Source organism: Clostridium mucosae (assembly GCF_024622765.1).
Taxonomy (GTDB): domain Bacteria; phylum Bacillota; class Clostridia; order Clostridiales; family Clostridiaceae; genus Clostridium.
Genome location: NZ_JANKAF010000006.1, coordinates 115343 through 173013, shown reverse-complemented (window position 1 = coordinate 173013; position 57671 = coordinate 115343). Strand labels below are relative to the sequence as shown.

At 27.6% G+C, this 57671-nt stretch carries 47 protein-coding genes, 2 pseudogenes and 1 other annotated feature (2 of these 50 running past the window's edge); of the genes and pseudogenes, 39 read left to right on the top strand and 10 right to left on the bottom strand.

The genetic code is table 11. The annotated features are described in order from the left end of the window. The 7 genes from NSA50_RS09305 to NSA50_RS09275 form a co-directional block, all read left to right on the top strand. Positions 1 to 917, top strand: partial view of a glycosyltransferase family 2 protein gene (locus NSA50_RS09305; RefSeq protein WP_257444611.1) — the 3' portion only. It extends 262 nt beyond the left edge of the window; only the last 917 of its 1179 coding nucleotides appear in the window; its start codon lies beyond the left edge, outside the window; it ends in the stop codon at positions 915 to 917. 32 nt (positions 918 to 949) lie between these two features. Continuing rightward, a complete protein-coding gene (locus NSA50_RS09300) occupies positions 950 to 1888 on the top strand; it encodes a hypothetical protein (RefSeq protein ID WP_257444609.1) in 939 nt (312 codons plus the stop codon). Between the two features lie 649 nt (positions 1889 to 2537). Next, the gene (locus NSA50_RS09295) at positions 2538 to 4124 is read left to right on the top strand and encodes a glycoside hydrolase family 43 protein (protein ID WP_257444607.1); all 1587 of its coding nucleotides are present in this window, start codon (positions 2538 to 2540) and stop codon (positions 4122 to 4124) included. Between the two features lie 773 nt (positions 4125 to 4897). After that, positions 4898 to 5746 carry a PRD domain-containing protein gene (locus tag NSA50_RS09290; protein ID WP_257444605.1) on the top strand — a complete coding sequence of 283 codons (849 nt, stop codon included), beginning with the start codon at positions 4898 to 4900 and terminating at the stop codon, positions 5744 to 5746. Further along, positions 5746 to 7623, top strand: a complete 1878-nt coding sequence (locus NSA50_RS09285) for a beta-glucoside-specific PTS transporter subunit IIABC (protein ID WP_257444603.1) — start codon at positions 5746 to 5748, stop codon at positions 7621 to 7623. The genes NSA50_RS09290 and NSA50_RS09285 overlap by 1 nt, the downstream gene beginning before the upstream one ends. A 21-nt stretch (positions 7624 to 7644) precedes the next feature. Beyond that, a complete protein-coding gene (locus tag NSA50_RS09280; RefSeq protein WP_257444601.1) occupies positions 7645 to 9072 on the top strand; it encodes a family 1 glycosylhydrolase in 1428 nt (475 codons plus the stop codon). Between the two features lie 127 nt (positions 9073 to 9199). Further along, positions 9200 to 10882: a GH3 auxin-responsive promoter family protein gene (locus NSA50_RS09275; RefSeq protein ID WP_257444599.1), complete on the top strand. Its 1683-nt coding sequence runs from the start codon at positions 9200 to 9202 to the stop codon at positions 10880 to 10882. A 155-nt stretch (positions 10883 to 11037) separates the two neighbouring features. Here NSA50_RS09275 and NSA50_RS09270 read toward each other — a convergent pair whose 3' ends face one another. Further along, positions 11038 to 11577, bottom strand: a complete 540-nt coding sequence (locus NSA50_RS09270; protein WP_195262879.1) for a hypothetical protein — start codon at positions 11575 to 11577, stop codon at positions 11038 to 11040. A 373-nt stretch (positions 11578 to 11950) separates the two neighbouring features. Between NSA50_RS09270 and fliB the strand changes: the two genes are divergently transcribed. The 28 genes and pseudogenes from fliB to NSA50_RS09130 all read left to right on the top strand — a co-directional run bounded on the left by fliB (position 11951) and on the right by NSA50_RS09130 (position 41151). After that, positions 11951 to 13099: a flagellin lysine-N-methylase gene (gene fliB, locus NSA50_RS09265; protein WP_195262880.1), complete on the top strand. Its 1149-nt coding sequence runs from the start codon at positions 11951 to 11953 to the stop codon at positions 13097 to 13099. A 92-nt stretch (positions 13100 to 13191) separates the two neighbouring features. Beyond that, positions 13192 to 13506, top strand: a complete 315-nt coding sequence (locus tag NSA50_RS09260) for a nucleotide pyrophosphohydrolase (protein ID WP_195262881.1) — start codon at positions 13192 to 13194, stop codon at positions 13504 to 13506. 129 nt (positions 13507 to 13635) lie between these two features. Continuing rightward, positions 13636 to 13804 (top strand): annotated as a pseudogene (locus NSA50_RS09255) (NUDIX domain-containing protein); the annotation flags it as partial. 268 nt (positions 13805 to 14072) lie between these two features. After that, positions 14073 to 15233 (top strand): 5-bromo-4-chloroindolyl phosphate hydrolysis family protein, encoded by a 1161-nt coding sequence (locus tag NSA50_RS09250; protein WP_195262882.1) that lies wholly within the window; start codon positions 14073 to 14075, stop codon positions 15231 to 15233. A gap of 27 nt (positions 15234 to 15260) precedes the next feature. After that, entirely contained in the window at positions 15261 to 16406 is a 1146-nt protein-coding gene (locus NSA50_RS09245) for a toxic anion resistance protein (RefSeq protein WP_195262883.1), read from the top strand. A 400-nt stretch (positions 16407 to 16806) separates the two neighbouring features. Further along, the gene (locus tag NSA50_RS09240) at positions 16807 to 17013 is read left to right on the top strand and encodes a hypothetical protein (RefSeq protein WP_195431215.1); all 207 of its coding nucleotides are present in this window, start codon (positions 16807 to 16809) and stop codon (positions 17011 to 17013) included. Positions 17014 to 17030: 17 nt separating this feature from the next. After that, a complete protein-coding gene (locus NSA50_RS09235) occupies positions 17031 to 17471 on the top strand; it encodes a DUF3237 domain-containing protein (RefSeq protein WP_195262885.1) in 441 nt (146 codons plus the stop codon). A gap of 49 nt (positions 17472 to 17520) precedes the next feature. Beyond that, a complete protein-coding gene (locus NSA50_RS09230) occupies positions 17521 to 18486 on the top strand; it encodes an alpha/beta hydrolase (RefSeq protein WP_257444597.1) in 966 nt (321 codons plus the stop codon). A 192-nt stretch (positions 18487 to 18678) separates the two neighbouring features. After that, a complete protein-coding gene (locus NSA50_RS09225; RefSeq protein ID WP_257444595.1) occupies positions 18679 to 20394 on the top strand; it encodes an ABC transporter substrate-binding protein in 1716 nt (571 codons plus the stop codon). A gap of 30 nt (positions 20395 to 20424) precedes the next feature. Continuing rightward, complete coding sequence (locus tag NSA50_RS09220; RefSeq protein ID WP_195262888.1) at positions 20425 to 21414, top strand: ABC transporter permease; 990 nt, start codon at positions 20425 to 20427, stop codon at positions 21412 to 21414. A 26-nt stretch (positions 21415 to 21440) separates the two neighbouring features. Then, a complete protein-coding gene (locus NSA50_RS09215) occupies positions 21441 to 22397 on the top strand; it encodes an ABC transporter permease (RefSeq protein ID WP_195431221.1) in 957 nt (318 codons plus the stop codon). Further along, positions 22397 to 23374 (top strand): ABC transporter ATP-binding protein, encoded by a 978-nt coding sequence (locus NSA50_RS09210; protein ID WP_195263009.1) that lies wholly within the window; start codon positions 22397 to 22399, stop codon positions 23372 to 23374. The genes NSA50_RS09215 and NSA50_RS09210 overlap by 1 nt, the downstream gene beginning before the upstream one ends. A 3-nt stretch (positions 23375 to 23377) precedes the next feature. Next, positions 23378 to 24373, top strand: a complete 996-nt coding sequence (locus tag NSA50_RS09205) for an ABC transporter ATP-binding protein (RefSeq protein WP_257444591.1) — start codon at positions 23378 to 23380, stop codon at positions 24371 to 24373. 333 nt (positions 24374 to 24706) lie between these two features. Continuing rightward, entirely contained in the window at positions 24707 to 26218 is a 1512-nt protein-coding gene (locus NSA50_RS09200) for a response regulator transcription factor (RefSeq protein ID WP_195431227.1), read from the top strand. Between the two features lie 283 nt (positions 26219 to 26501). Next, the gene (locus NSA50_RS09195; protein ID WP_257444589.1) at positions 26502 to 29273 is read left to right on the top strand and encodes a glycoside hydrolase family 3 protein; all 2772 of its coding nucleotides are present in this window, start codon (positions 26502 to 26504) and stop codon (positions 29271 to 29273) included. 240 nt (positions 29274 to 29513) lie between these two features. Continuing rightward, entirely contained in the window at positions 29514 to 30431 is a 918-nt protein-coding gene (locus NSA50_RS09190; RefSeq protein WP_257444587.1) for a ParA family protein, read from the top strand. A gap of 1 nt (position 30432) precedes the next feature. Then, positions 30433 to 30807, top strand: a complete 375-nt coding sequence (locus NSA50_RS09185) for a hypothetical protein (RefSeq protein WP_257444585.1) — start codon at positions 30433 to 30435, stop codon at positions 30805 to 30807. A gap of 462 nt (positions 30808 to 31269) precedes the next feature. Then, positions 31270 to 32688 (top strand): Sau3AI family type II restriction endonuclease, encoded by a 1419-nt coding sequence (locus NSA50_RS09180; RefSeq protein WP_257444582.1) that lies wholly within the window; start codon positions 31270 to 31272, stop codon positions 32686 to 32688. Positions 32689 to 32711: 23 nt separating this feature from the next. After that, positions 32712 to 33833: a PDDEXK family nuclease gene (locus tag NSA50_RS09175; protein ID WP_257444580.1), complete on the top strand. Its 1122-nt coding sequence runs from the start codon at positions 32712 to 32714 to the stop codon at positions 33831 to 33833. A gap of 168 nt (positions 33834 to 34001) precedes the next feature. Then, positions 34002 to 35237, top strand: coding sequence for a DNA (cytosine-5-)-methyltransferase (gene dcm / locus NSA50_RS09170; RefSeq protein ID WP_257444578.1), 1236 nt, complete (start codon positions 34002 to 34004; stop codon positions 35235 to 35237). A 264-nt stretch (positions 35238 to 35501) separates the two neighbouring features. Further along, positions 35502 to 35825, top strand: a pseudogene (locus NSA50_RS09165) (DUF3427 domain-containing protein); the annotation flags it as partial. Positions 35826 to 35893: 68 nt separating this feature from the next. Beyond that, positions 35894 to 36286, top strand: a complete 393-nt coding sequence (gene mutT, locus NSA50_RS09160) for an 8-oxo-dGTP diphosphatase MutT (protein ID WP_257444576.1) — start codon at positions 35894 to 35896, stop codon at positions 36284 to 36286. A gap of 151 nt (positions 36287 to 36437) precedes the next feature. Next, on the top strand, positions 36438 to 36605 hold the full coding sequence (locus tag NSA50_RS09155) for a hypothetical protein (RefSeq protein WP_257444575.1): 168 nt from the start codon (positions 36438 to 36440) through the stop codon (positions 36603 to 36605). A 213-nt stretch (positions 36606 to 36818) separates the two neighbouring features. Beyond that, positions 36819 to 37358, top strand: coding sequence for a DUF6994 family protein (locus NSA50_RS09150; protein WP_195262900.1), 540 nt, complete (start codon positions 36819 to 36821; stop codon positions 37356 to 37358). A 242-nt stretch (positions 37359 to 37600) separates the two neighbouring features. Continuing rightward, positions 37601 to 37873, top strand: a binding site (T-box leader). A gap of 145 nt (positions 37874 to 38018) precedes the next feature. Next, entirely contained in the window at positions 38019 to 38645 is a 627-nt protein-coding gene (locus tag NSA50_RS09145; RefSeq protein ID WP_195262901.1) for a class I SAM-dependent methyltransferase, read from the top strand. A gap of 17 nt (positions 38646 to 38662) precedes the next feature. After that, positions 38663 to 39814, top strand: coding sequence for a trans-sulfuration enzyme family protein (locus NSA50_RS09140; protein WP_195262902.1), 1152 nt, complete (start codon positions 38663 to 38665; stop codon positions 39812 to 39814). After that, the gene (locus NSA50_RS09135; protein WP_195262903.1) at positions 39807 to 40259 is read left to right on the top strand and encodes an S-ribosylhomocysteine lyase; all 453 of its coding nucleotides are present in this window, start codon (positions 39807 to 39809) and stop codon (positions 40257 to 40259) included. Before NSA50_RS09140 ends, NSA50_RS09135 begins: the two co-directional genes overlap by 8 nt. Further along, positions 40243 to 41151 (top strand): pyridoxal-phosphate dependent enzyme, encoded by a 909-nt coding sequence (locus NSA50_RS09130; protein ID WP_195262904.1) that lies wholly within the window; start codon positions 40243 to 40245, stop codon positions 41149 to 41151. The genes NSA50_RS09135 and NSA50_RS09130 overlap by 17 nt, the downstream gene beginning before the upstream one ends. Before the next feature lie 355 nt (positions 41152 to 41506). On the opposite strand, the gene NSA50_RS09125 is transcribed toward NSA50_RS09130, so the two are convergent. The 4 genes from NSA50_RS09125 to NSA50_RS19790 all read right to left on the bottom strand — a co-directional run bounded on the left by NSA50_RS09125 (position 41507) and on the right by NSA50_RS19790 (position 45265). Continuing rightward, the gene (locus tag NSA50_RS09125; protein ID WP_257444573.1) at positions 41507 to 42724 is read right to left on the bottom strand and encodes an L-lactate MFS transporter; all 1218 of its coding nucleotides are present in this window, start codon (positions 42722 to 42724) and stop codon (positions 41507 to 41509) included. A gap of 145 nt (positions 42725 to 42869) precedes the next feature. Further along, positions 42870 to 43592, bottom strand: a complete 723-nt coding sequence (locus NSA50_RS09120; protein ID WP_257444571.1) for a LytR/AlgR family response regulator transcription factor — start codon at positions 43590 to 43592, stop codon at positions 42870 to 42872. A gap of 13 nt (positions 43593 to 43605) precedes the next feature. After that, positions 43606 to 44235: a sensor histidine kinase gene (locus NSA50_RS19795; RefSeq protein ID WP_306813926.1), complete on the bottom strand. Its 630-nt coding sequence runs from the start codon at positions 44233 to 44235 to the stop codon at positions 43606 to 43608. Positions 44236 to 44557: 322 nt separating this feature from the next. Next, complete coding sequence (locus NSA50_RS19790) at positions 44558 to 45265, bottom strand: LytS/YhcK type 5TM receptor domain-containing protein (RefSeq protein WP_306813925.1); 708 nt, start codon at positions 45263 to 45265, stop codon at positions 44558 to 44560. Between the two features lie 441 nt (positions 45266 to 45706). On the opposite strand from NSA50_RS19790, the gene NSA50_RS09110 reads away from it, so the two are divergent. Continuing rightward, entirely contained in the window at positions 45707 to 48307 is a 2601-nt protein-coding gene (locus NSA50_RS09110) for a starch-binding protein (protein ID WP_257444567.1), read from the top strand. Here the strand turns inward: NSA50_RS09110 and NSA50_RS09105 are convergent. From NSA50_RS09105 to NSA50_RS09095, 3 genes are all read right to left on the bottom strand, one after another. Next, the gene (locus NSA50_RS09105; RefSeq protein WP_257444565.1) at positions 48284 to 49063 is read right to left on the bottom strand and encodes a sensor histidine kinase; all 780 of its coding nucleotides are present in this window, start codon (positions 49061 to 49063) and stop codon (positions 48284 to 48286) included. The two genes, NSA50_RS09110 and NSA50_RS09105, sit on opposite strands and share 24 nt — an antisense overlap. Before the next feature lie 29 nt (positions 49064 to 49092). Further along, a complete protein-coding gene (locus NSA50_RS09100; protein WP_257444564.1) occupies positions 49093 to 50214 on the bottom strand; it encodes a two-component regulator propeller domain-containing protein in 1122 nt (373 codons plus the stop codon). A 195-nt stretch (positions 50215 to 50409) separates the two neighbouring features. Continuing rightward, on the bottom strand, positions 50410 to 51534 hold the full coding sequence (locus NSA50_RS09095) for a ligand-binding sensor domain-containing protein (RefSeq protein ID WP_257444561.1): 1125 nt from the start codon (positions 51532 to 51534) through the stop codon (positions 50410 to 50412). 301 nt (positions 51535 to 51835) lie between these two features. Here NSA50_RS09095 and NSA50_RS09090 point away from each other — a divergent pair, with 301 nt between their 5' ends. The 3 genes from NSA50_RS09090 to NSA50_RS09080 all read left to right on the top strand — a co-directional run bounded on the left by NSA50_RS09090 (position 51836) and on the right by NSA50_RS09080 (position 56643). Then, positions 51836 to 53020 (top strand): M20 metallopeptidase family protein, encoded by a 1185-nt coding sequence (locus NSA50_RS09090; RefSeq protein WP_257444559.1) that lies wholly within the window; start codon positions 51836 to 51838, stop codon positions 53018 to 53020. A 27-nt stretch (positions 53021 to 53047) separates the two neighbouring features. Next, on the top strand, positions 53048 to 53212 hold the full coding sequence (locus NSA50_RS09085) for a hypothetical protein (protein ID WP_257444557.1): 165 nt from the start codon (positions 53048 to 53050) through the stop codon (positions 53210 to 53212). 203 nt (positions 53213 to 53415) lie between these two features. After that, complete coding sequence (locus NSA50_RS09080; protein WP_257444555.1) at positions 53416 to 56643, top strand: ligand-binding sensor domain-containing protein; 3228 nt, start codon at positions 53416 to 53418, stop codon at positions 56641 to 56643. Between the two features lie 126 nt (positions 56644 to 56769). Here NSA50_RS09080 and NSA50_RS09075 read toward each other — a convergent pair whose 3' ends face one another. After that, positions 56770 to 57429 carry an FBP domain-containing protein gene (locus NSA50_RS09075; RefSeq protein ID WP_257444553.1) on the bottom strand — a complete coding sequence of 220 codons (660 nt, stop codon included), beginning with the start codon at positions 57427 to 57429 and terminating at the stop codon, positions 56770 to 56772. Positions 57430 to 57519: 90 nt separating this feature from the next. Continuing rightward, positions 57520 to 57671: the 3' portion of a CD3324 family protein gene (locus NSA50_RS09070; RefSeq protein ID WP_257444551.1), read on the bottom strand. 124 nt of this gene lie beyond the right edge of the window; 152 of the gene's 276 nt are visible here — the last part of the coding sequence; its start codon lies beyond the right edge, outside the window; the stop codon is at positions 57520 to 57522.

Sequence of the window (57671 nt, the reverse complement as noted above, 5' to 3'; positions counted from 1 at the left end):
TTCATGATAGTGACATGATAGCTAGTAGAGATTTTATAACTAGGCATTTAAAAAATCATGAAGAAAAAGATATAGTTGTATGCGGAATACCGTGGAAGAGAATTTTTACTTTTTATTATAAAGAATTAGATTCAAATATTAAGAATTATTTAGCTGAAACTGTGCCTAAACAAGATGAAAAGCCTGATATTATAGATAAATCTCCATTAATAGATGTTGAATCAATAATTGATGGGAGTTATATAAATAAATCTTTTGATTTAGATGCAGAATTTATGAGAGGGCTAAAAAATATATTGAAAAATCACAATGAAGAATTGAAAGACTATCATCTACCATGGAGATTTTTTATAACTAATAATGCTTCGGCAGAAAGAAATAGAGTAATAGAAGTAGGAATGTTTGATGAAAATATAGTTGGATACGGATTTGAAGACTATGACTTAGGAATAAGGTTATATAAATCTGGGAGTAAATTTATATTTGATAAAAATATATTAAGTGTTCACCAAGAACATCCTACAAATATTAATATAGTTGAAGGTCGTGAAAATATAAATTATATATGTAAAAAATACAATAATAATTATTTTTTAGATGTAATATTAGTTTGTACGTCTGGTTTAACATCAATTAATGAATATGATTTTAATGAATTAACTATAGATATAAATAATATGTCAGCTATAAGCTATTTTAGGCCTTTGTTAGATATATTTTTAGAATTACTTCAGACATGTAGGCGACGCTACGTTATAGAAGGTGTTACAGATATAAATAAAGTTATGCCAACTATAGGTATTGATGTAAACAAGTTAATTATGGAAGTTAAAATTTTAAGAGATATATTTGGAATTAAATATTTTACAGAAGCTATGCTAGCATTAATAAGAGATGTTTATAATGTTTCTTATTAAATTCTAAAAATGTACTGAAGAGGAGGGAAAATATGAGTAAATATCATTTATCAATGATTCTATCGGAATCAAATTTATTTAAATTAATACCAATGTATGTTTCTTTAGAAAACTCTTGTAGTGATTTTAAGTTATTTATTCTATGTATGAATGATTCTGTTTACCATATATTAAATAAAATAGGTTTCAAAAACATTGTTTTAATACAACTAAAGGATGTAGAAGAAAATAATTATGATTTAGCAATAGCTAAGTCTAATAGAATATTCCATGAATATTGCTGGACTCTAAAGCCTATTTTTTTATATTATGTTATTAATAAATATGACAATGCGAAATATTATGCACATGTAGATTCGGATTTATTCTTCTTTTCGGATATAGCTTATATTTTTAATGAGAATCATAATGCATCAATTTTTTTGACAGAGCATAGAAATTCAGAAGAGTTTAAACACTTTTATGAATTAAGCGGATTATATAATACAGGATTTGTAGGATTTAAAAATAATGATGAAGCAAAAGCAGCAGTTAGGCTTTGGGGGGATAGGTGTTTAAAGAAATGTACTGTTGAATATGATGTAGCTAATAAAACTTTTGGAGATCAAAGATATGTAGAAGATTGGTCAAGTATATTTAAAAATGTGCATATAATAAACTCTATTGGAGCAAATGTTGCATTGTGGAATATAAAAAATTATAAAGTTTCAAAAAAGAATAATGTTGTTTATGTAGATGATTCACCTTTATTATTTTACCATTTTTCTGGTGTATTGTTATTAGGATCAAGAGAATTTGACTTATGTCCTTATTATCATATAGAGGATGAGAACTTAATAAATTATATATATGATCCTTATATTAGAGGGCTATCACAATCAATAAAAAATGTAATTAAAGAATTTCCATGGTTTAATGCAGGATTTGTTGACAAGGCTGATATTGTGAATTTGAATAACTATAAAATATAATTAATATAAATTAGGAAAAATAAAATTTAAAATTGTACTAATAAATATACTAATCGTCTGTAGGTGGATTAAGTAGCCATTTACAGACGGTTATTTTTATAGTAGATATATCTGAAAGTTATATAATAATAAATGATGGAAAATTAAAAAAGTACAACATCATATACTCAACTAATTGAAAAATCATATGACATGGGATTTTTGATGAAAAGCTCAAAAAGTTATTTTGTAATAGTAGTGAAATTAAGGAATAGGCACCAATGAATATTATATTTATAATATTCATTGATAATAATAGTTGAAGAAGAAATAAAACGCATTGTAAAAATATTCCATTTATGATAATGTTATTTTGAGGTTTCTTAATAAGCACCTTAATTACATTTTATATAATAGTATAATTAAGGGAACTAATAATTTTATTGGAGTATATAAGAACAACATTAATGAGCTAAAGTTATAATAATTATCCTGTATATTAAGAATTTAATAATTATAATAGGAGGTGTTATATAAAATCTGAATCGTAAAAATGTTTACGATTTCAAATGTGGATTTCATAAGTTATATATTAATAGTAGTGTATATATCAACAATATTAAAGTGAAAAATTATGAAATGAAAAAACATTATACAGGGGGAAATAAAAATGTTAAAAAGACACAGAGGACCTTTATTGATTTTAGCATTAACATTTAGTGTTGGAATAAATACTAATATAGTAAAAGCTAATACAGGTAAAACAACTAACACTAATATAGATACTACAGCTACCACTATCTCAACAATAACTAGTACAAATGCACTTGCAAAGATTCCAGGATCTTCTAATCCTCTTATTACACAAAAATTTGGAGCAGATCCATATGCTATGGTTTATAACGATAGAGTATATGTATACATGAGTAGTGATTCTTTTGAATATGATAGTTCAGGAAATATTATTAATAATAGTTATAGTTATATTAAAACAATAACTTGTATATCATCTGATGATATGGTGAATTGGACAGACCATGGTGAAATTAATGTAGCTGGATCAACTGGAGCAGCTAAATGGGCAAATAATTCTTGGGCACCAGCTGTTACACACAAGGTTATAAATGGAAAAGAAAAATTTTTTATGTATTTTGCTAATAATGGAGGCGGTATTGGTGTACTTACATCAGATTCACCAATTGGACCTTGGACTGACCCGATTGGAAAACCTATAATTACGAATAGTACTCCAGGCGTTAGCGGTGTTGTATGGCTTTTTGATCCAGCAGTTTTAATAGATGATAATGGAGTTGGATATTTATATTTTGGTGGAGGAATACCAGGTGGTAGTAATCCTACACAGAGTCAAATTGCAAATCCAAAGACAGGTAGAGTAATACAATTAAGTAGTGATATGATTAATACTGTTGGAAGTGCATCTGTAATTGATGCTCCATTTATGTTTGAAGATTCAGGCATACACAAATATAATGGTAAATACTATTATTCATATTGTTCTAATTTTTCAGGAACACACCCATCTGGAACACCTCCTATGGGGGAAATAGGCTATATGATAAGTGATAATCCTATGGGCCCATTTACTTATAAAGGTACTTTTCTTAAGAATCCATCATCATATTTTGGAGTAGGTGGCAACAATCATCATTCTGTTTTTAATTTTAAGAATCAATGGTATGTAACATACCATGCTCAAACTCTTGGAAAGGCAATGGGAATAGTAAAGGGATATCGTTCCCCTCATATAAATAAGCTTGAACATAATGCAAGTGGACTTATAAATACTGTTCAAGCAGATATGAAAGGTGTAGCTCAAGTTGCTAATCTTTATCCATATAGAAGGATAGAGGCAGAAACTATTGCATGGAGCAATGGTGTTTCAACTGAAAAATGCCAATCACCTGGAAGTATGGTAAGTAGTATTAATTTAAATGTTACTAACATAAATAATGGAGATTGGATTGCTTTATCAAATGTTGATTTGGGAAGTGGAGCTAAATCATTTACAGCAAACATTGCATCAACGCTAGGTGGAAAAATAGAAATACATTTAGATAGTTTAAGTGGACCGATTATTGGTACTCTTAATGTAAGTTCTACAGGTGGTACCCAACAATGGAAGGATATGTGGTGCGGTATAACAAATGCTAGTGGTGTTCATAATGTTTTCTTTAAGTTTGTTGGAAACGAAAATAGTCAGTTGTTTAATATTGATCATTGGGGATTTATTTATTAAGTAAAATTTAGGACTTAAATTGAATAATCAATAGAATAAGAACTGGAAGAAGGAGTTTCAATAGTTGTTGGAATTTCTTCTTTTTTATCTTAAAAAATTTTACATAAAGTATAATTAAAATAATATAAAAAAAATTAGAGTCCACAAAGTTTTTCTCATAATATGTAGGATTGAACTAATGATAGAGGTATTTTGTAATTTAGCTAATTTAGTAAAAGTCTAATAATATGAATAATTATTAGAATGTTTTAATTTAGAATGAAATTATGGGATAGCCTAACTTTAAAATATCTTAGCGAAAAATATTATTTAAATACTGAATATTTAGGACAATTGTTTTAACAGACTTATAATAAATCATTTTGTTATTCAGTATAAGAAAGGATAAGGAAATTATTAATTTTTCAAATATCGAATAAACACATATATATATATGAATTTAATAAAATGATAACTTTAGAGGCTGCTTTAGCTAGATTAATTTAAATATAGTATAATAAAAGTGAAAATATAGAATGATAAATATATATATATTAGTGTATTAATATGCAATATATACATAAAAATAGGTTTGAATAATGTAGAATAAAGTTAAATGTAAGCGTTGACTCTTTTAAAAAGTTATATTATAATCAACTTAGAAAAGAAACCAGTAGTAACAAAGCAGTTACTACCTGAGTATGTTACTGATAAGCAGGCAGAACTCAGATTACGTAGAAAATGTCCTTTTTCTATGTAATCTGAGTTTTTTTTCTAGAAAGGAGTAATTTAACATGAAAGTAAGTCAGATACTAAATAATAATGTGGCAGTAGTAAAAAGAGGAAATAATGAGGTGATAGTTTATTCTAGGGGAATATCTTTCAAAAAAAAGGTAGGGCAAACAATTACTGAAAATGAAATTGAAAAGACATATGTATTAGATTCAAATGATATGTTGGAGCACTTTAGTTATCTTTTATCTAATACAGATGAACAAGAAATTATAATGGTAAATGATATTATTGAGTACGGTGAAGATCTGCTGAATGAAAAAGCAAGTGATTATTTAAGTCTGACATTGCTAGATCATATTAATTATGCACTTAAACGTGCTGCTAAAGGACAATTTATTCGAAGCCCATTAACTTGGGAAGTGAAAAAGTTTTATCCGAAGCATTTTAAAATAGGAATTTATGCCTTAAATCAAATGAATAAAAAATATAATGTTGAATTTCCAGAGGATGAGGCTGTTTCTATAGCATTACACTTTGTTAATTTACAAGAGGGAAAAAGTAATTTAAAAGAAACAGTTCAAGTTATGGAGTCATTAAGAGATATTATTTCAATTATTCAATATCATTACGGAATACAGATTGATGAATCATCATTGAATTATATACGTCTTATAACTCATCTCCAATATTTTATTCATAGAATACAGAACGGTAAAACTTACAGTGATAATGATAAAGAATTAAATTCTCAAATTAGAATTCTTTATCCTGAAGCATATGAATGTATAAAGAAGATAGAACTTTATGTAAAGGAGCAATACAAATGTAAATTGTCAATTGATGAGGAAACTTATTTGATGCTGCATATTCATAGAGTTACAAACAGAAGTAAAGGGGAGGAACATTAATGAAGTATAAAAATTTTAATACAAAGATTATTGAATTAGTGGGCGGCAAAGACAATGTTCAAGCTGTTGTTCACTGTATGACAAGACTTAGATTTACATTAAAGGATCGTTCAAAGGCAAAGACGGAAGAAATTAAAAAGATGGATGGAGTAGTTGACGTTGTTTCAAATGATGTTGCTTATCAAATCATCGTAGGAACTCATGTAAACGAAGTTCATAGTGAGTTGATTTCTATGCTTGGAATTAGTGGGGAAGCAGCTTCTCCAGAAAATAAGGTTAAAAAGAATCCAGTAAAGGCAGTATTAGATTTATTTTCAGAATCTATGACTCCTATTCTAGAACCAATTATTGCTGCAGGTATGTTAGCTGGGGTCTTATCATTACTTTCTTTAACAGGAATAATCTCAGCAGAGAGTCCAACATACGTAGTATTAGATAATATTCGTTCATCGGTATTTTTCTTTTTACCAATTTTTATGGCAATGTCTTGTGCAAAGCGCTTAAATGCGAGCCCATATTTGGCAGTTGCATTAGCTGCAACACTTTTATCAACAGGAATTAATGGAGTTGAGGGATTAAGCTTTTTTGGAATTTCACTTCCTGCAACTACTTACTCTAACTCATTTATTCCTATAATTTTAGCTGTATGGTTTATGGGATATGTACAAAAATTCTTAAAGAAGGTATTACCTAAGTTTTTACATTATTTCTTAGTGCCAGTATTTACTTTAATTATTTGTTTACCAATTACTTTAATGTTCTTTGGTCCAATTGGTGCATGGATTGGTAGTGCTATGAGCTTTGTTTGTATGTTCTTAATGAATACTTTAGGTAATTGGAGTGTTATTGCTTTATATGCTGCTATTCAACCATTTTTAATTATGTTTGGTGCTGGAAATTTTATTATTCCTATAGTAGTTCAATTCCATGCAGAACTTGGTTATGACCCAATTTTCTATGCAGCATGTACAATTTCAGATATAGCTGTTGCTGGAGCAATGCTTGGATATTTCTTAAGAGCAAAGAATGAAAAACAAAAACAATTATTTGGTACTTTTAGTTTTAGTGCATTAATGGGAGTTACAGAACCAGCTATATATGGAGCATTTGTAAAGTTTAGAAACTTATTCCTTGCAGTAGCCATTGGTGGTGGACTTGGAGGATTATTTGCGGGTATCATGAATGTAAAAACATATGCAATGGCTTGGGGATTAGCAGGATTACCTTCTTATATTGGAAACAATGACTATAAGAATTTCTATTCAATGATTATAGCAGTTATAATAGGTTTTGTAGTAGCAGCAGTTGCAGCATATCTTTTAGGTATTCCTAAGGACAGTGAAGAAGTTGAAGTTTCAGGTGGAAAGGCTAACGATTCAAGTGAAAAAACTATATCTTCTGAAATTGCTACTTCTATGATGAATAAAGTTGTAGTTAATGGATGTGCTACTGGAAAATTAGTTAAGTTATCTGAAGTTAATGATAAAGCATTTTCAACTGGAGCTCTTGGAAGCGGTGTAGGGATAGTAGCTAATAATAATTTAGTAGTTGCGCCAGTTGATGGAGAAGTTACTTGTGTATTTCCAACAAAACATGCCTATGGACTTAAGACAGAGTCTGGAGTGGAGCTTTTAATTCACATCGGTATAGATACTGTACAATTAGAAGGGAAGCATTTCACTACAATGGTAAATCAAGGTGATAAGGTAAAAATAGGACAACCATTAGTAGAAGTTGATTTTGATAAAGTAAAAGAAGATGGCTTTGATCCAACTATTATAATGGTGGTTACAAATACTCCAGATTATCTTGATGTAATTCCAGTATCTAAAGATATTATAAATGATAAGGAAGAGTGCATTAATATAGTTCTATAAATTTAGAGTGAGGTTTTTATTATGAAATTAAGAGAAGATTTTTTATGGGGAGGAAGCATAGCTGCGCACCAATGTGAAGGTGCGTGGAATGTTGATGGTAAGGGAATCGGTATAATGGATTTAGTGACTAGCGGTTCTTATGAAGTACCACGTGAAATTTGTAAGGAGATAGAAGAAGGTAAGAGATATCCTTCTCATGATGGAATTGATTTTTATCACAGATTTAAAGAAGATATTGCTTTATTTGGAGAGATGGGATTTAAAGCACTTAGAATTTCTATTGATTGGTCAAGAATTTATCCAAATGGTGATGATGAAGAACCTAATAAAAGAGGAATAGAATACTATCAAAGTGTTGTAGAGGAATTAATTAAAAATGGAATAGAGCCAATTGTTACATTATATCATTTTGAAATGCCAGTAAATCTAGTAAGAATATATGGATCATGGACAAATAGGAAGGTAATTGATTTTTATTTAAAGTATTGCAAAACTATGTTTGAAGCATTGAAAGGTAAAGTTAAGTATTGGGTCACTTTTAATGAAATGAACCATATTGATCCGCAAACTGAGGCATCAGATATTTTCACATATATAATCGCAGGACTTAAATTTAGTGAGATGATAGAAAAGAAACAAACATTAGCAACTATTGGCTATAATATGACACTTGCAGGGGTAAAAGCTGTAGAATTAGCTCACGAAATTGATCCTAATAATAAGGTAGGATGTGTTTTTGGATTAACACCTGTTTATCCTATAAATTGTAATCCAGTTAACGTTATGAATGCTTTTAAAGAAATGGATCGTGATTTTTATCAAATTGATGCAATGTGTAATGGAGGCTTCCCTAAATATAAGTTAAAAGAATATAAAGATATAGATATACAACTTGAAATCTCTAATGAGGATAAATACTCTTTCTATAATGGTAAGTTAGATTTCATAGGAGTAAACTACTATTCAACTAGTGTTGCCCACTATGAAGGGGATGATGATGGAGAAGAAACTCTTTTTGGAGGAGTACAAAATCCTTATTTAGAAAAAAGTAAATGGGGATGGTCAATTGACCCAATTGGACTTAGATACTTATTAAATTATGTTTACCGCAAATATGAGTTACCTATTATTGTTTCAGAAAATGGTCTTGGAGCTATAGATAAGGTAGAAGATGGAAGCATAAATGATGATTATAGAATTGATTACTTAAATCAGCATTTGGTTCAGTTAAAAAAAGCGGCTGAAGAAGATGGAGTAGATTGTTTTGGATATTTAATGTGGGGACCAATTGATTTGGTAAGTGCAACTACTGGTGAAATGAAGAAGAGGTATGGGTTTATTTATGTGGATAAGCAAGATGATGGTACTGGAGATTATTCACGTAAGAAGAAAAAATCATTTGATTGGTTTAAGAAAGTTATAGAGTCAAATGGAGAAAGCTTAAAATAAAGTAATATATAAAAGCACTAATCATTTATGGTTAGTGCTTTTTGTATATTGTCTTGAAAGAATATTAACATTTTAAAATAAATTCCATATAATACTTATGCAAAACTATAATAGGATGTGTATAAATGTGTCCATAATAAGTAAGGTGCTTTATAGGACAATTATTGGTTGTGGAGGAGTCGTAGAAAGAAAATTTATTAAAGAAACTAAAAACTTTAAGAAAGTTAATAATGACTTGTTGTTTGATATTTTATCTAAAAATGCTAGTAGTGAAATAGGGGACAAATTTGAATTTAAAAATATACTTTCTGTAAGTGATTTTAAGAAAGAAGTCCCTTTAACTGACTATTCATATTATGATAATTATATTGAACGTATGGCTAATGGTGAAAAAAATATATTAACAACACAGAATGTTGAGTATTTTGGGAATACTTCAGGAACTACAGGTAAACAAAAATTAATTCCAGTTACAAAGTCCAGTAGAATGAAAGCTGCAAAATATATGGCATTATTGATAACTAGATTTTCTTATAATAATTTTAAAGAAAACTGGAATTATGGTAGGGGATTAATGATTGCAGATGTAGTTATGAATACTTATACTGATGGGGGAATACCCATTTGTTCAGCAACTTCAGGTGGTATAAATGGCATGAAAAGTTTTTTGCCATATTTATATACATCACCTTATGAAGTTATGAAAATTAAAGATAAGGAAGTATCACTTTATTTACATGTACTTTTTGGATTAATGGAGAAAAAGCTATTATATATATCTGGGATTTTCATTTCGAACATATTAGATTTATTAAGGGTCATGGAAAAAAATTCTGATAGATTAGTAAGAGATATTCGTAAAGGTAGAGTAAGCAAAGCATTAAATATTGATGAAGAAACTAGAAAAGCATTAAATAAATATTTATCTCCGAATGCTAGTAGGGCAGATGAATTAGAAAAGGAATTTAAAAAGGGATTTAAGGGAATTTGCAAAAGAATTTGGCCAAAACTTCAATATATAGCAGCAGTTACAGGAGCTAATTTTACAATTTATGATGAGATGGTTAATTATTATTCAGGATCAATTCCAATACACTCACCTTGTTATGCAGCATCGGAAGGTATTATAGGTATAAATCCATATGTTGAATATATAAGATATGTAATAATACCAGACACTGTTTTTTATGAATTTATTCCATCAGAAGAACTAAATGAAAGTAACCCAATGACATTTTGTACAGATGAATTAGAAATAGGAAAAAGCTATGAACTTGTTATTACAACTTATACAGGTCTTTATAGATATAGGTTAGGTGATGTTGTTAAGGTAGTTGGATTCTATAATAATTCACCTGAAATAGAATTTTTATATAGAAGAAATCAAGTATTAAACATGGTGTCAGAAAAAACAACTGAAGAGCATTTAACATCTGCAATAAGAAATACAAAAAATAAGCTTAAACTTAATTTAATAGATTATACTACAGTTGCTGATAATTCAAGAACTCCTGGTAGGTATCAATTTTACTTTGAAATCAAGGGGAATGTTACAAAGGAGTTAGTTAGAAATATTGAGATAACTTTAGATGAGGAGCTAAAAAATTGCAATTTAGCTTATAAGAGATTTAGAGGAAAAAGTGGACTAGCTAAACCAAAGGTAATAATACTTGAAGATGGAACATTTAATAAGGTAAAGGAATTTTTATTTATGAAGGGGATTTCAAAAAATCAAATTAAGATACCAAGAGTAACTACCACAAACAAAAATGTTTTGAATATTATTGAAGGTAGTAAACTACATTATTAGAATGCTGATAGTATAAAGTTATTTCATATTTTGCATAGATATTTTAAATAAGGACTTTAGAGATTGTTTTAGGTTAAGGTATCTTTAAATAAAATTATTTTTAATAATTATAAATTATCAATAAGAGGATGTACCAAAATAAATGATACTTCCTCTTATTTTTCTTTTAATAAAGTTTTGATTTCAGTTAATTCTTTTGTTAATTCTTCTATTTGCTTTTCTAATTTTTCTATTTTAGATATGTTAATATCATTACTGTTTGAACTATTAGTACTAGAAGAAGCTGATGTGCTTGAAGTATTTCCATTTGTGCTTGTAGAATTATTACTACAAAAAGGATTACTAATATTATAATTTTTTGGGTCATAATATCTACCTGGCCCTGATTCGAAATATTGTTGTTGAGCATTAAATACTAAAATAACTTGACCAACTAATTCTAACCAGTTTCCAATAAGATTTTGAATATTAAAAGGAATATTTCCAGCGATTATATTACCAATTATTTCACCTATTATTGCAAAAAGTTCTGGTGGAAGAGTTTGGAATGGACCTGGTGGTATATCATTACATCCAGTAGTATTATTATTGTTATTGTTAGTATTATTGTCATTGTTAGTATTATTGTTATTGTTATTATTATAACCACAAGATCTTAATAAATCTTCAAAATTTCCCCAACCATTAAAATTCATATTTTACCTCAATAAAAGTGATTATATTTATTATATTAAATATCTAATAAAAAGTACTAGATTAATAATATTATCTTTCATAGAAGATTAAATAATATATATGAATATGATATTAAATTTGTATGTGTATCACAGATTAGCATAAGACAATGAATAAATGATATAATATTAAAATACTTATTGGGAGGAGATTACATTAATAAATTTTTAGGTGATATTGCTGAGCTTAGCAATTAATTATGTATAAAATACATTTAAAATTATAAATAGCAGGAAGAAATCAAATAAAGGAGAGAGCTCTTAAAGCAATAAAGTTAAAAGAAGTCTATTACAATAAATACATCAAAACTAAATTTGAATTTGGAGTTATTATATGAAGAAAATAGAAAATATTTTGAAGATAAAAGAATATGAAAAATTTAAGTGTACAGCAGATAAATGTAGGTTCACTTGTTGTAAGGGGTGGGATATAAATGTAGATACTAACACTTATAATAAGTGGAGAGAAAAAGATGATCTTAATTATCTTTTAGATAATGTAAGGTTTATAAAAAGCAATGGAGAAAATAGCTATTTAATTAAGAAGGAAACAAAGGGAGCATGTCCTTTATTAAGCAATGAAGGGCTATGTAATATAGTTATAAATCATGGTGATGAAAATTTATCTTTAACTTGCAAGAACTTTCCTAGGATAGAAAATGAATTTGAAGATGTGAGAGAGCTTACTTTATCTTGCTCTTGTCCTGAGGTAGTTAACATAATTAGTGATATGAAAGAAAAGACGTATATAGAGTCTAATGATTCCCTATCTTATGTTGAAGATTTGGGATGCTTAAAAATAAGAGAGAGTTTAGTTAATATAATTCAAAAAGATGAAATAAGAATAGAAGATAAGCTTATCCTTTCCTATAATATGCTTTTTAATATGTTTGATAGTGATGATTTAACTTATGATAATTTAATAGAGTTTTTAGATAAATATAAATCTAGAAATTATATAAAAGAAGAATTAAATAAAATTAAAGACTATGAAAATAAAGAAAGTATAAAATATTTGAAAGAAATAAATTCATTATTTATAGATATAATAGAAAACTATAGAAATGTTTCTATTTTCAAAGAAGCGCTAAATGATATTTATAAATTTACTAAAGAAACTAATATAGAAAAGATTTTTAAGGATTGGAATGACTTTAAGGGTTTATTTAAAGAATATGATAAATTAATTGAAAACTGTATTGTATCAAAAGTTTTTAGTAGTTGTGTTAGTGAAGATTTAGAAGAAATGATTATTTCTTTTGAAATGATTATATTGGAATATTTATTTATAAGGCATGCTATATTTTTAAGATATTGTATTAATATAAAAGAAAATATTAGTAGCCAAGATGTAAAAGATTATATTGTAATTTTTTCAAGGATTATAGGTAATAACTCTGATGCAGTAATAGAATTTTTATTAGATATTTTTGGAAGTGAAATATTGGAATTTGATTATATATATTCATTAGTTGTAATTTAAATAGAAATAATTAAAAAAGTTATCAAAGAAAATCTTAATTTTATATAAGTAAAAAAAATAGTACACAAAGGTTAAGAAGGGAGATAATATAATTGGAAGAAATAAGAAAAAGGATAAGAAAATTTAGAGATGATAGAGAATGGTCACAATTTCATACACCAGCTAATTTAGCAAAGGCAATAAGCATTGAATCAGGAGAATTATTGGAGCATTTTCTTTGGGATGATAATCACAATAAAGAAGAAGTATGTGAAGAATTAGCAGATGTTATGATTTATTGCTTACATATGGCGGATTCATTAGGGGTTGATATAGAAGACATAATGAATAGAAAAATGGATAAAAATGAAAAGAAATACCCAGTAGAAAAAGCTAAGGGAACAAGTAAAAAGTACACGGAACTTTAATTTGTAGGGTCTAGATGGTAACTTAGTATAATATTTACTTGTGTTATTTGAAAATTATTTAAAGTAAAATGTAGTTATCATAATTAAATTTGTGGTAACTACAAATATTTATAAGAGGAAATGGAAGATATGAAGGTAATAGAAGTTGTTGCAGCAATAATAAAAAAAAGAAGATAAGATATTTATAACGCACAGAAGCTATGGTGAGTTTAAAGATATGTGGGAATTCCCAGGTGGAAAGATAGAAAATGGGGAATCACAAGAAGAAGCATTAATACGAGAAATAAAAGAAGAATTATCATCACAAAATTGGGTTCCAGCAGATGTGGAGGTAGTTGAAATGCTAGTAGGAGTTTATTAAGTTAATATTATTAGGGAAAAATCTATGATAGTACTTATATGCTAGTATAGTTTTTTATTTTAATATTTATAACAATATACAATTGTTGTAAATTGTAATTGTTTTAATAATAAGATATAATAAATCTAAAATATTATAATAAAGAAATGAATAATATAACTACGAATTTATCTTAATTATAATAAAATAATCAGGAGGCAAGACCATGGATAGGAAGGATTTTTCTGATTTAGAAGACCAAATTGTATCTACAGTAAAAAGTGCACTTGATGCTATAGATTTTGTCAATTTAAAAAAGGATATTAGTAATAAAACAGAGGACACTTTAAATGAATTTAAATCAAAGCTAAAAGAATATAATGACAAAGTAGAAAGTAAATATAGAGTTTTAAATAAAAAGCCTAAAAATGATATATCAGCATATATTAGCAAAAGGCCAGCTGGAACTGTATCAGGAATTATTTATACTATCTTTGGATTAATAGGAAGCTTAATTTTTGGATTTTTAGTATTGATGTGTTTAATATTTATGTCCTTTTTTACTAAGGTTATAACCGATGCTTTTGTTGGATTTACAGTTATATTTATATTCTTTGCAATAAGCCTAGTGTTATTATTAAGAGGAATAAATATAAGGAAAAGACTTAGAAGATTTAAAAAGTATGTAAGATTTATTGAAGATAATAGTTATTGCTTAATTAAAGATTTAGCTAGATTTGCAAAAGAAAAAGAATCCTTTGTTATTAAGGATTTAGAGAAGATGATTAATTTAGGTATGTTTTTAGAAGGGCATATCGATGAAGAAGAAACTTATCTTATGTTAAATGATGATGTTTATGGAGATTATTTAAATCTAAAAAAACAGCAAATAGCTAAAGAAGAATTAAATAAAAAAGAAGAATTAAATAAGAATATAGATGATTCAGAACAAGAAGAATTAAATTCTACAATTGAAATGGGAAGAAAATATATTGAACAAATAAAAAATACAAGGAATGTGCTTTATAAAGAGGAAATAGCCATAAAGCTTGATAAATTACAAAACATTGCAAATGAGATTCTTAATTATGTTGAAAAAAATCCTAAGAAGATTCAAGAAGTTAATAAATTTATAAATCATTATCTTCCTATTACAATTAAACTTATTAACTCTTATAAAGATTTAAGCAATCAATTAGTTCAAGGTGAAAATATTAAAAATGCTAAAGTAGAAATTGAAAAAAGCATAGATATTATAGAAACTGCTTTTGAAAATTTATTAGATGATTTATATGAAGATGTTGTTTTAGATATTTCTACAGATATATCTGTTCTTAAGACTTTATTTAAACAAGAGGGGTTAACAGAGGAAGATTTTAAGAAATAAGCTTAAAGTAAAAGGGAGGAATTTAAAATGAGTGATGAATTTAAGGAACCTATTAGTATAAAACCAGAATTGACATTTGAAGCATTTCAAGATGAAGCTCTTGATGTGCAAGTAAAGGAAGAAAAAGTAGAAGAAAAAATAATTGAGGATATCAATTTAACAGAAGAAGAAAAAAGGATGGTAGATCAATTTGTAGAGAAGATAGAAATAAATAACTCAAATTCTATCTTACAATATGGAGTAGGAGCCCAAAAGAAAATTTCTGATTTTTCTGAAACAGCATTAAATAATGTGAAAACTAAAGATTTAGGGGAAGTTGGAGATATGCTTTCCAATGTAGTTCTTGAGTTAAAGAACTTTGAAGAGTCAGAAGAGAAAAAAGGTATTTTAGGTTTCTTTAAAAAAGGCAAAGATAAGATTAATCAAATGAAAGTAAAATATGATAAGGTAGAGGATAATATAAATAAAATGTGTAATGTCCTTGAAAAGCATCAAATACAGCTTTTAAAAGATATTGCTATGCTAGATAAGATGTATGAAATAAATAAAGTATATTTTAAAGAACTTTCTATGTATATATTAGCTGGAAAAAAGAAGCTTCAAATATTGGAAAAAGAAGAGCTGCCTAAACTACAAGAAAAAGCAAAAAATAGTGGTCTTCCTCAGGATGCTCAAGAAGTAAATGACTTTATTTCACTTTGCAATCGCTTTGAAAAGAAAATTCATGATTTAGAATTAACAAAAATGATTTCTCTTCAGATGGCTCCTCAAATTCGTTTGATTCAAAATAATGACTCATTAATGTCTGAAAAAATACAATCAACAATTGTAAACACTATTCCACTTTGGAAAAGTCAAATAGTTTTAGCTCTTGGAGTTGCTCATTCTACTAATGCTGCAAAGGTTCAAAGTGAAGTAACGAATATGACAAATGAACTTTTACGTAAAAATGCAGAAATATTGAAAACTTCAACTATAGAAACAGCCAAAGCAGCAGAAAGAGGAATTGTTGATATTGATACTCTTAAAATGACTAATGAATCATTAATTTCAACTCTTGACGAAATACTTAATATACAAACAGAAGGACGCCAAAAGCGTAGAGAAGCTGAGTTAGAATTAAAAAATATTGAGGATCAATTAAAAAATAAACTTTTAGATTTTAAATATTAATGTAGTTAGAAAATTAAGTGAAAAAGTTTTTGAAAATTTTAAGATCTATAATAAAATAAAAAAATTCAGTAGCGAGAAAGTATAAATTCAGGTAGGATTTGCACTTTCTCTTTTTTATTTACAAGGCATAGGAATATAGTGGTGGTAGCTTTCTATTTAGCATTTCATTGGTTATAAATATAATAGTAGGAAATAAATGTTTTATTATGATTGTTAAATTATAAACTGAAGAATATAATTAAAGTATTTCAAAATTTAATAATAAAGTGTTGAGTTTATGAAAATATGTATATTTACGCGGGTATTCACTCGAGTGATAGCAATAAAATGTAAAAAAATAGGGGGATTTACGGGGGTTATTTCTGTAAATATAATTTCTTCAGTATAAGGTAATGAAGTTATGTCTATTATCATTAAAAATGACAATGAATACAAAGGCTCGGATGGGATTGGTAAAAAGCGAGATTACTCAAAACTTTCAAAAGAGGAAACAAGAAATTATGTTAAAGAATCAGTATGTGAAGAAGAGAAGTATTATAAAGTAATAGGAACATTAAGTAAAGGCTTTAAATTAATGTTTATATTTTTTATACATAATTATAAATAAAAGGGGAGGAATTAAAAATGTTTTTAGAGGCTGATTTAGCTATGGAATTAGAGGTTGAAATTACTAATTCTATGACTGTAGGTAATGGATTAAATGGATATCTTAATATTATTCCAATTACAGGAGGAACTTTTAAATGTTTAAATAATGATGGAGTATTTGTAATGGGTAAAGTATTACCTGGTGGTGCAGATTGGAATACAAGAAAAAGTGAAACTTTATCACATGCTTTTGCTAAATATACAATTGAAACCGAGGATAATATATTTATATCTGTTGAAAATGAAGGCTATCTAGATGATATGGCGAGGGGGAAAATTATTAAGACTGTACCTAAATTTAAAGTTGATGAAAATAGTAATTACAGCTATTTAAATACTGGGGTATTTGTTGCTTCATTGGATGTAAACTTTTTTGAAAAAAGTATTGTGTCAATAAAGGTGTATAAACTTAGATAAATAAATTATAAAGGATATAAGCAAAAAAATATAATGAGAGGAAATTTGTATGGGTAATGATTATTATGAAATAATAAAAGATTCATTAAAGGATAAGGATTTTAAAATTCTTCCAGAGGAATATAGAATTGAGAATAAAAAACAGGGGACTATAGAAAGGTTAGAGTATAAGGTAGAAGACTTAGAAAAGAGTAATAATATTAAACACTTGAATCTGTATCTTCCATATGGATATGAAGCTACAGATAAGAATAAAAAATATAATGTTCTATATCTAATGCATGGTGGTGGAGAAGATGAGAATTTACTATTTGGAGGGCCTGGTAAAAATACAGAGTTAAAGAATATATTAGATAATATGATTGCTAATTGTGATATTAAACCTCTTATTGTAGTTACACCTACATTTTATGGTGTTAAAAATGATTTGAAAAATGATGAAGAACTTTGTCATGTTGAAACAATTGATCATCCACTTCCTATAATTGAAACTAAATATTTTCATAATGAATTGATTAATGATCTGATTCCATTTGTAGAAACTAAATATAATACTTATACATCATCAGCTAATAAAGAGGACTTGAAGGCGTCGCGTGAACATAGAGCTTTTGGTGGATTTTCTATGGGTTCAGTTACTACTTGGTATGCATTTATAAACTGTCTAGATTATTTTAAATATTTTATACCATTAAGTGGTGACTGCTGGGCATTAGCTCAAAAAGCCGAAGGCAATATGGCAAAAGAAACAGCTGAATACTTAGCAAAAGTTGCAAAAGATTCTGGCTATGCTCCAAAGGACTATTATTTACTTTGCGCTTCAGGAGATTTGGATATTGCTTATCCTAATATGAAGCCTCAAATAGATGCTATGAGAGAATTAAAGGATAGTTTTATTTATTCATCAAATTTGAAAGAAGGAAATTTTTATTTTATTGTAAGTAAGGGAGGCATACATAATTGGCATTGGATCAACCAATTTATTTATAATATACTTCCTGATTTATTTAATTAATATAAAATATCTAGAATCTATATAGGAAAATATCTAGAATCTCTAGGGTGTTTTTATAAATAGTTTTGATATAAAATTTATCATAGTAGTACCTCTTGAAAACGATTTAAAACGAATTCAATGTAAAGGTATACTGATAAATTGTTAAATATCATAAAAGTTAATTACAAAAATATTTAGGGGGATGAGAGTATGAAAGTCAAAAAAATCATTAGCCTTATTTGTACAGTGGTTGTTGCTACAGGACTATTAATAGGCTGTAAATCAAGTGGAGGAGATAATGGCAAAGGTGGAGAAAATGAAAAACCAGTAGTATTAACAACTTTAGCGGAATCTTCACAAGGATGGGTAAGAAACTTTAATCCATACAATAAGCCAACTCAATTTATTCAAGGATTTATGTACGAGCCATTAGTTATTTTTGATGCAAATAATGGTGGAAAAGAAGTAATGTGGTTAGCTGAAGATATTAAAAGTGAAGAAGATAACAAAACTCTTATAGTAAAATTAAGAAAAGATGTTAAGTGGAGTGATGGAGAAGACTTCAATGCTGATGACGTTGTATTCACATACACTTATTCAAAAGATAAACCAGAGATAGATACAAGTGGTAATTGGAACGGAGATAATCCAAAGTTACAATCAGTTGAAAAGGTAGATGATTATACAGTTAAAATTGTAGTTTCAAAGCCTAATGTGTTTAATAGAAAAGATATATTTACACAAACTTGGATGGTTCCAGAGCATATATTCTCTAAAATTTCAGATCCAGCAACAGCAGTAGTAGAAAATCCAGTTGTTACAGGATCTTTCTCAGAAGTTAAAGATTTCACTCCTGAAATGGTTGTTTTGGGAAGAAACAAAAATTATTGGAAGGCTGATGATTTAAAAGTAGATGAATTAAGAATACCACAATTTGATGGAAATGATGCTGCCTTAGCATTATTAGAAGAAGGAAATATTGACTGGGCTTATATTATGATTCCAGATATTGAAAACACTTATGTAAAAGGTGATGCTCATAAAAAATATTGGTACGGCAAAAATGATGGTTTAAGATTAAGCTTTAACTATATGACTAAAAATGAAAATAATAAGAAAGCTTTTGAATCAGTAGATTTTAGAAAAGCTGTATCTTTAGCAACTGATAGAAAAACTATTAATGATTCTGCAGCATTTGGTTACTTAAGTGATGAGGTACCATCAGTTACTGGATTACCATCAATGTTGTCATCTTATATAAATAAAGAAGCAAAAGCACTTTCAGATCCATATACTAAATTTGATTTAACTGAAGCAGAAAAAATTCTTGATAAAGCAGGTTTTGTAGATAAAGATGGAGATAAATTCAGAGAAAATCCAGATGGAACTCCAATTAAATTTGAAATAATTTCACCAGCAGGTTGGGCAGATTGGAACGCAGGAGCACAAATAGTTGCAGAAGATTTACAAAAAATTGGTATAAATGCTACAAATGCACCTAAAGAGCTTGGAGTTGTTACTGAAGCATGGGGAACTGGTGACTTTGATATGTTGTATACAGCTTATGGACAAAATACAAATATATGGAAGCATTACTTTGATACAATTGGTGATCAATCAAGATTCTTAACAAGTACTTGGTGGTCAACTTGTCAAAATAATTATAAAAATGATGAAATGACAGCTTTAATAGAAGAGTTACCAATAGCAACTGAAGAAAGACAAGCTGAAATAATTGAAACAATTGAAAAATTCTTTGCTGAAAATATGATTAGTGTACCAATATTATTCAATGGTAAGTGGAATGTTTATAGTGATGCTAGATTTACAGGTTGGACAACAGAAGAAGGCAAAGGTCCAGACCCAGCTAACTGCATACATGACTCTAAAATACTACAATTAATGGAATTAGAGCCAGTAAAATAAATTATTAATTAATATTAGAGGAGGAGAAAGATGAAATATATTTTAAAACGATTATGGTTTTATTTTATGGCATTTATTGGAGCATTTACGCTAAACTTCTTTCTTCCTCGTCTTATGCCAGGAGACCCAGTCCAAATGAGATTAGGAGAGCTTGCACAACAAGGTGGTAAAGTAGATCCAGCCACTATACAAGCTATTGAAAAAATGTTTGGAATTAATAGCAATGAGCCTTTAATAGTAACTTATTTTAGAAACTTTGTTGATATATTAAAAGGTGATTGGGGAGTTTCCTTTACAAATAACCTATATCCTGTTACTGAGGTAATAAAAAGACCATTAGGATGGACAATATTTTTATGTGGAACAGCATTAATATTATCATTTATTATTAATACGGCTTTAGGTATATTTGTTGCATGGAGAAGAGGAAGTAGATTAGATACAACGTTAACAGTTGGTGGACAAATTATGGCAAATATTCCTGCTGTAATTATTGCATTAACTCTAAGTTATACATTGGCTTATACTGGAGTTTTCCCTAAGGGGTATGCAGTAACTCCATTATTATATGCCAAAGGTTTTGAATATATTAAGGATGTTTCCTATCATGCCTTCTTGCCAGTAACTGCTATTATTTTAAGTGGTTTTGGTGGAATAATGGGTATGAGGGCTAATATGATAAATCAATTAGGTGAAGATTATATAGTGATGGGAGTTGCAAAAGGCGTTCCTGATAAAAAGATTATGTTTAAATACTGTGCAAGAAATGCTATGTTACCAGTAGTAACTTCATTTGCAATGTCAGTTGGATTTTTACTTGGTGGGCAACTACTTATTGAGAATATATTTAACTATCCAGGATTAGGAAAGTTAATGATTCAGGCTATTAATGGTAGAGACTATCCATTAATGCAGGGTATTTTACTTATGACTACTATTTTGATGCTGTCAGCTAATTTTATTGCAGATATGAGTGTTTTTCTTCTTGATCCAAGAATTAGAAGACAATCAGGAGAATAATTATAAGGAAGGTATGAGGTTGCAATATGGTAAAGAAATTATTTAATTCTAAAATAGTTAATTTTTTGAAGGAGTCTCCTAAAACTACTGTTGGAGTGGTTTTAATATTTATTGTATTAATATTAACTCTTGGAGCGAACTTATTTACACCATATGAACCTATGCAAACATTTGATGGATTATGGCGTGTAGCTCCATCATCTGACCATATTCTTGGAACCACACAAGCAGGTAAAGATGTATGGGCTCAAACTTTATATGGTGGAAGAGTATCCATATCAGTTGGAATTTTTGCAGGGGCAATTGCGGTTGTTTTAAGTTTAATAGTTGGAATTACTGCAGGTTATTTTGGTGGGGTAGTAGATAATAGTATCACAACTACAATAAATATAATTATGGTTATTCCACAAACAGTATTACTATTAATAATAGCTTCAATGATAGGGAAAATTTCTCCACTAGCAATTGGAATTATTATAGGTGTTACTTCTTGGCCTTGGGGAGCTCGTGTTTATAGAGCACAAACTATGAGTTTAAGAAATAGAGAGTTTGTGAAATCGGCTGAAACTTTAGGGGAATCTAAAATTCGTATATTATTTGTTGAAATAATGCCTAATATGTTATCCATGATAACTTCAGGCTTTATAGGAACTGTAATATACGCTATTATGGCACAGTCTTTTATTGAATTTATAGGTTTTGGAGATAGAATGTCAGTAACCTGGGGACAAATGTTAAATAATGCCCAAAGTACTGGTGCTTTAAATAGTGGTGTATGGTGGGAGATACTTGGACCAAGTGTATTTGTAATATTATTTGGAGCTGGACTCACACTAATTAATTTCTCTATTGATGAGGTATCTAATCCAAAATTAAGAGCTCAAAGGATTATGAGAAAATACTATAAAGAAAAGAAGAATCAAGAAATATTATTAAAGAAAGGGTTCTCAGGAATTACTACTTGTGAAGGAGGGCTTAAGTGATGGGAGCAATACTTGAGGTTGAAAATCTTTGTGTTGATTATATAACAGAAAGAGGACATATAAGAGCAGTAGATAATGTAAGTTTTGTTATTGAAGAAGGAAAAAGTTTAGGACTTGCAGGAGAATCAGGTTGTGGTAAAAGTACTATTGCCTATTCATTAATGAGATTGCATAGACCTCCAGCACTTATCACTGGTGGAAAAATAAAAATGGATGGAAAAGATATTTTATCCTTATCAGAAAATCAATTGCAAGATTTTAGATGGAATAAAATAAGTATGGTGTTCCAATCAGCTATGAACTGTTTAAATCCAGTAGTTACTCTTGAAAATCAGTTTTTTGAACTTTATAAAACCCATGGAATAACTAAAAATAAGAAAAAAGCAAGAAAGATGGCAGAAGAGCTTCTAGAAGTGGTAGGAATTCCAGCTAATCGTTTAGGAGATTATCCACATCAATTTTCAGGTGGAATGAGACAGCGTGCTGTAATTGCTATGGCATTGGCTTTAAAACCAAGGCTTCTTATATTAGATGAACCTACTACAGCATTAGACACCGTAGTTCAAAGAGAAATACTACAAAAAATATATGAGTTAAAGGAAAAATTTAATTTTTCAATTTTATTTATTACTCATGATATTAGTTTAATGATGGAATTCTGTGATACAGTAGCAATAATGTATGCAGGGGAAATTGTTGAACAAGCATCTTCAAAGAAGATATTAAAGAATCCACAACATCCATATGCTTATGGATTAAAGAATTCATTCCCTTCATTGCAAGGTGAAATAGAATACATGGAAGGAATTCCTGGTTCACCATTAAATTTAAGTTGTATTCCTAAAGGATGTAGATTCCAAGACAGATGTTTTAAAGCAACTAAAATATGCTTTGAAGAAGAACCAAAAAGAAGTTCAAAAGATGATGAATTCTTCTTCTGTCACAATCCATTAGAATTGGTAAAGGAGATAGGATAAGATATGGAAGAACAAGAATTAGTAAAACCAATATTTAGTGTAAAAAATGTTACAATGGATTTTAAAGTTGCTAAAAAAAGCTTCTTTTCAAAGAAAAGTACTATCCGTGCTTTAAATGATATATCTTTTGATTTATATCCTGGAGAGTCTTTAGCAATAGTTGGAGAATCAGGTTGTGGAAAGTCTACATTATGTAGAATTGCAATGAAATTCTATGAACCAAGTTCTGGAAAAATGTTTTTTGAAAAGGAAAATATTCATGAATTAAAAGGTGAAAAGTTTAAAAATTATAGACAAAAGGCTCAAATGATTTTCCAAGATCCTTTTTCATCTTTAAATCCATTACACAATATATATTATCATCTTAAAAGGCCTTTAGAGCTTTATCATCCTTCTGATGAAGAGACAATGTATAAAAAGATGGATGAATATCTAACAATGGTTGGATTAACTCCACCTAAGGATCAAGGTGAAAAATTTCCACATCAACTTTCTGGTGGGCAAAAGCAAAGAGCTTATATTGCAAGAGTACTAGCAGTGGGAGCTGATGTGATTTTTGCAGATGAACCGACTTCAATGCTTGATGTATCCATAAGACTTGGAGTTTTAAACTTATTAAATAAACTAAAAAAAGAAATGAAAAAATCTTTTGTATATATTACTCATGATATTGCTACAGCAAGATATTTTGCAGATAGAATAATAGTATTATATGCGGGGCATATGGTTGAATGGGGAGATGTAGATAAAGTAATTTGCAATCCAAAGCATCCATATACTAGGCTTCTTGTAGCAGCAGCTCCAGATCCTGAAAGAGAAGGAGTGATTGATTTACCAGTTATAAGAGATAAAGATACAGAAATAAGACAGTGGACTCCTGAAAGTAAGGGATGCCCATTTAGAACTAGATGTCCAGAAGCAAAGGAAATTTGCGCAAGTGAATGTCCAGAAGCTAGAGAAGTGGAGCCTGGACAATTTATTAGATGTATCCATGGTTAGTTTTGAAAATGGTTTCTTATTATATTGTTTTTTTATTTAACTGTAAAATTATTAAAGTAAAAATAAATTATTATATAAAGTATAATTTTCTTATGAAATTTTTTTTGTTAGAATAAAAATTATTTTCCATAAATCCTAGAGGATAGACTCTGGGATTTATTTATTAGCAAAATAGCTTACACTAATTATTTAGAAAAGTAATTGAATATTTTTATATAATTTATATTTTATGGTAATATTGGATGTTATATAATATTAATATGTAAGATAATGAGATAGGTTTTATGAGCAAAGGTGTTATTATTTTACCAGCAATAAGAGGGGGAGAATAAGATGCTAAAGGTACTTATAGCAGATGATGAACCATATGTAAGAAAAGAATTAAAAAATATTATTAACTGGAATGAATGTGGATTTACTATATGTGGAGAAGGTACTGATGGTTATGATACTTATGAAAAGATTTGTGATTTAAAGCCAGATTTAATATTAATGGATATAAAAATGTATGGAAAATCAGGCTTAGATATTATAAGAGATGTAAAGAAAAAAGGGTTTTTAGGAAAATTTATAATAGTAAGTGAGTATTCTGAATTTAATTACGTAAAAAATGCTATGAGATATGGAGCAAAATCTTATTTATTAAAGCCAATAGATAAAGATGAGCTACTTGAGGTAGTTAATGAAGTAAGAAAAGAAATTTTTTATAAAATAAATATAAATACAAATATTGGAAGAAAACTTGAATTGATAAAAGAATACGCTTTAGTAAGGCTCTGCTTAAATAATTATTTAGAAGAAGCAAGGGAAATCTTAAATTCTATAAATAATAAAAGCTTATATGTAGCATTAATATCTAATGATAAAAATAAATTTGATAATGATGATATAATTGATTTAAAAGAGTCAGTTGAAGAAAATTTAAGTGGCAATAATACTAATGTTTTTAGAGTTAAAAATAGAGTTGCAATAATATTTTATGACAAAAGTATTGAATCGATTTATTCATTATTAAAAAAAATGAAAATACAAATTGAAAAAGAGATGAAAGAAAATCTTTTTATTACAATAGGAGAAGAAGTTAGTAATATTAATAAAATTAATTATTCATATGAAAGTGCTAAAGAGTTAATGAATAAGAAGTATTTATACCTTAATCAAGGCATTATTTATAAGGATAAGATAAAAAATACTATTAATACCTCAATTACTGAAGAACAAATAATTAATAATTTATATAGCTATATAGAAATAGGTGAAGTAGAGGAGATAAAGAAAAGCTTTTTATTACTAGAAAAAATTATATTAGAAAAGAATTATAAAGAAGAACAAATAAAGGCTTTACTAACTACTTACTATATTCAATTAAAAGATAATATTATATCAAACTATAATGTAAAAGAACCATTAGATATGGATAATAAAATAATTATTGAAGAAATCTATAGTAAGAATAGCTTAAATGAAGTTATTAAGTTTTTAATAGATAAATTTTTAAATATTTCAAAATATGTAGCAAGTAACTTTAAGGGTAAAGGTATTAAAAGAATAATCAAATATGTAGATAATAAATATTATAGAGATTTAAAATTAGAGGATTTAGCAGAAATATTTAATTATAACAGCTCTTACTTAGGCAAATTATTTAAAGATACTACAGGTAAAAATTTTAATACTTATTTAGATAATGTGAGAATAGAACAAGCTAAAAAATTACTTATTGAGGATAATTTGAAGGTATATGAAGTATGTGAAAAGGTAGGTTATAAAAATATTGATTATTTTTATTATAAATTTAAAAAGTATGTAGGTATAAGTCCTTTAAATTATAAGAAGATAAAGTAACTACAACAATGCCGAAATATTTATATAATAAATTACAAGAATCAGTTTGAATATCATGTTTTATCGTTTAATACTAGTTTGAATAATTAAACCATTAGGTTGTAAAATGTTTTATTTAATCGTTTACTATATATTGTGAACTATGTGAAAAATAATATGAAAATGTGAGAAGTTATATAAAGAATGGGAGGTGTAATTTGAAATTAAAGTAAATTAAGATTATAGGTATGAAATTATATAATATGTAAAAAGTTAATTTAAATAAAAGTTAATGGAGGATAATATGGGAGAATATACATTGGATTTAGAAAAGTATGCAAGTATTATAAGGCAGGTAGCAGCAGAAAGTTGTGTTTTATTAAAAAATGATGAGAAGGCACTTCCACTTCGAGATAATGATAAGATAGCTGTATTTGGAAGGAGTGCTTTTAATTATTATAAAAGTGGATTAGGTTCAGGTGGCCTTGTAAATACAAGGTATGTAGTTAGTATTTTAGATGCTTTAAGAGAAAATAAAAAGACTATTTTAGATGAGGAATTAGTGAAAGTATATGAAGAATGGATTAAAGAAAATCCTTATGATGAAGGTGAGGGATGGGGAAAGGTACCTTGGTCTCAAAAAGAAATGAAGCTTGAGGATTCAGTAGTACAATCTGCTTCTGATGCGGATATTGCATTAGTTATAATAGGACGTACTGCAGGCGAAGACCAAGATAGTAAAAATGAACATGGAAGTTATCTTTTAACTGAAGATGAAGAAATTATGATTGAAAAAGTTACTAAGACATTTAAAAGAACAGCTGTAATTTTAAATGTTGGTAATATTATAGATATGAAATGGGTAGAGAAATATAATCCTTCTTCTGTTCTTTATGTATGGCAAGGAGGGCAAGAAGGCGGTAACGGTGTTGTTGATGTTTTAATAGGAAAAGTAAATCCATCTGGAAAATTAACAGATACTATTGCCAAGAATATAGAAGATTATCCATCAACTGAAAATTTTGGGGATATGGAAAGAAATTATTATAAAGAAGATATTTATGTAGGATATCGTTATTTTGAAACTTTTGCAAAGGATAAAGTAATCTATCCTTTTGGATATGGACTATCTTATACTAATTTTAATATTGAAGGAAAAATTAAAAGTGTAACAAGTAAAGAAGTAATTGTTGAAGCTAATGTAACTAATATAGGAAATATATCAGGAAAAGAAGTTGTACAAGTATATATAGAAGCTCCACAAGGAAAACTTGGAAAAGCTTCAAGATCACTTGTTGGATTTACAAAAACTAATGTAATTAATCCATTAGAAAATGAAAAGGTAGAAATAAAAATTCCTAAATATTATCTTGCTTCTTATGATGATAATGGAATAACTGGATATAAGTCATGCTATGTTCTTGAAGAAGGTTGTTACAAGGTTTATATCGGTTCAGATGTTAGAAGTGCCAATATTTCTGGAGAATATAATGAAAAATTTACTCTAGTAGAAAAGCTAGAAGAAGCATGTGCACCTACAGCTTCATTTGAACGTTTCAAATCAACTGTTAATGAAGATGGTAATTACAAAATTATAATGGAAGATGTGATCACAAGAACTATAAATCCATATAAAAGAATGGAAGAAAGATACAAAGATGAGATAGCTTATACTGGTGACAAAGGCTATAAGCTTGGAGATGTATTTGATAAAAAGGTAGATATAGATGATTTCGTTGCGCAATTAAGTGATGATGATTTAATTCATATGTTTAGAGGCGAGGGGATGTGTAGTCCTAAAGTCACACCAGGAACAGCAGCAGCTTTTGGTGGAGTTACAGAGAATTTAAGAAATTTTGGAATACCAGTTGCATGTTGTGCAGATGGACCTTCAGGAATACGTATGGATTGTGGAACTAAAGCATGTTCATTGCCAAATGGAACAGCTCTAGGTTGTACATTTAATATATCATTAGTAGAAGAACTTTATAAAATGACAGGAAAAGAGCTAAGAAAAAACAAGATAGATTCTCTTTTAGGTCCAGGAATGAATATCCATAGAAATCCATTAAATGGACGTAATTTTGAATATATTTCAGAAGATCCATTATTAACAGGAAAAATAAGTTTAGCTCAAGTAATTGGAATGCAATCACAAGGCATTGCCCCAACAATTAAGCATTTTTGTGCTAATAACCAAGAAGTGTCTAGACACTTTGCAGATTCAGTAGTATCAGAGAGAGCACTTCGTGAAATTTATTTAAAAGGATTTGAAATAGTTGTTAAAGAAGGTAACGCACGTTCTGTTATGACTAGTTATGGACCAGTAAATGGTATTTGGACTGCTGGAAATTATGACTTATGTACAACAATTCTTAGAAAAGAATGGGGCTTTGATGGCATAGTAATGTCAGATTGGTGGGCAAATGCAAATACAGAAGGTGAGAAATCAATAAAAGAAAATAAGGCTCCAATGGTAGCAGCACAAAATGATTTATATATGTGCGTGGGAGATTCAAAATCAAATCCTGAAAATGATAATGTTAAAGAAAAGTTAGAAACTGGAGAACTAAAAAGAAGTGACTTACAAAGAAATGCAAAAAATATTTTAAACTTTATAATGAAATCACCATCAATTTTACATGAATTAAATCTTATTAGTGAAGAGGAATTAAATGAAATTAATCAAAAAGATGAAGATGATTCTCATATAGAAAATATAGTTTATTATAAAGCAGATAAAAATACTAATAATATTGTTATTGATGGAAAGATACTTAAAAATAAAAAAGGTAATTCAGAGATTTTTGGTATTACTGTTAATGAATACGGTATATACGATATTTCAATAAAAATGAAATCAGATTTAGGATCACTTGCACAATTACCATTATCTGTGTATTATGACAATGCTTTAAAATCAACTATTACTATTAGAGGAACTGAAGGTGAATTTGTTACAGAAACTAGGCCTTTAGGCTTTGTTTTTGGAACGAATCATTACATTAAATTATATTTTGGAGCAAATGGTTTAGAGATAGATAAGATTATGATTACTCTTAAAGTAACAAATTAAAAAATGGATTATGTCTAGGTGTATTAGTGAGATACTAAGTATATCACTTGATAGAAACATTTAAATGAACAAGCAAAAAAATATACGGAATTTTAAAGAATAAGCTAGTAACTAGGTTTGAATAGGTATTAGCTTATTTTTATTTAGAGTAATATAAATGAGTTTTTTAAATAGTTCATGGATTAATTAAAAATTACAATAGTATATATAGAAAGTGAGTATGTAAAAGGGGAAATTATTTTGAAAGTCATTTCTATTGTAAATTACAAAGGAGGAGTAGGCAAAAGTACAGTTGTATCTAATTTAGGAGCTTTACTAGCTTTAGAAGGATATAAAGTATTATTAGTTGATTTAGATCCACAAGCCAGTTTAACATTTTCTTATATAGATGTTGAGGTTTGGAAAAAGGCTTATAAAAAAGATAAAACCATAAAAACTTTCTTTAATACATTAATTAATAACAATAAAGATAACATAAAGAATTATATTACTAAAGATCTAAAAGCTAATGATATTATTATAAAAAATGGAGGACAATCTATAGGGTTACTTCCATCTAGTACTGATTTATATGAGATACAGATAGATTTAGCTCGTACTATAAAAGGTCCTTGGAGAAGAAATCTTACAAAGAATCGACTAAATTGCATATCAAGACTGAAGAATGAAATAATGACTATTGATGGAGAGTATGATTTTGTATTATTAGATTGCCAACCAAGTTTTGATTTAATAACACAAAATGCAATTTATGCTTCGGATTATTATTTGATACCAACAAAGTTAGATTACCTATCTACAGTAGGCGCACCTACACTATATGAGCATATTGAAAAGTTAAGAGATGAAGTTTCAAAAGGTATAGATGAGTTTGATCTTAGAGAATTTAATAAGATGGATGTTAAAAATTTAGGATTACTACCAACTATGGTTAAGATAATAAGTGGTAAACCTAAGAGTTTGCATTATCAGTATCTCCAAGAGGTTAAGAAAATTAAAGGAGTTAAAGCCTTCAATAGTAGTATTAGAAGCAACGATAATGAAATAGATAATAGCACTTCAATTCCTTTTGTTTTAAATAACATTAATAAAAAGAAATCCAATATAGATATTGATTTTGAAGAATTTAAAAATGAGTTTTTAAGAGAGGTAAAATAATATGAATAAGAAAGAAATACTTTTATTAAGTAAGTTAGCTTTTGATTTTATATTAAAACTTAAAGACGAAGATTTAAATTCATTAATCAAAGGAGAAAAGAAAATAACTTTAATAGATAATAAAAAGAATCTAAAAGGTAAGAAAATAAATAACAAAGAAGAAAAGGTAGAAGAAGTAATAGATAAGGTATATTCCTATTCAAATAAAGATGAAGCATTAGAATATTTAAATAAATTTAACGTAATAGATTTAAAGAAAATAGCTAATCAAGCAAATGTATACATTAAGAGTAGAAATAAGAAAAGTGAAATTATAGATAGAATTGTAGAAGGAACAATTGGAGCCAAGATAAAAATGGGCATATTACAATACTAAATTATAAGATATTATGCCCGGGGATATTAGTGGGGGAGTAAGTATCCCACTTGCTAAAAATATTAAATAATATCTTCATCACTGACATTATTAAATGAAGTAACAATTTCACTCAATAATTGATTTAATTCAGATTGTGTATTAAAAATTTATAAACTATAACGAAATAAAGAATAGTAAAATTTATATATACCTCTTTTACTTTTAGAAAATATATAGATATTATATCATATTTTTATAAGTTGACTTATAATTAAAGGTATTAAAAGACCTTTTAGGAAAAAAGTATATAAGACTGATTTTAATTATTTAGAAGTAGTTGAAACTTAAATCTACAATTAATAAGTTTATTCACTATCTTTTAATATCTTATATGAATGAATTTAGTAATGTATAAATATATTGATTAGAATTAAATTTTTGATATTAATTATATGAATATAACATGAAGGAGTGGGGATTTTGGGGAATGAGTATGATAAAGAAAATAAAGAATCAATAGAGGCATATGCTAGAAGATTACTTAATAAAAGTCTAAGTAATATAAATAAAAATATAGATGAGAATAAACTTAATGATGAAAAGTCTAAAGGTAGATTAGGACAAACTATAGAAGAAGAATATTTTGGATATAAGGTTAATAGCAGGCAAGAAGCTGATTTTAGTGAAGTTGGTGTAGAATTAAAGGTTTGTCCGTTAAAATCCATAACTAAGAAAGAAAATTCTAATAGTATAAGAGAACAACTTGGATATTCAGCAAAGGAAAGAATTGTTCTTAGTATTATTGATTATTTTAAATTGAATGAAGAAACATGGCAAAATAATTCAATAATGAAAAAATGTAAAGAACTTCTTTTAATGTTTTATATGAATGAGAAATACGCTAAAAAAGAAGATTTAATATTTAAAATTATTAGCTTATGGAGTCCCTCAGAAAAAGATTTGAAAATTATAGAAAGGGATTGGAATATAATAGCTGATAAAGTTAGGAATGGTAGAGCACATGAAATTTCTGAAGGTGATACCATGTATCTTGGTGCATGTACTAAAGGGAGCACAGCAGAAAAGAGTAAAAGGCGACAACCTAATTCAGAAATTATGGCTCAACAAAGAGCATTTTCTTATAAAAGACAATATGTTGATTATATTATAGATGAATTATTGGAAAGAGAGCGGCTTAGAGAAGTAAAGCTTTTAAATCCATTATCAGATGAAAAATTTTTATTTGATGAAAAAATATATAAATTATTTAATCAACTTTTAAATAAAAGCATTTCTGAAATTATTAATATATATTCAATAAATAGGGAAAGAAAAGCTAAAAATTTTATAAGACTCATAGTAGATGATGTTTGTAAAGTTACTTTTGGAGACAAGCTTGAAAATTTTGAAGAGTTTAAAAAGGCAAATATAGAGGTGAAAACTATTTTGCTAAAACCTAATGGCATGCCAAAGGAATCAATGTCTTTTGAGCAAATTAATTACTGTGAAATAGTTGGAGAAGAATGGGAAGAATCTACAATACGAAATAAATTTGAAAATAAAAAATACTTATGGATAATTTTTAAGAGTAAAATTAATTTCGAAAAACAATCAGAATTAACCTTAGATAATATTTATCTTTATAAAGTAATGTTTTGGAATATGCCTATATCTGATTTAGATGGTAGTATGTATAGGGTTTGGTTAGATACTATAAATAAAATAAAACAATGTGAATATGAAAAGTTTATTAAGATAAGTGATGGAGAAATAGCTCATATAAGACCAAAAGCACGTAACTCAAGTGATTTAATTATTACACCACAAGGTATGAGAGCAAGAAAGAAATGCTTTTGGTTAAATGCTAAATATATAAAAAATCAAATAGATAAATCTTAAAGTAAGTAAATGGAGAAGAAAAAATGGCAGGATATATAATGAGTATGGATAATGAGGACTCGTTAAAAGAGTGTATAATAAATGGAATATATAGTACAAATTTAAGCGACCCTATTAATAATAAATGGAAGCTACATCATGAGGGAACTTTTGCAGACTATTTTGGAATGAAACCTGGAGATAATATATATTTTTTCATTAAAAGAAAAATATATGGAATTGGAGAATTAGTAAAAGTAAAATATGATTGCAAGTACTGGAATTATATTGATGCAGGTAGGCCTCAAAATTATGAGTATAATGAAATAAAAAATAGCATGATTATGAATAAAGAGAAAAATATTAAAAATAGATGTTTTTGTATTTTTAAGCCATATCCTAAATTTTTCACTAATGGTATTGATATGGATGAGGTTTTGGCCTCAAACCCAATTAAATTTAAGTCATTAAGAGCATTTTGGAAGTTATCTTTTATAAAGGTAGATGAAGATGAAAATAAAGCACTTAGAGATATTATCTTAAAAAGAAACGAAGAGTTTATTTATGAAGATGGAAATTCATTTGAATATAATTTAAATTTTAGAAATGAATTATCAGATAAACTAGATGAAAGATATATTATGAACTCAGAGCCTCTATTGCTAAATTCATATAATAGAGATAGAATAAAACATGAAATGGCTATAGAAGCAGCATTAATAGATATCATAAGTAATAATAATTGTAATATATTTGGCTCTTGGGATTATATATCACATCAAGTTATAGCATCTCCATTTAAAGCAATAGATTATATGGATAAAATGGATTTATTCGGATTTAAGTATATAGAGGGATTTGATACAATTTCTAAATATTTGGTTGTAGAAATAAAAAAAGACGAAGCAACAAAAGATACAATAAATCAAATAATGAAATATGTTGATTGGATTAATGGAGAGTATTCTTTTGGAGATTATGGTATGATTCAAGCTTTTATTGTTTCATATGATTTTAGTGAAGATGTAATTAAGTATAAAAATGAAATATGTATAAGAAACTATATAAAAGGAAAAAGGCCAACTGTAGCGAGTACTTGGAGTTATGTAAGATTAATAAAATATAGATTCAATGATAATAAACTTCAATTTTATGAAGTGGAATAATATATTTATTGTAGATAACTTTTAATTTAGGTATTATTAAGTTATCTACTTTTTTGTTATTTTAATATAAGTAAATATATAAAAATATTTCTTGAATAAGATAAGGAAATATGATAAATATATATAGAACGATCGTTTGTATAGGTAGTAAATTAGGAGGTTATCAATATGAAACATACAATTTGTGAATTATTTGCTGGGGTAGGTGGATTTAGAGTTGGTCTTGAGAAAAGTTCATCAGATTGGAAAACGGTTTGGGCAAATCAATGGGAACCCAGTAAAAAAGTTCAACATGCCTTTGAGTGTTATAAAAGTCATTTTGAAGCCTCTGGTGGCATAGATGAGTATAGTAATGTAGATATATCTCAAGTTCCAGCGGAACATATTCCAAATCATACATTATTGGTAGGTGGTTTTCCATGTCAAGACTATTCAGTTGCAAGCACTGGAGCTCGTGGAATACAAGGGAAAAAAGGAGTACTTTGGTGGGAGATTGAAAGAATATTGAGTGTAAAGAAGCCGCCGTTCATATTATTAGAGAATGTAGATAGATTACTAAAATCACCATCAAGTCAACGTGGAAGAGATTTTGGAATTATTATTAGTTGCTTAGCAAAATTAGGATATTCTGTTGAGTGGAGAGTAATAAATGCGGCTGAATATGGTTTTCAACAAAGAAGAAGACGTACATTTATTTTCGCAGTACATAACACAACTAAATATTATATGGAATTAGAAGCACAAAGTGAATATGAACAAATTCAAGATAAGGGTTTTTTTAGTTCAATATTTAGTGTGGAAAAATTCTCTAAAGAAAGTATTAGAAGCATAAATATAAAGAATAATTATAATTTAGATATACTTGATATTTCTAATGACTTTTCATTTGAGTTTGGAAATTCTGGAGTGTATAAGAATGGAACAATTTATACAATAGATACCAATCCTAATGCTTTATTAACAGGGTATCAAATAACTTTAAATGAGATTTTAGAAAAGAATGTGGATGAAAAATATATTTTATCTGAAGATGATTTAGAAAAGTGGACTTATATGAAAGGAGCTAAAGCTATTGAAAGAACCTCTAAAAGTGGGCATAAGTATATATTTAGAGAAGGTGGAATAGCGTTTCCAGATTTAATAGATAAGCCAGCAAGAACAATGCTGACAAGTGAGGGAAGTAAAAATAGAAGCACACATGTTGTTAAAGATATTTCTACAGGTAAGTTAAGAATATTAGCACCTGTTGAATGTGAAAGAATAAATGGATTTCCAGATGATTGGACTAATACAGGGATGACACATTCATTTAGATACTTTTGTATGGGAAATGCGTTAGTTGTAAATTTAATAGAGCATATGGGCAAAAAATTACATAGTATAATAGAAAATGAAGATATATAACTAAATATTAATATAAAAATAAATTTTGAGTAATTTTTAATAATATAGAGCTGCATGGATAATGTAGCTTTTTATTATTATATAAAGTAATAGAAGGGAATAATAAATAGAATTTTATACAAGAATGCTAAATTTAAATAGAATTTTTAAAGTTAAACAAGAAATAAAATAGAATTTAAGTAGTTTTTACAGGGAAAAAATATAGGCAAAGTATATAACAAGGAGAATTCATATATAAAATTTATTCAAAGGAAAAGATTAATAAGTGATAAAGACTTTTCACCTTCAACATTATATGAGGATTATGCTATAAATGAAAAATTATTTCATTGGCAAACTCAGTCAAGGACTTCAGTTGAAAGTACAACAGGACAAAGATATATTAATCACTTAAAAACAAAAAATAAAATAGCTCTATTTGTTAGAGAGTATAAATCAAAAGATGGTCTAACATCTCCATTCACATATTTAGGAACTTGTGAATATAGAAGCCATACTGGAAATAAACCAATAAGCTTTGTATGGGAATTAGATGAAGAAATTCCTCCTAAGTTAATTAATAAAGCAAATAAATCAATTATTATTTAAGTAATAAATGTAGTTACCTCATTTAAAAATGTGGTAACTACAAAACTATTTAGAAAAGGAATCAAGATATGAAAGTAATAGAAGTTGTTGCAGCAATAATAAAAAAGGAAGATAGGATATTTATAACTCGTAGGAGCTATGGAGAGTTTGCAGATATGTGGGAATTCCCTGGTGGAAAGATAGAAAGTGGAGAATCACAAGAAGAAGCATTAAAACGAGAAATTAAGGAAGAGCTAGAATTAGATATTAACAACTTAGAACATCTTACAACAATAGAGTATGATTATCCTACTTTTCATTTAACAATGTATTGTTTTATTTGTGAAATATGTGGCGGTACATTGAATTTAAATGCACATAATGATGCAAAGTGGGTATCAATAAATGAATTACCATTATATAAGTGGGTTCCTGCAGATATTGACGTAGTTCAGGAATTATTAAGAAGTTACTATAAATAAATTTAATATTAATAACGAAAACATAGCATATTTATTTTTCCCCCTAAGTAATATTTATTAATTAGATATTTTAGGGGGAATAATTTTTCGAAAATAAAGTTTATAACATATGATTAAATTTTGATTTATGACCAATAATTAATAATGATATATGAATTTTATGGAAGAAGGCGAATCCAAAATGGATGTAGTAAATCAAAAGGAATGTATTAAGTTAATAAGGATTTTTATTGATGAAAAATTAGAAGGCGATATTGAAAAAATTAAAGATTTTAACTTTAATGAATTAAGAGAAGATAAAAAATATGGATGTACATAATATAATAAAAATAAAGGATTTGATGCAGATGATACAATTTTAGCAAGAGCTATTTATTGTGTTGTTTGGGGGGATGTTTTACCAGATATAAATTTTAATGATATTGGTACAGGAAAAAATTATAGAGGAGACATAATAAATTCATTTAATACTTTATTTAGCAGAAATTTAAATAAGAAACTAAGTAATATTAGGAATAATAATTATACGGCATTGGAAATAGGAAATGAAAATAAAAGTTTTATAGTAGAAGATGAAAAATTAAAGGAAAAAATAATTGAATTTCATAAGCTTTATAGAACTATAGGGAATATGGCTCTACTACCTAATAAGAGCAATAAGAATAATAATATAAATCAATATAGAGGTGTCAGGTGGAAAGATTACTTTGATAAGTTTCTTTTAGAATTACGATTATATTTTTTATCAGATTATAGTAATAATAAAGGATTTAAGGAATTATTAAATTGTAATAGTTTTTATTTTAATAGATTTGAAAAAAGTGAAAGAGGATTTTTAGAATTTTGTAAGTTAAATTTTTTAGATTATTATATTAATAATGAAATTAGTTTTGGAGTTAATGATGTCAATAGAGGATTAATATATCCAGGGTGGCAAATGTCAAGCTTTTGGAGCAAAAATGAAAATAACTATAATAAGTTTGCAGAGAGGTATATTGAAAAATCATCTGAAATTATTAGGTATAGGAGCAATATTATATTAAATAAGTTAGAGGAAAAAGTTTATTTATAATTATGAAATAGCATTAATAAAAATTATACAAGGTAGTTTTATTTATTTAAAGATATGAACTGTTACTCTTCGAAGCATTACCAGTTTTATTTTGGTATGCTTTGAAGAGTTTTTTGTGCTTACAGAATGGTATAAATGAAGGCTATAATAAAAATAAAAAATTTAGAAAAATATTATTTTTGGTACACATTTTACAGTTGTGTGATATAATAGTATTATAAAACAAAGTAATCCGATAGGAATTATCGGCTAGGACGAGAAGAGTAAGTTAATGAAAGCTTTCAGAGAGAAACCTCCCTGGGTGTAAGAGGTTTTAAGTGGATATTAATTGAAGTGCATCTCTGAGCTCTGAATCGAAATTATAGTAGACTTCAGCGGGAACGCCCGTTAAAGCGTTGAGGTATATTTGTACCAATAGATTAAGATGTCTTATGGCAGTCGCACAATTTAAAATGAATAATGCGATAGCTTAGATAATTAGAGTGGAACCGCGGAAGTTTACTTCTGCCTCTAAGTTTTTAGAGGCAGAAGTTTTTTTATTTAGGAGCAAGTTAGTTAGGTGTTGTTTAAAAATCTGACTTAACTAGTATGACAATAGGTAAGTTAAATAAATTTTATAGAAAAATTGAAATTATTATTAATTAAAAATGGAGGGGTATTATGAATTCTGTACAATATTTTGATTCCATAGCTGAAAATTGGAATGTTATACGAAGTGATTATTTTGAAGAAAGGCTAAAATATAAACTTTTATCAATAACTAATATAAAGGATAAAGTTGTAGCTGATTTAGGGTGCGGGACAGGCTTTGTTTCTTTGGCATTAGCAAATGAAGCAAGTATAGTATTTTCTGTAGATAATTCAAGCAATATGCTTAAGCAATTAAAGATTAATGCATCTGATAAAAATTATAAAAACTTGTATCTTATTAAATCTTCACTTGATAATTTAACACTTTTTGATGAATCTGTAGATGCTATTTTTATAAATATGGCACTTCATCATATAAAGGATGCAAAAAAGGCTATATCAGAAATGCATAGAGTATTAAAAAAAGATGGGATAGTAATTATATCTGATGTTATGGAGCATGATGGGGAATGGGCTAGAGAAGAAATGTTTGATGAGTGGCTTGGATTTTCAAATGAGCAAATAAAAAATTGGCTAGAAGAAGCAGGCTTTAATAATATACAAATAGAAAATACAGATTTAAGCTGCAAAGGTTATTCAAGCAAGGGAGAATATACTGAAACAGGAATCTTTATAGCAAGAGCAACTAGAAAATAATAGGGGGTAATTAGGAGATGAAAATAGAATCATTGTTAATTCATGGAGGAATAGATGGGGAAGAGAAAACAGGAGCAGTAAATATACCAATATATCAGACTTCAACTTATAAACAACCAAAGTTTGGTGTAAATAAAGGTTATGAGTATTCGAGAACAGGGAATCCAACAAGAGAGGCTTTAGAAAAACTTGTTTCAGATCTTGAAGAAGGTTATGCAGGTTTTGGGTTTGCTTCTGGAATGGCAGCTACTACTGCTGTTCTTTCCCTTTTTAAATCAGGTGATAAGATAGTTATTTCAAACAATGTATATGGAGGAACCTTTAGAGTTTTAGACAAGGTCTTTAACCATTTTGGAATTAAATATCAATTAGTTGATACTTCTAATTTAGAAGAAGTAAAAAACAGTATTGATGAAACTGTAATAGCTATTTTTATAGAAAGTCCAACAAATCCTTTAATGGATATAACTAATATTGAAGCAATTTCAAATATAGCTAAAGAAAACGGGATATACACTATAGTTGATAACACATTTATGACTCCTTATCTTCAAAAGCCAATTAAACTTGGGGCTGACATAGTAATTCATAGTGCTACTAAGTATCTTGGTGGACATAGTGACACAGTTTCTGGAGTAGTTGTTGTTAACAGTAAAGATTTAGCTAAAAGACTTCATTTTATTCAAAACTCAACAGGTGGAATTTTATCACCTTTTGATTCTTTTATGTTATTAAAAGGCATAAAGACATTAGCTGTCAGAATGGATAGGCATAATGAAAATGCGAAAGTAATTGCTGAATTTTTGAAAAGTAGAGAAGAAATTGAAAAGGTATATTATCCAGGTCTTAAAGAACACCAAGGACATGAAATTCAAAAGAAACAAGCTAAGGGCTATGGTGGAATGATATCATTTGTTTTAAAAGAAGGTTATGACTATAAAAAGTTTTTTGAAAGTCTTAAGATAATAACTTTTGCTGAAAGCTTAGGTGGTGTTGAATCATTAATTTGTCATCCAGCTTCAATGACTCATGCTGCAATACCTTATGAGATAAGACAAAAGGTTGGAATAGTTGATAATTTAATAAGGATATCTATCGGTATAGAAAATGTTGAAGATTTAATAAAAGATATAGAAAATGCATTAAAGGAGAGTGAGTTAAATGGTTAAAGTAGAAAGTTTTTCATTAGATCACACAAAGGTGAAGGCACCTTTCGTTAGAAAATGCGGAGTTCAAAAAGGAGTTAATGGAGATAGTATATCAAAATTTGACTTGAGATTTTTACAACCTAATAAAGAAGTAATGCCAACTGCTGCAATTCATAGCTTAGAACATTTACTAGCAGGATTTATGAGAGAAAAAATAGAGACTATAATAGACATTTCACCAATGGGATGCAGAACAGGATTTTATTTGACAGCTTGGGGAGATGTTGAAGTAAATGAGGTAATAGAAGCATTAGAATATGGTTTGAAAAAAGTGTTAGAAGCAAAAGAAGTTCCAGCTGCTAACGAACTTCAATGTGGTAATTACAGAGATCATTCTATAGAGCTTGCACATGAATATGCTAATAAAGCAATAAAGGAAGGCTTTAGCAGTGAAATATTTAAATAATATTCAAGAGTTAATAGGTAACACCCCAATAATTAAACTTAATAATTTAAATATTAAAGAAGGTGTGAATATATTTGCAAAGCTTGAAGGAAATAATCCTGGAGGAAGTGTAAAAGACAGAATAGGAATTTACATGATAGAAGCAGCAGAAAGAGAAGGAATATTAAAAAAAGGATATACAATAATAGAAGCAACTGCAGGAAATACTGGTCTTGGAATAGCTATTGCTGCAATAAATAAAGGCTATAATATAATATTTGTGGTTCCAACAAAGTTTTCAATAGAAAAACAAACATTAATGAGAGCTTTAGGAGCGAAAATTATAAATACACCAAGAGAAGAAGGAATGCTTGGAGCTGTAAAAAGGGCAGAAGAATTACTAAATACTATAGAAAATTCAATAAGCTTAAGACAATTTGAAAATCAAGCAAATCCTCTTGCTCACTATGAAACAACTGCTCCAGAAATATATGAAGCTATGGAAGGGAAAATAGATTACTTAGTGTGTGGAGCAGGAAGTGGAGGAACATTTACTGGAGTAGCTAAATATCTAAAAGAAAAAAATAAAGATATAAAAACCATTTTAGCAGATCCAGAAGGCTCGACTATGGGTGGGGGTATTGAAGGCTGTTATGATATTGAAGGGATTGGAAATAACTTTATTCCTAGTACCATGGATATGAAATTAGTAGATGATGTTATAAAGGTTTCTGATAAAGATGCATATGATATGGTAAAATTAATAGCATTAAAGGAAGGACTGATTGTAGGAAGTTCTTCTGGAGCAGCACTATCTGCTACATTAAAATTATCGGATAAAATAGATAAAGGGAATATAGTTACCATTTTTCCAGATAGAGGAGATAGGTACTTTAGTAAGAATATCTACTAATAAATAATTAAAGAAAAGTTATGAAAAAATCCGTGGGTGTCTGTATAAAGTAGGGAATAGCTTTTAGCTATTCCCTATTTTTTTTATTTATTAAATATTATTCTTTGATTATAGATGTAGTGACTTGCTTATATAAATTAGTTTACTATAGAGAAATGTAGTTACCTTATTAAAAAATTTAGTAACTACAAAACTATTTAGAAAAGTAAATAGAAAATATGAAAGCAATAGAAGTGGTTACAGCAATAATAAAAAAGTAATTGTAAATTTACAAAAAAAAGGAGCTGCCACAGAAAGCAATTTAATTATGTGACAGCCCTTTTATTTTAATTCATATATAAAATATGAAAGGAGATTATGCAATTTTTTCTACAAGTTTAGCATTATGTTTAATTTTTTGATTTGATTTTACAGATTGTATTGTAGAAGCTAAAACTATTGATATTAAGCATAAAGCTCCAATAACTATGAATGTAGATTTAAAGCCTCCTGTTAATGATGCTATAAATGAACCTGAAATTGCTCCTAAACCAAATCCTTGATATATAATTCCGTAGTTTTTAGTTTGATTATTAACACCAAAGAAATCTCCTACTATAGCTGGGAAGATTGTAATATTTCCTCCAAAACAAAATGCAATTGATGCAACACAAGCAAAGAAGATTGCGAAGTTTAAATGTGCAAAGCTTAGTACAAATACTGCAACAGTTGTAATTGAAAGTGATAAAATTACTACTTTTAATCTACCAAGCTTATCTGATAAAGCACCTAATATAATTCTTCCAGCTGTATTAAATATTGCTACCATGGCAACTGCATTTGCTGCTACTTCAGGTGTAAGTCCAACTAGTTCAACACCAATATCTTTAACTATACCTATTAGATAAAGACCACTCATACATGCTGAGAAGAATATTACAAATAAAGCATAAGCTTCTTTTGTTTTAAGCATTTCTTTTACTGTAAACTCCTTTGTATTCTTACTATCTGTAGAATTACTGATTATTAATGGAGCATCCTTTAAAAGTTGAGCACCTATAAAGATTAAAGCCATAGCTATAACTCCCCAATATAAAAATGCTTTTGAAACTCCTACATTATTAATTAAGCCTCCATTTATATATTTAAAAACTAAACTACCTGTTCCATAAGCTCCTACTGAAATACCAGAAATAAGTCCTTTTTTATCAGGAAACCATTTAATACAATTTGAAAGTGTTGTAATATATGCTATACCGTCTGCAGCCCCAACTATCACACCAGCTGTAATATAAAGCATAGGTAATGAGGAATCAAATGATGTTAATATCAATCCTATACCTAGTATTATACCTGCAATTGAAGTAAGTTTTCTAATTCCTAGCTTGTCTTGAAGTTTACCAGCAGCTAGTGTAGATACTGCTAAAGCAAAACTAGTTATAGAGAAGGTAATTGCAACCTTATTTAATTGAAATCCAAATTTATTTACTAGGGGTTGGTTAAATAAACTCCAAGTATAAATTGTCCCTAATCCAAGTTGGGTAATTACTGAACCTAAAACTATTAACCAACGATTTTCTGATACTTTTTTCATTTCATTCACCTCTAATTTTATTTTTACATATATAACATTTACTAAGTTTTATAATCAAACACTGTTTATGTTTTCATTATAAATCCGTAAAAAATAAAATTATTATTTTATGAATGAAATACAAAAAAATTTGAATAGAATGCATTTATATGTTCATGAGTTGCTTGAATTCTTTTACATTACTTCTGCTAACAGGAACTTCATAATCGATATCTTGAAGTTTCAAGTTATAGGTACTATTAAACCAAGGTATTATTTCTCTTATTTTATTAATATTTACTATATATGATCTATGGCATCTAAAGAATATATTTTTAGGAAGCTTTTCGTAAAAATCAGATATGGATAGGTTAACTGAATATTCCTCATTTTTAGTAAAAACATAAGTTATTCTTTCTCTTGCTACACAATAATATATATCATTAATATCTACAACTATTATTTTTTCATTTTTCCATAAATTTATCTTATTTGATATGATATTTTTATGAGAATTATTTTTAGTGTTATTATCAACACTTTCTAATTTTTTTAGCATTGATACAATTCTAGATTCGGAGTAAGGCTTTAATATATAATCAAAAGCTTCAACTTCAAAGGCTTCAACAGCATGTTCCTTATATGCTGTTATAAAAACTATATAAGGTTTCTTTGTAAATTTACTTATACTTTTAGCAAGTAAAACACCATCTAGTGAAGGAATATTTATATCTAAAAATATAACATCAATTTCATTATTTTGAATGAATTTAAGAACTTCTATTCCATCTGCAAATTCTGCGACTATATCTATTTTACTGTAATTTTGAATAAAATATTTAAGTTCTTCTCTTGCTAAGAATTCATCATCAACTATTATTGCTTTCATATATTTCACCCTCTTATATTTTTTTCTTTATATAAAATTCTACCATAGTTCCTTTATCTAGTCTTTTTATGTTAAGACCTTCTCCATAAATAAGCTTAATTCTTGAATGAACATTATAAAGGCCTATTTTCTTTTCTGGAACATTATCAGTATAAATATTACTTATCATTTCTTCACTTATTCCTACACCACTATCTATTATAGAAATCTTAACTTTTTCACCTTCGTCCTTTAAACTTATTTTAACTGTTCCATTATGGTTATCCTTTAAAATCCCATGGACTATAGCATTTTCAACTAAAGGTTGTATTGTAAGACTTGGTATTTTAATATTAACATCATCTATATCATAGATGACATTTAGTTTATCTCCAAATCTAGCCTTTTCTATTTCAATATAATCTTTTACTTGCTTAAGCTCTTTTTTTACATCTATAAATTCACTGTTTAATTCTAAATTAAATCTTAAGTAACTTGATAAATTTATTATAAGTTCTCTTGCATTATTAGGATTTATCCGTATAGAAGAAGCTATAGCGTTTAGTGCATTAAATAAGAAATGAGGATTAATTTGTGTTTGAAGGGCTTTAAGTTCTGCTTTATTAGCCATTTCCTTCATTTCTTCAACTTTTGATACTTCCATAAGAGTCGAAATGATTTGTGAAAGTCCTACAGCAAGAGTTTCTATAGTATAAGTTATGTTGTTAGAAGCTCTATAGTATATTTTTAATGCACCAGTAACTTCATTTTTTTCCTTAAGTGGTATAATAATGGCTGATTTTAAAAGTGATGTTTTTTCTTTAAAACCGGTATTTTTTATGACTATTTTACCACTACTAATAGCTTCTTTTGTTTCAGAATTTATAATTTCATGACCAATATTATAATATTCTTTACCAATACCACTATAAGCTAATATATTTTTCGTGTCAGTTATTGAAACTGCATCAGCTTGAATATCTTCTTTATATAATAGTACATATTTTATTTAAAGATTCACTATTAATTTTCCTGAAATAAGGAAGAGTTTTGTTTGCTATATCTAGCGCTAATTTTGCTTGTTTAGCAGAAATCTTTTCTTTATCATTTTCTATACTTTGAACTAATAATACAATAAATCCTACGCAGATTTGCCCAATAATCATTGGAACAGCAATTTTAGATACGATGTCGTAACCTAAGGAATGAGGCTTACTTAATAGAAGTATAAGTATCATTGTAATAGTCTCAGAAAACATTCCTGCTATTATTCCTGCTATCCATCTATAGTTTCTTTTTACCTTTCTATTAATATACCCAGAGATTATTCCAGCACATATACTGCTTATGAGGCATGGAATAGAAGTTATTCCCCCTATATCTATTAGATATCTATGTACTCCAGATATCACTCCTGTTACTATTCCAACAACTGGACCAAAAATTATTCCTCCAGATACTATAGTAATAGTTCTAACATTTACTAAAGAACCTTCTACATTAAGACCTGTATATGTTGATAGTATTGCAAACACAGAAAAGACTGTACATGCAATTAAGTAATCCTTTTTTCTATAGGTATCTCTTTGAAATATATTTCTAAAACTTTGTAGCCTAGTTATAGTAAATAAACATGCAAGAAGTAATACAGCTCTGTCCATAAATTGAATTAATATATTAATTATGTAATCCAAGTTAATCCTTCTCCTTTCTAAGAAAGTATTTATATATTATTTTAGTTAACTCATCTTAATGTGTCCAATAATTTATGCTAAATGACTATTATATTGTATTAAATACCAAGTCATTTAATAAATGTAATAAAGGATTTATGAATACATATCAATAGTATAGGCTTAACCATATATCATATACTCAAAATAATCTAGCAAGTAATAGTAAATCCATTTCTTAAACTTTTGGTACAAATATAAATCACTTAATTTAAAATGCAGTAGACATTAAAATAATACAATATATTGTTACTTTCAAATGAATAAAAGTTGTGTTAGGAAGGGATTTAAAGGCTAAAAATAATGAAATTTAAATTAATGATTTGGGAGGTGAAATGTTTATAATAAACAATACTTTAGATAATTTTATAAGTAAATGAAACAAATATGGAGGAGAAGAAAATGAATAATAAAAAGAGGTTTAATAGTTTTTTACTTTCAATAATATTCACTTTAAGTTTAGTATTTAATAGTTTATTTGGAATTAATTCTGATATTAAAGTAAATGCTGAAACGGCGAATATACAAAATGTAGTTAATACAATAGATGAGGGTGCAATATTACATGCATGGAATTGGTCATTTAATACTATAAAAGAAAAACTACCAGAAATTAAAGCTGCTGGATATAAAGCAGTTCAAACATCACCTATTCAAGGGAATAAGGAAGATTTAATGTCTAATTCTAAGTGGTGGATATTATACCAACCAATAAATTTTAAAATTGGAAATGCTCAATTAGGTACAAGAGATGAATTTAAAAGTATGTGTGATGCAGCTGAAGCACAGGGGATAAAAGTAATAGTGGATGTTATAGCTAATCATACAGGAAATAGAGGTGATGGAGCAGATAAGCACTATCCCGCTAATAATGTTGATCCTGCAATAAAAAACAATCCTGATTATTGGCATGAAAGTAGAGGTATAGATAATTGGAATGATAGATGGCAAGTAACACATTTAGGCATTGGATTACCAGATTTAAATACATCAAATCATGGATTGCAAGATATGATTATTAATTTTTTAAATGATGCAATTGCTTGTGGTGCTGATGGATTTAGAGTTGATACTGCTAAGCATATAGAATTGCCAAACGACCCAGGTGGAAGTGATTTCTGGCCAAGGGTATTAGGAGCATTAAATAATAAAGAAAATCTATTTATTTATGGGGAAGTTTTACAAGGTGGAGCAGATAATATTAACGAATATCACAAATATATTAAAACAACATGTGATTCATATGGGAATATAATAAGAAGCTCTGTTGGATATAATGGAAATATAAATTTAAATTCAGCTAAAAGTTATACAGTAAGTGGAAGTCCTACAAATTTAATAACATGGGTGGAGTCACATGACACTTACGCAAATGAGAAGAAAGAAACAGTTGGATTAACAAATGAGCAAATTAAATTAGCATGGGCTATGATAAGTGGTAGAAATGCTTCAACACCATTGTTTTTTAATAGACCATCCGGTGGATATTTAGCTGGAAATATGGGGAGTGCTGGAGATAACATGTGGAAGGATCCAGTGGTTGTAGCAGCAAATAAATTCAGAAACAAAATGGCTGGAGAAAATGAGTATGTTAGAACTCAAGGAAATGATTTATTTATAATTGAAAGAGGAACTAAAGGAGCAATGATTGTTAATGTAGCTAATTATGATGTTAATGTAAACGTTGAGACTGCATTGCCAGTTGGAGAATATAAAGATACTTTTTCAGGAAAAACTTTTAATGTAATAAATAAATCAGGAAAAAATTATTTTAGTGGAAGTATATCATCAAAAACAATTGCAACTTTAGAATCTGTAGTTGAAATTAATAATCCAGAAGTAGCAAGCTCAGTTGCGAGTAATACTAAGTTTGTAGATTCTTTAAATGTAACATTAAGTTCAAAAAATACAGTAACTTCAACTTATTCTATTAATGGAAGTGCAGCAAAAAATTATGTAAATGGAGAAGTAATAAAATTAGGAACAGATTCATCAGTAGGAGCTAAAATTACATTAACATTAAATGGAGTAAGTAATGATGGAAAAACTACAACAGCAACTTATATTTACGAAAAGGCAGAACAAGTAGAAGAGGCTATTTCAAGAATAAAAGTACCGAGTGGATGGGGAACACCTAATATATATGTATATGATGCAAGCGTGAATCCTGTAAAAGAAATAGCAAAATGGCCAGGAGTTGCTATGACAAATGAAGGAAATGGAGTATATAGTTATAAGATTCCAAAAGGATTTGGAACAAAAACTCAAGTAATATTTAATTCTGGAAGCAATCAAATACCAGAAGCAAATCAGCCAGGTTTTTATATATCTGATGGAGAATCCCAAATTTATGAAAATGGTGAATGGAAAAATTATGTGCAAGTAACTTTAGATCCAGAAGTATCAAGTTCAGTAAAAAGTGGTACAACATTTACAGGCTCATTAAAACTTACATTATATTCAAAGAATACAGTAAGTTCTACTTATTCAATAGATGGGAAAACACCTACATTCTATAAAGACGGACAAGAAATAGCAATAGGAGCAGATTCGTCAGTAGGGTCTAAAATTACATTAACATTAACAGCAGAAGGACAAAATAGAAAAACTACAACAGCTACTTATGTATATGAAAAGGTGGCACCAGTAATAGAGACTATTGCAAGAATAAAAGTACCGAGTGGATGGGGAACACCTAATATATATGTATATGATGCAAGCGTGAATCCTGTAAAAGAAATAGCAAAATGGCCAGGAGTTGCTATGACAAATGAAGGAAATGGAGTATATAGTTATAAGATTCCAAAAGGATTTGGAACAAAAACTCAAGTAATATTTAATTCGGGAAGCAATCAAGTACCAGGAGCAAATCAGCCAGGATTTTATATATATGATGGAGAATCTAAGATTTATGAAAATGGGGAATGGAAAAACTATGTGCAAACACTTTTAAATTTAGAAGTGTCAAGATTATTTAATTTAGATAATAAAATTGTTTCCTAAATAAGAGAAACACCTATGTACCATACATAGGTGTTTCAAAATTTTGATTTCTACTATACTATTTATTATTTTTTGCACTTCATCAGTTTCTCGAATAGTCTTAGGTAATATTATTGTAAAAGTTGTACCTTTACCTAATTCACTTTTAACAAAAATATTTCCATTATGAAGATCAATTAAGCCTTTTATAATAGTAAGTTCTAAGCCGCTACCCATTGAAACTTCTCTTTGTGAATTTACATTTTGGCTAAATATATCAAATATATTATCTATATTTTCAGAATCTATTCCACTTCCAGTATCGCTTATTTCTATTTTTAATATACTATATAAATCTATTATATTAATTAATATTTCTCCACCTGGATTAGTGAATTTTATAGCATTACTAACAATACTAGCAATACATCTTTCAATTGCCGTTTCATCAAATTTCATAATGCATTCTTCAATAGTTGTATCAATAATAAGATTAATATCTTTTTCTTCAGCTAGACTATTTAATGATAGAGCAGCTTCTTCAATCACATAGATAATATCTTTTTCTTCAATAAATAATTTATAAACACCCTCACTCATTCTTATGGAATCTATTAAATCATTAATTATTTTTACAAGTTTTTTTTGATTATTATTACTTATTTCCATATACCTTGATAGGTCTTCTGAGGAGATAGATCCACTGTTATTAAGTTGAGTTATTAATTGTTGAGTTGATCCTATAATATTTAATGGAGTTCTGAGTTCATGAGACATATTAATTAAGTAATTGTTTTTACGTTTTTCTAACTCAATATTTTTCGTAAAAAGTTTATTTTCTCAGATTTCTCTTTCTCCAATTGGTTATTTCTTAGTTTAATAGCATCTCTCATAGAGGATATCCTTAAATATAAGTAAATAACAATTATACAAACTAGTGAAAAATAAATAAATGTAGCTACTTTACTTCTCCAAAATGGAGGATTTACATTAAAAGATATACTTTTCATTTCACTATTATTTCCATTAGAGTTTTTAGCTATGAAATCTATATTATATTTATTATCAGCTAAATTTGAAAATGTAATCTCATTGTTATCCATCAATATCCATTTATCATTATTTATCCGATAATAAAAGTTTATATTTTGTACATTATTATAAGCTGTAGTAAATAATTTTATAGAAATAAAATTATCCTTATATTTTAAGGATGTATTATTGATATTATTTACTTTGTTTCCATTTACTATAAAAGAATCAAATTGCAGCATTGGTGTATATAAGCTATGTTCTACAGTAGCAGGATTTATTATATATAATCCATCAATGCCGCCTAAAATAAATTCTCCACTTGAAGTTTCAAAAAATGAATTTGAAGAATATTCTACACCGTTTAAATATTTTCTTACATTTATCAGTTGATTATCTTTAAATTGCAAACAATTTATTCCTGAATTTGTACTTATCCATATGTCATCATTAAAAGGCATTACACTGTAAATAGTATTATTAGATAGACCATCTTCTATGGAATATAATATGAATTTCTCAGTTTCTCTATCATATTTATTTAGACCACTTTTAGTGCCAAACCATAGATTTCCCTTAGTATCTTCATTTATTGATAATATGGCATTATCTGAAATACTATTTTCAAATTCATTATATTTAAAGAGCTTTAAAGAGTTATTTTTATGATCAAATCGTATCAACCCATCTTTTGTTGAACTCCCAAGCCAATAAACGCCTTTAGAGTCTTTAAAAATTGCTCCGCCTAATTTAACAGATATATTATTTTTAGCAAGTAATTTGTTCATATTTTTTATGCTAAAATCATTTAAATCAATAATATTAAAGCCATCTAAAGTTCCTACCCATAGATAATCCCCATCTACATATAATGTGTGACAATATATATTGTCCAATATATGTTTAACTTCTAAAGTCTCTCTATTTATAATATTTAATCCAACTGACGATGTAGCGAAAATATATTTTTCAGTACCATTTATATCCCAAATAGTATCAGAATTTAATTTATTAATGGTTTGAGTATTTAGCTGAGTAACAGTATTATTTTTTTTATCTTATATACTAATACCATGGTCGTAGACTCCAAGCTATAATTTTTTATCAACATCTTCATAGGTACCAATTACAATGTTATTATTGCTTATACTTGGATTAACGAAAAAATCGTTATAATAGGTTATCTCTAAATTACAATCAAGTGTACTTATCCCAGAAAATGTACCTACCCATAAAAGTCCACTAGAATCTTTCATAATATAAGAAATATTATCATCAATTAAGGAGTATTTATCATAAAAACTATGTGTAAAGTGTTTTTGAGAGCCATCTTTTTTATGTATGTATAGACCTTTCTTTGTGCCAACATAAATTCCAGTTTCATCAATATAAATATTATTAACAGTATTAGAAGGATCACTGCTTCCCTCAGTATATAATTTATACTCTTTATCTACTTGTCCAGTTTTAATATTATATACATATAAACCATCAGATAGCGTTCCTAAGTAGATACTATCCTTATGTAGAGAGAAAGCTGTAAAAGTATTATTTTCTGCTATAGTAGCTATTAATTCATTATCAATAGTGCTATATTTATCTTTTGTCATATCATATTTAAAAAGGCAGTTTGGTGATATCATATAAATTTCAGTGTTATTATAAAATTCTATATATAATATATTGGAAGATGAAGGCTTAAAATTTTCTTGAATCAAAGATATAAAATCATCTTCAAACTTATCATATCTATATAATCCATTAGAAGTGGCAATTATAGTATTACCATTACTAGTAATTTTAATATCTCTAATTTTACTTGATAACAATGAACTGGTATTTATAGTATAATTGGTTATTTTATTAGTATCTAAATTAATCTTACTTAAACCATCATTTGCTCTTACCCATAAATTTTTATTTAAATCCTCATTCAAACATGTAATATATCCATCAACAATATTACGTTTTTCACTAAACCCTTTATTATAAATTTCTAAGTTAAATCCATTATATTTATTTAAACCATCCTTAGTACCAATCCAGATATATCCTGAACTATCTTGATATATAGTACTCACTGAGGTTTGCGATAATCCTTTTGATACAGCCATATTATAAAACATGAGCTCAGATGAATAAGTTATTAGATGGATATTTATAGGTACTAAAAATATCACTATAAAAATTATTATCTTTTGTTTATGTTTAATCATTTAACCATTCCTTAAAAATTTTATATTCGTTAGTTTAACATACTAAATACAATAATAAAATTTATATAGATATTTACAAAATTTTAAAGAATTTAATTACAATATAATAAAGTAAGAATTACTGTTGATATTTTAGTACAATTTCCTTTTGTATATCTAGCATTTTCATTGCAAATATAAAAAAGCTATATAAGGGTTATTGATATTTTATTTAAATAAAGCTATAATTTTAAAAAAAAATAATTAAATTATAAGAATAAGTGGAAGAATAAAGGTGAGTATTAGAAAATGAGGTGTAGATATGAATGAGTTTATAGAAAAGGCTAAATTAATAAAAGATGATATTATAAGTTATAGAAGAACTATTCATAGTAATCCTGAAGTAGGATCTAAGTTACCAAAAACGAAAGCTTATGTAATGGATAAGTTAAAAGAGTTTGGGTATAATCCAAAGGAAATATGTGAAAGTGGAATAGTTGCTACAATTGAGGGAAGCAAGCCAGGAAAAACATTTTTATTAAGAGCTGATATGGATGCTCTACCAATGGCAGAAGCTACTGAATGTGATTTTAAATCAACTAATGGTTCTATGCATTCATGCGGACATGATATGCATACAGCAATGCTTTTGGGAGCTGCAAGACTGCTTAAAGAAAATCAAAATCAAATTGAGGGAACAGTTAAATTGGTGTTTCAACCAGATGAAGAGGGCTTTACTGGTGCTAAGAAAATGTTAGCGGCAGGTGTTCTTGAAAATCCTAAGGTTGATGTAGCTATGGCAATGCATGTTCATTCCGGAACACCTTCAAATATTGTATTATGTGGTTTGGGAACTAGCATAGCAGGGTGTAATAGATTTAGAATAGTTGTAAAGGGAACAGGTTGTCATGGAGCTATGCCAGAACTAGGAGTTGATCCAATCAACATAGCAGCTCACATATACATATCACTTCAAGAAATAATAGCGAGAGAAATATCAGCAATTGAACCTGCTGTCGTGACAATAGGTAAGTTTGTAGGTGGAGATGCTCCTAATATAATACCTGGTGAAGTTATTATGGAAGGTACTATTAGAAGTTTGGATAAAGAGTTAGGGGAATTTATATTTAATAGAATGAATGATATAGTAGTTTCAATTGCAAAAATGTTTAGAGGTGAAGCTGAACTTATAGAATTGTCATCAGTACCACCACTAACAAATGATACTGATTTAGCTAAAGAAATCACTTCTTATATAAAAGATTTATTAGGCGAAAAATCAGTAAATTTATTTGAAGGCGGAGGAATGGGATCAGAAGATTTTGCATCTTATTCATATGAAGTTCCAAGTGTTTATCTTATGTTAGGAGCAGGTACAAAGCAAGAAAATCCTTTTTATGGTGAACCAATGCATAATGAAAAGGTAGTATTTAATGAAGATATATTAGTTACAGGTGCAGCTATGCATGCATATTGTGCAATTAATTGGTTAAGACATAATAAGTAATATAAATATCATTAAGAGGTGAAGCTAATGAGTACAAAATATAGAAATAGTAAAAAGAAAATGGCATCTTTAGGGCTGAAGAAGGATAGCAATGGGGAATATGTTTATATTGATCCAAATGATACAACTTCAGAATTTGTACAAGTAAGAAATAAGAAGAGGGAAAGTAATAAATATCAAAAGAGTATATAAACACGGAGTCAATAGGCTCTGTTTTTATTTTTATAAATAAAAGAAATTAATAAATATTTTTATTTATAAGAAAATAAAGAAAGTACTTTATTGAGAAAATTATATTTTTGTAAATGGTTTAATTATATATTGACTATTGTGGGAAAAAATGTTTAAAATAAGTTGTAAAAATATTAATATTTAGTTAGGAATTAATAAGAAAAATGAAAAAATATAGAAAAAATATAGTAGTATTTGTAGTAGCATTTTTAGCTTTATTTAGCAATGTAAGTGTAGTTTTCGCCAATAATGTAGATTTTTATAACAATTCTATTGCTCAAGAAGATAAAATTAATTTTTATAATATAACTATGAAGCATGGATTATCTAGTAATCTTATAACAGATATTTACCAAGATTCGTTAGGTTATATCTGGATAGGTACTGAAGATGGTTTAAATCAATACAATGGGAATGTAATAATAGAATATAACTATGACAGTAATGATGAACGTAGGCTTACTTCAACTTGTATTACAAGTATAAATGAAGATAAGTATGGGAATATATGGGTTGGAACTGATAATGGTTTAAATATTATAAATAGACCTGAAAATAAGGTTTATAGAATAACAAAAGATGAAGAAGATAAGGATATGTTGTCTGATCTTATAATAACGTCGATATATAGAGATCAAAATGATACTATGTGGGTTGGAACTATAAATGGGCTCAATAGATATGATGAAGAAAATAAAGTTTTTATAAAGTATTATTCAGATGGAACAAATAGAAGTATAAATAATAATTATATAACAGATATAGATGAAGATAATTATGGATATTTATGGGTATCTACTGCAGATGGAATTGGAACTATAGATTTAGATAATTTTGATATAAAAAATGAAAATAATACTGTGCACATATATAAAATAGATAAAGATAATGAAGGGAATATGTGGAGCGTAAGTAAAAATGGTATATATCAGATAACAGCTGGCAAATATGAATTATCAAATTACAGCATTGATACTGGAGAAAAATTAAAGCAAGATATAACTAGGGTATTATGTGATAGCAAAGGGAATATATGGTTTGGTGGTTTAAATGGGTTGATAAAATATACTCCAAGTGATAATTCAACAAAAATATATCAGTCAGGGAATAATTCTTCAAATTATTTATTAAGTAATTCAATAAGATGTTTATATGAAGATAGGAATGGAGTACTATGGGGAGGTACGGATAATGGTGTTAGTATATTAAATATTGAACAACAGTTTAGTAATAAAATAAATAATTTATTTAAGAAATACAATATAAGCGGGAATAGTATAACGTCATTTTTAGAAGATAATGAAAATGATTTATGGATAGGTACTGAACAAAGTGGAATAATTTATTTTAATGTAGATAAAAATACTATGACAAGATTTGTTTATGATGAAAATAATGAAAATTCATTAAGTAGTAATACAATAAAAAGTATTATTCAAGGACAAAGAAGTAAAATATTAGTATCCACTGAAAAAGGAATAAATATAATTGACAAAGCAACAGGAACAATAAATAAATATGGTGAAGAAGAATTTCAAAAAGTTACTTTTTTTAATCAAGAATTAAAAATTTTAAATGATGGTAAATATATTTGGATTGCAACTAATGAAGGACTTTATAGAGGTAACAATGAGAAATATGAAGTTGTGAATTATAAAAAACATTTTATCGAAAGTGGCATAGTAAATTATATAGTATCTGATATTTATCAAGATGATAATGATGAAAATATTCTTTGGTTAGCAGGAGGAAGAAACGGTGGTTTAATAAAATTCCATAAAACTAAAGGGGTACTAAAAAATTATTTATCATCTTCTGAAAGTAATTCATTAAGTTATGATTCTATAAATTGTATTCAGGGAGATGGTAACGGAAATCTTTGGATAGGAACTGAAGAAGGTTTAAATAAGTTTAATATTAAAGAGGAGAGCTTTACTAGATATTGTGAAGATGATGGTTTAGGTAGCAATTATATAAATAGCATTATTATAGATAATAATAAAGATGTATGGGTAGGGACAAGTTATGGATTAAGTAAGTTTATTATAAGTGAAAATAGATTTATTAATTTTACAGAAGTTGATGGGTTATGTGGAATCCAATTTAATAAAAGAGCCGTATATAAAACAAAAATGGGGCATTTATTATTTGGAACAACAAAAGGTGTTGTTTCCTTTCATCCCAATAATATAAAAGAAGTAGTTTCTAAAGAAAATAAAATAGTTATAGATAATTTATGGGTAAATAAAGAGTTATATTTGGAGGAAAAAGAAAATATTGAGCTTAAATATAACGAAAACAATATATCAATTCAGTATTTCTTTCCAGATTATTCAAGAATAGAAGGAATAATTTATTTATACAAAATGGATGGAATAAATGAAGAGTGGGTGCGCAGTACTAGGGAGGGGTATGCTTCTTATTCAACATTAAATCCAGGTAATTACACATTTAGAGTTAAGGCATCTAAAAGTGATGGAAGTCTAACAGAAGAATCATCTATAAGCTTTGTTATAAAAAAACCGTTTTGGAAATCGGATTTAGCATATTGTCTTTATATAGTAGTTATATTTTTAATAATTTTATGTTATACTTATTATGTACAAATTTTAAGAGCTTTAGTAGATAAGCAAACAAAAGAAATAAGTTCACAAATGGAAGAAAATAAAAGGCTTTATGAAAGAAATATTAGAAATGAAAAGTTTAAGAATGACTATTTTGTTAATTTATCTCATGAATTAAGAACACCTTTAAATATAATTTTATCAGTACTTCAATTATTGAATTCTTTAGACAAAAATGGAGGAATAGCTAAAGAGAAATTTGATAACTACATGAATGTTATAAAGAAAAGCTCCAATCATTTATTAAATATAATAAATGACATTATTGATAGTTCTAAAATAGAAACAGGTGCTTATAAGATAAATAAGCAAGAAAATGTTGATATAGTCTATTTAGTTGAAGAAACTGCATTAAATATGAGTGATTATATTAATAATAAGGGGATTGAATTAATCATTGATCCTAAAATTGAAGAAATGCCTATATGCTGTGATCCTAAGGAAATAGAAAGATGTATTATTAACCTTATTGGGAATGCAGTTAAGTTTACAGAAAGTGGTGGAGAAATTAAAGTTTTAATTGAAGATGATAATGATGTTGTAATAATTTCTGTGGAAGATAGTGGTATAGGAATATCTAAAGAGGATCAAGAATTTATATTTAAAAGGTTCGAACAAGGAAAGAACTCTAATTCTATTCAAGTAAGTAGTAGTGGAATAGGATTAACATTAGTAAAACATATTGTAGAATTACATGGGGGACATGTTACTTTGGAAAGTGAATTAAATAAGGGAAGTAAGTTTACAATAATATTACCAACTGATTAGTTATTATTTCATAAGCATTTATTTTATTAATTGTAATTAAGTATATATCAAAGTTATTTTAAATTATATGTTTATTTTAAAGGGGGTCGCGTTACGCGCCCCCCTTTAACTTTTTAGTTAAAAAAGTTATTTAATATTATTTACGGTTTTCAAAAGTTCTTCAAGCTTACTGATAGAAACTATTCTTTCGTTATACTCTTTACTATTTAAACATATATCAAAGCCTATAGATTTATAAGCATCTTTAGATGATGGTTTGCATATTGGCGAAACAAAGGCAACTTCATTTTCCTTACCAATGTGATTACAAAGAATACATCTATGTGAACCTTTAGGTTCAGGATTAGATATTCTACAAGCCATACCAAGAAGGTTTCCATCTAAATTATACGCAATAAATAATTTCCTTATTTGATTATCAATCCATCCTAAGTAAGTACTTTTTAAATTAATAGTATCTTCATCAGGTAGTTTAAACTTTTTTTCTTTTTTAAATAACCTATTTATTTGTGCATTTGTTATATTGGGTCTTTCGTATACGTAATTTAATAACTTTTCTAAATAAAAATCAATATGATATTGTTCAGTTATTTTTGTAATATCAAATAAATCTTTTTGATCTGTTGATAAATTTAAAAAAGAAAAATTATCTAAGATTTTTTGATTTATATATAATTTGTTAGCTTGAATAATATCTTTATCTACGCATAGTCCTAAAGAATTGTTTAAATCCTTCATACATCTTTTTATATAATTAAATTCATGATTTTTAATAAAAGGATCCATTGTTTACCTCCGCTTATTAAACTTATTTTATAAATATAAGGATAAAGTGGTTATAAGACATATTCAAGCTATTAAATGATTCTGCAATAACTATGAGCAATTTTTTTGCTTATAAATTATCCTTCTAATACTTTTTTCTGATAAAAAGTATTCCTCACATAATTTATTAATACTACAACCGTTGAGATGCTTTTCATAAATTTCAGTATTTCTAATTTTTAATGAGGCTTTTATGCCACTTT

Coding starts and splice junctions, on each gene's coding strand:
- NSA50_RS09300 (WP_257444609.1), top strand. CDS start 950: ATGAGTAAATATCATTTATCAATGATTCTATCGGAATCAAATTTATTT.
- NSA50_RS09295 (WP_257444607.1), top strand. CDS start 2,538: ATGTTAAAAAGACACAGAGGACCTTTATTGATTTTAGCATTAACATTT.
- NSA50_RS09290 (WP_257444605.1), top strand. CDS start 4,898: ATGAAAGTAAGTCAGATACTAAATAATAATGTGGCAGTAGTAAAAAGA.
- NSA50_RS09285 (WP_257444603.1), top strand. CDS start 5,746: ATGAAGTATAAAAATTTTAATACAAAGATTATTGAATTAGTGGGCGGC.
- NSA50_RS09280 (WP_257444601.1), top strand. CDS start 7,645: ATGAAATTAAGAGAAGATTTTTTATGGGGAGGAAGCATAGCTGCGCAC.
- NSA50_RS09270 (WP_195262879.1), bottom strand. CDS start 11,577: ATGAATTTTAATGGTTGGGGAAATTTTGAAGATTTATTAAGATCTTGT.
- fliB (WP_195262880.1), top strand. CDS start 11,951: ATGAAGAAAATAGAAAATATTTTGAAGATAAAAGAATATGAAAAATTT.
- NSA50_RS09250 (WP_195262882.1), top strand. CDS start 14,073: ATGGATAGGAAGGATTTTTCTGATTTAGAAGACCAAATTGTATCTACA.
- NSA50_RS09245 (WP_195262883.1), top strand. CDS start 15,261: ATGAGTGATGAATTTAAGGAACCTATTAGTATAAAACCAGAATTGACA.
- NSA50_RS09240 (WP_195431215.1), top strand. CDS start 16,807: ATGTCTATTATCATTAAAAATGACAATGAATACAAAGGCTCGGATGGG.
- NSA50_RS09235 (WP_195262885.1), top strand. CDS start 17,031: ATGTTTTTAGAGGCTGATTTAGCTATGGAATTAGAGGTTGAAATTACT.
- NSA50_RS09230 (WP_257444597.1), top strand. CDS start 17,521: ATGGGTAATGATTATTATGAAATAATAAAAGATTCATTAAAGGATAAG.
- NSA50_RS09225 (WP_257444595.1), top strand. CDS start 18,679: ATGAAAGTCAAAAAAATCATTAGCCTTATTTGTACAGTGGTTGTTGCT.
- NSA50_RS09220 (WP_195262888.1), top strand. CDS start 20,425: ATGAAATATATTTTAAAACGATTATGGTTTTATTTTATGGCATTTATT.
- NSA50_RS09215 (WP_195431221.1), top strand. CDS start 21,441: ATGGTAAAGAAATTATTTAATTCTAAAATAGTTAATTTTTTGAAGGAG.
- NSA50_RS09210 (WP_195263009.1), top strand. CDS start 22,397: ATGGGAGCAATACTTGAGGTTGAAAATCTTTGTGTTGATTATATAACA.
- NSA50_RS09205 (WP_257444591.1), top strand. CDS start 23,378: ATGGAAGAACAAGAATTAGTAAAACCAATATTTAGTGTAAAAAATGTT.
- NSA50_RS09200 (WP_195431227.1), top strand. CDS start 24,707: ATGCTAAAGGTACTTATAGCAGATGATGAACCATATGTAAGAAAAGAA.
- NSA50_RS09195 (WP_257444589.1), top strand. CDS start 26,502: ATGGGAGAATATACATTGGATTTAGAAAAGTATGCAAGTATTATAAGG.
- NSA50_RS09185 (WP_257444585.1), top strand. CDS start 30,433: ATGAATAAGAAAGAAATACTTTTATTAAGTAAGTTAGCTTTTGATTTT.
- NSA50_RS09175 (WP_257444580.1), top strand. CDS start 32,712: ATGGCAGGATATATAATGAGTATGGATAATGAGGACTCGTTAAAAGAG.
- dcm (WP_257444578.1), top strand. CDS start 34,002: ATGAAACATACAATTTGTGAATTATTTGCTGGGGTAGGTGGATTTAGA.
- mutT (WP_257444576.1), top strand. CDS start 35,894: ATGAAAGTAATAGAAGTTGTTGCAGCAATAATAAAAAAGGAAGATAGG.
- NSA50_RS09155 (WP_257444575.1), top strand. CDS start 36,438: ATGAATTTTATGGAAGAAGGCGAATCCAAAATGGATGTAGTAAATCAA.
- NSA50_RS09145 (WP_195262901.1), top strand. CDS start 38,019: ATGAATTCTGTACAATATTTTGATTCCATAGCTGAAAATTGGAATGTT.
- NSA50_RS09140 (WP_195262902.1), top strand. CDS start 38,663: ATGAAAATAGAATCATTGTTAATTCATGGAGGAATAGATGGGGAAGAG.
- NSA50_RS09135 (WP_195262903.1), top strand. CDS start 39,807: ATGGTTAAAGTAGAAAGTTTTTCATTAGATCACACAAAGGTGAAGGCA.
- NSA50_RS09125 (WP_257444573.1), bottom strand. CDS start 42,724: ATGAAAAAAGTATCAGAAAATCGTTGGTTAATAGTTTTAGGTTCAGTA.
- NSA50_RS09120 (WP_257444571.1), bottom strand. CDS start 43,592: ATGAAAGCAATAATAGTTGATGATGAATTCTTAGCAAGAGAAGAACTT.
- NSA50_RS19795 (WP_306813926.1), bottom strand. CDS start 44,235: ATGGAAGTATCAAAAGTTGAAGAAATGAAGGAAATGGCTAATAAAGCA.
- NSA50_RS09110 (WP_257444567.1), top strand. CDS start 45,707: ATGAATAATAAAAAGAGGTTTAATAGTTTTTTACTTTCAATAATATTC.
- NSA50_RS09105 (WP_257444565.1), bottom strand. CDS start 49,063: ATGTCTCATGAACTCAGAACTCCATTAAATATTATAGGATCAACTCAA.
- NSA50_RS09095 (WP_257444561.1), bottom strand. CDS start 51,534: ATGATTAAACATAAACAAAAGATAATAATTTTTATAGTGATATTTTTA.
- NSA50_RS09090 (WP_257444559.1), top strand. CDS start 51,836: ATGAATGAGTTTATAGAAAAGGCTAAATTAATAAAAGATGATATTATA.
- NSA50_RS09085 (WP_257444557.1), top strand. CDS start 53,048: ATGAGTACAAAATATAGAAATAGTAAAAAGAAAATGGCATCTTTAGGG.
- NSA50_RS09080 (WP_257444555.1), top strand. CDS start 53,416: ATGAAAAAATATAGAAAAAATATAGTAGTATTTGTAGTAGCATTTTTA.
- NSA50_RS09075 (WP_257444553.1), bottom strand. CDS start 57,429: ATGGATCCTTTTATTAAAAATCATGAATTTAATTATATAAAAAGATGT.